Raw genomic sequence first — 57,671 nt, 5'->3', positions numbered from 1 at the left:
GTTTGTGCTGATGATCCGGCTTAATCTTGTGGAATCCGATGATTTGATAAGAACTATTGTCTGGATTTACATAGGGATATTATTTGCATTGCTTTTGGTCATTTTTTTCATAACAGGGTTCGTATCTAACAGGCTATGGAAACCATTTTACGATACGCTGCACAAAATAGAGCAGTTCAATATAGAGCTGCATAACCAGCCTGAATTTTCAGCAACAAAAGTGACCGAGTTTAGCCAGTTGAACAACAGGCTTACGAAACTTATACAACATAGCCTTCAGTCTTATGATACGCAAAAAGCCTTCACGCAAAATGCTTCGCATGAATTGCAAACACCGTTAGCCATCTTTCAATCTAAATTAGATTTATTATTGCAAGACAATTCTCTGCGAAAAGACCAGGTTGTTGTTTTGCATTCATTATACGAATCGGTGTCCCGGCTTACACGCATCAACAAAAATCTCCTGTTACTTGCTAAAATAGAAAACAAGCAGTTTGCAGAAGTTTCTTCATTCACGCTCAATGATATTGTCAAAGAAATAACTCCCTATTTTACAGAGCAAGCTGAAAGCAAAAAGCTGTCTATTACAATGGAATCAGACAGCATGGTAAGCCTGAATACCAACAAGGTGCTTACTGAAATAATGATCAACAACCTGTTCCTGAATGCAATCAGGCACAACATCGAAAACGGAAAAATCAATATAAAGCTGGAAGCGAACTGCTTTTCAATAGCAAACACAGGCGCAGGGAAAGCGCTGGACGGTCGTACAGTCTTTGACCGGTTCAAAAAAAATTCAACAGATGCCAGGAGTAGCGGCTTAGGCTTAGCTATAGCTAAAGAGATTTGTGAAAGGAATAATTGGGATATCCGATATCGCTTTGAAGCCGCTCTGCATATTTTTACAATTGCTTTTTGAAATACAGAAATTCTCCAACATTAGGCGTGCAACTTTATCTGAAAATAAGTTGTTCACTCAAATACTATTGAAGATGAGAATTTTAGGCGCTCCTGTTCCGCTCAATTTTTTACTGGTTTCAACAATTGCTTTATCTGCATGTAATGGCTTTAACACAGGTAATAAAGACAAAATTCCTCAAAATGAAAATTCACCTTTAACGCACGGATCACTATCGCTTATATCCTCCATCAAGCTGGATAATGTAAAAGGAGGTTTTGATCTCATGGATTTAGATGCGACAGGGCAACGATTATTTTTAGCTGCTGAGGACAATCATACTCTTGAAGTGATAGACTTAAAGAATAGTAAACCACTCATAAGCATACCTAATCTTAATGAGCCTAAATGGATTGTTTATCGTCCTGAAACAAATCGGCTATATGTTTCAACCGCCGGCGATGCAAAAGTAACCCTATTAGACGCCACCTCTTATAAACCACTTAGATTTTATTCATTCAAAGAAAAATGTAATAATCTCCGGTTTGATACAGCTACGAAACAACTATATGTAGGCGTGGGAAAATCCTTTGGGGCTTTAGCCATTATCAATTGTAAAGAGGATAAAATCAGAGGGGAAATTCCACTAACAAATTTCCCAAAACAATTCGAGTTGGATAGCAATCGAATATATGTCAACATTCCTTCAAAAAATGCAGTCGAAGTTATAGACCGATTGACTAATAAAGTGCTAACAGAATGGCAGGTTACAGAATCAACTGAAAATGTACCGATGGCTTTAGACAAAATTAATCACCGTCTTTTCGTTGCTTGCGAACCGGGCAAATTTATAGTTTTCAATACGGAAAACGGAAAATCGGTTAGCAACATATCCATTCACAAAAATGCAGATGGAATTTATTTCAACCGAAAAGATTCTTTGATTTATATATCCTGTGGCGAAGGTTTCATTGATATAATCCGGCAAAGAAATGCCGACAGTTATTATGTTGCAGACGACAAACCAACAGCAATAGGTGCGGGAACTTCCTTGTATTCACCGGAGCTAAAACGCCTATTTCTTGCTGTTCCGCAAAGAGAGAAAGAAGCTGCCGAACTAAGGATATATGCAATAGACAAATAGCTGCGCTATCTATCAGGTTTTGAACCATCTGTTTTGCCTTGACTATTTTTTGAAATCCAGAAATTCTCCAAAATCAGCCGGATAACTTCGCCCTGTCTTTCTGTGTAGGTAAATTTTGGGATGTACGCACTTCCGAAATGGTGTGGTTGGTTGTTGAATGGCACAATGACTTGAATTACGCTATGCGTTCATCTAAGAATAAGTAATCATGATTAAAAAGTTGGTTTTCCTTTTTTTATTGGCGGCGGGTTCGTCAGGCGGTAAAGCGTTTGGACAAAAACAACTATCTGATTTTGTTAATCAGGCATTTCAAAATTCTCCGCTGTTGAAAACAAACAATATCCAGTCGCAGGCAAATGAATTGGATGCCCAAAGGCTGGTTGCTGCTTTAACTAAACCGGCAATAGGTACAGAAGTGAATTATCTGTTTGCGCCGATATATTCCAGTGACCCTGGAAATTCCGGCTTAAAATTAAATCCGTCCAAGACCATTACAGACTATTACGGCTACGATCTGTCCGCAACGAATGGCGGACTGTACAGAGGATTGATCACCTTTGACCAGCCATTATTCAACCAACAACGTATCAATGCGGTAAACGAACAGGCAACACTTCAAAATCAGATCTTATCCAATAACTCCACGCTTAGCAAGCATGAATTGGAAAAGCTGGTAACGGACCAATACCTTCTTTGCCTTCAGGATGTACACCAGCAGGAGGCAGTAGCCCATATCGTGGATATTATTGGGCAGCAAATAAGTATCACCAGGAAATTGTCTGCAAACGGGCTGGCAAAGCAGGGTGATTATAAAGTGCTGGAAATTGAATTAAAACAACAGGAGACTAATATACAATCCTTACGAAACAGCTATAAGGTTCACTTACTGGAGCTGTATAGTATTTGTGGCATGTCAGATACTGCAACGGTAAGCCTTGCCGTAGTCAGCCTCGATCTGACAAATGCCGCTGATATAAATAATTCAGGTTTCGTAAAACAATATCAGTTGGACAGTTTAAGCCTCAGCGCTTCCCAAAAGCTGTTTAACACTCAATACAAACCCGTGGTTTCCCTTTACTCATCGGCAGGATTAAATGCGGTGTATGCGCCCGATATGTATAAACGCCTGGGGTGGCAGGTTGGTATCCGGTTTACACAAAAATTCTTTGACGGTCATCAAAAGAAACTGAACGACCAAAAGACCAAACTGCTGCAACAAACTACGGCTATCAACAGCGATTTCTTTAATCAGAAAAATGAGAGCCGAAAAAATGCTTTGATGCAAGCTATCCGCTCGATAGATGAACAGCTACAATCTATACAGCAGCAAATCAGCGATTATGATACGCTGCTCAGTTACTATCAAAGGCAGATAACAAACGGGCAAAGCTCTGTTATAGAATACATAACTGTGTTGCGAAGCAGCGCTGCTTTGCAGTTTAGCCGAATAGCATTACAAACAAACCGTTTGATTGCGATAAACAACTATAATTATTGGAATTGGTAAATACTCTTTTAAATAAAGCTACCATGCGTTTCATATTCTTTTCGTTATTAATCATTGCATTCTTTACTGCCTGCAATCACAAGCAAAACAATCAGGAGGATGTTACACCCCGCTCAACTGTCAGCGTAACCACTATTCAAACAGGAACAATGGTACATAGCGAACAGCTCTCTGCCACCGCACAATACCTGCGACACAATACCGTAACTGCTCCGGTGGCTGGTTATGTTCATTTTGTGAAAATCAATTTTAATGACCGTGTTAGTAAAGGACAGCTTCTTTATACACTGGAAACCAAAGAGCGTAAAGCATTAGGCGATCTCAATAGTGATGAAACCAATCAAAACTATGGATTGATCAACGTGTATGCGCCTATGAGTGGTGTAGTTACCGCTATACCTCAATCTCAAACAGGCGTATTTGTAGCAGAAGGCGGTGCGCTTTGCAATATTTCAGACATCAGCAGCCTCTATTTCCAGCTTAATATTCCGTATGAATACAGCAAATACGTGAAATCAAATACATCATGTGTGATCACGTTGCCGGATAATACGAATATCAATGCCAGGCTGGAAACCCCCATCATACAGGCAAATACAGGCTTACAAACCATTCCTTATATGGCGAAGCCTGAAACGAATATGTACATACCGGAAAGCATTATCGCAACAGCAAAGCTGGTTATTTATAAAAACAGCGATGCTACCATGCTGCCCAAAACTGCGGTATTGAGCGATGAACTGATGCAACGGTTTTGGGTGATGAAACTGGTAAACGATTCTACGGCTATAAAGATTCCGGTAACTACCGGAGCGCAAAATGACAGCCTGATAGAAATCAAAAGTCCAATATTCAACAACAATGATAAAATACTTGTTTCCGGCAACTACGGTCTTAGTGATACAGCTTTGGTAAAAGTGTTGAAATAGTAGTTTTCAGATAGTTCTAAATACACGCCTGATTATATGGAGCAAAGAAATTATTATAAAAAATACAGCAAGCCTTTCCTGTTTATCGGATTATTGCTGGTATCGCTTGGGCTGTTTACTTACAGCAAAATGCAAACAGCGTTGTTCCCGGAAGTGATGTTCCCTAAAGTGAAACTGATTGCGGATGTTGGATCTACACCTATTGACCGCATGATGATCACGGTAACAAAACCTATCGAAAGCGCCGTTAAAAGAGTAAAGGGTGTAACGGTTGTGAAAAGCGTAACGAGCAGAGGCAGTTCTGATGTTCAGATTTATTTCAACTGGGGTGTGGATGTTGACAATGCAAGATTACAGATTGAAAGCAGGCTGAATGAAATTAAAAACCTGCTTCCTGCGGGAACTAATATAGCGGTAGAAGGTTATAACCAATCGTTATTCCCTGTTTACGGGTTTACGTTGGAAAGTGAGCAGGAAAGTACAGGGCTAATCGGTTTACGTGATCTTGCCATGAATACCGTTCGCCCACTGTTTTCACAAATCGAGGGGATTTCTACCGTCATACTGCGTGGAGGCAAAACAAAGGAATTTGAAATTGTACCGGACATTATAAAAATGTCTTCGTTTGGAATTAAGCCTGATGACCTGATACAACTCTTCAAACAAAACAACTACGTTTTGTCCAATGGAAAAATGTCAAATTTCCGCAGGCTGTACCTGACCTTAACTGATAATCGTATTAACGACCCGGAAGAACTGGCAAACGTAGTTGTCAAGAATACACCGCAGCGCCTCATCCGCTTGCGGGATTTTGCCAAAGTGGAACTGCAACAGCAAACGGAATTTAATATCATCAACGCCAATGGTCGTCAAGGGGTCATTGTAGATCTGGTAAAGCAGCCTGGTGTCAATCTCGTTCAGTTTGCAGATGCTGCGGATGCAAAAGCTGCTGAAATAAGAAAATTACTTCCCAAAGGAATTACGCTGCGTCCTTATTACAATCAATCAGCTTTCGTAAATGACAGTATCAACAGCGTGATCCATACCATACTGGAGGGGTTATTACTTGCCATACTTGTAGTGATCATTTTCCTGCGTTCCTGGAGAGCCAGTACGGTAGTAATTCTGACCTTACCTGTAACGCTGGGCTTTACAGTAATTGCATTGGGATTATCGGGCATTACCATCAATGTAATGTCTTTGGGAGGTATCGCTGCCGCTGTCGGGCTTTTTATTGATGATGTTATTGTCATTATAGAACAGATTTACCGTGTGCATGAAGACAAGCCGGAAAAAGACAGGTTTGAAGTAGTAAAAGACGCTATTAAGGATCTGTTTCCTGCAATGGTGGGTTCATCGCTCAGTACCATCGTTATTTTCCTTCCTTTCGTTATGATGGGTGGGTTGGCTGGCGCATTCTTCAAAGAGCTGGCAAAAACAATGGAACTGACATTGGTCTGCTCCTTCTTTGCCACCTGGATTGTAACGCCTGTACTGCATTTGCTTATTGGTTACAGACCGCATAAAGGGGCGCATGTGCATAGTGAACAGGAAAGCCTGAGCAGATACAAATGGCTTACCGACCTGTATAAAATACCCTGGCTGGCATTTGCCTTTATTATCGTTCTGATTATTGCGGGATGGTTTGCCGCAGGCAAATTACAAACGGGGTTTCTGCCGGAGTTAGATGAGGGAACGATTGTACTTGATTATTTCTCTCCCAGTGGAACAGCTATTGAGGAAACAGACCAGCTATGTCAGAAAATGGAAAAAATTATTCTGGCTAATCCAAACGTGGAAAGTTATTCCCGAAGAACAGGGTTAAGGCTCGATTTCAGAAATGTAGCACCTAATTACGGAGATTATTTAATTCAACTGAAGAAAAGCCGGAAGCAAAAAACAACCGATATAATTAATGACTTGCGTCGGAACATTCAATCGTCTGTTCCAGTAATGAATATTGAATTTGGACAGCGCATACAGGATTTGCTCGGCAACCTGATGAGTACACCCAGCCCTATAGAGGTAAAAATATTCGGAGACAATCAAAAGCAACTTGAATTACTTGGACGCAAAGCAGATAGTATCATGCGGCACACCAAAGGTTTGGTTGACGTTTCTAACGGTATGATTTCCGCCGGTCCGTCGGTCATCATCTTACCGAATGATGTAAAGCTGGCACAGTACGGCATATCTCTTTCAGATTTCCAAAGCCAGCTAAAAATGTACACGGAAGGCGTTGTGTTGGGGGATAATGCAACTATAACAGAACCTTCGCCGGTACAGGCTTCCATGTTGGGCAATCTACAGGTAGGACAGATCCAGGATGGCGAACAAATGCGCAAGATACGCTTGCGTGTTGCCAATTACCAGGACAACGACATTGACAAGATAAAGAAGCAGATGATTTTTTTGCCTGATGGAAGTTTAAAACCGCTTTCTTTTTTCTGCGATATAAAAACGGAAAAGGGAGAAATTGATTATAAGCGTGAAGACCTGAAATCATGTGTTGTGCTTACATCAAGGCTGTCAGACCGGGATTTGGGAAGTGCTGTAGAAGAGCTAAAAGAGAGTTTTTCCAGACAGCTCAATTTACCACCGGCGTACTATGTCAATTTTGGTGGGGCGTATGCAGAGCAACAGCAATCCTTTAAGGAGCTGCTTACCATTCTCGTTGCTGCCTGTTTGCTCGTGTTCACGGTACTGTTGTTTCTGTTTAGGGAATGGGGCATGTCAATTTTAGTGCTTTGCATTTCCGTCTTAGGCATTCCTGGCTGTTTGTTCGCTTTGTACCTCACACACATTCCGCTCAATGTAAGCAGCTATACAGGGATCATTATGATTGTGGGTATCATTGCTGAAAACGCCATTTTCACGGTCAATCAGTTCCGGTACAATATGCGCTTGTCGAATGGGGATGTAAGCAAATCAGTCAATTATGCTTTGGCACTAAGAATCCGTCCAAAATTAATGACAGCTATAGGGGCTATTTTAGCATTGCTTCCGCTGGCGCTCGGTATAGGCATGGGAGCGCAAATGCAACAGGCGTTGGCAATTGCTGTAATTGGAGGCTTTGTTACAGGCATTCCTTTGTTGCTGTTCGTGTTTCCGACTTTCATACGCATCATTTATTCCCGTAAAGAGAAAAAGCCAGGTCATGACCGCTAATTTCTTTAGAGAGTATATTGTCCTTTTGTTCGCCTGTGCTTGTGTTACAGCAGGTCATGCACAAAACGCTGATAGTACGTTTAAGAATAAACCATTTCAATACACTTTTAGACGAGTTGTAATTCCTGTGAGCTTAATTGGAACAGGTTTCAGCGTTAATGGAAATGGGCGGGAATCCATTAAAAACGAAATAGTAGAGGAGCGAAACGAACATATTCCCAAGTTCAGAACAAGCCTTGATAATTATTTACAGTTTTCACCAATCGTATTAACCTACGGTTTTGAAGCAGTGGGCATGAAGCCCAAAACTGATATTCTAAACAGGTCAGCCATTTTATTAAAAAGCGAAATAGTAATGATGGTTGCAGTTACTGCTTTAAAAACATCATCACACATTTTACGCCCCGACAGCAGCGCATATACTTCTTTCCCTTCCGGTCATACCGCTCAGGCTTTTGCTGCTGCGGCTATGTTATCGGAAGAATACGGCTATCGGTATAAATGGGTTCCTTATTTATCTTATGGGTTGGCATCAACAGTTGGGGCGCTTCGCATAGTAAACAATAAACATTATTTAAGTGATGTACTCGTTGCTGCCGGAATAGGTATATTATCTACAAAAGTTTCCTATTGGACGCATAGGTATAAGTGGAATAAACATACCCATAAATCGCTTATTCAATAGTAATAAAATTAATTATTCTTTATGTGGTGGATATACGCTTTACTTTCAGCCTTGTTTGCTTCTTTAACAGCCATATTTGCCAAAGTAGGCATTAAAGGCGTAAACTCCGATTTGGCAACAGCCATACGGACTATTGTTATTTTGCTGGTAGCATGGGGAATTGTGCTTGCACGAAAAGAAACCAAAGGGATAGCCGATTTATCCAAGCAAAATATTCTGTTCTTAGTCATATCCGGTGTTGCAACAGGTTTGTCGTGGATATTTTATTTTAAAGCATTACAGTTAGGCAAAGTATCACAGGTAGCACCTATTGACAAATTAAGTGTGGCTTTGACTATCATTTTAGCTGTTCTTTTTTTGGGAGAAGCACTAACCCTTAAAACGGCAATTGGAGCGATTTTGATCATAGCAGGAACCGTAGTGCTGATTTTCCCATCATAAAGCGTATTTAATGAAAGTAGAAGTATTTGATTTATTTCAGAACATTTTATAAGCGCAACAATGCTCGATGAATCTAATAATAAACAAAGCGAAGGAACAAAATCTGAAAGTCTGGAAACAACTATTCAGGCAACAGGGCTTACCGATGCAGAAGTGAAGGCAGCTTTAGCCAAATTTGGATATAATGAAATAACAGAAGAGATAGCCCATCCCTTTTGGGGTGTTTTGAAACGTCTTTGGGGTCCTATTCCCTGGACACTTGAAGCTGCGTTGATACTGGAGGTTTTTTTAGGTAAAATTCTTCAGGCATCTGTGATTGCAGTCCTGCTACTCTTTAGCGCCACTGTAGGGGAAACACAGGAACGCAGGGCACAGAAAGTTGTTGGTTTTTTGAAACAGCATCTACAGATTACCGTCCGTATTCTTCGCAACGGCATTTGGCAGTTTCTCGCGGCAAGAAAACTTGTCCCTGGCGATTGTATTCACATAAAGACGGGCGACATTGTTCCGGCAGATTGCACTATTACTCACGGCAGTGTGGAGTTAGATCAGTCTGTGCTTACCGGAGAGTCCGCATCGGTAACACGTTCAGAAAAGGAAGTTATTTATTCTGGTTCTGTAGTCCGTACTGGCGAAGCTGTTGCTTTAGTAACAGCAACCGGGTCACATAGCTTTTTCGGGAAAACGGCTGAATTGGTGAAAACGGCATCTGCCCCCGGTCATCTTCAACAGCTTTTGTTTACGGTAGTGCGTTATTTGGCAATTGTTGATGTAATTCTCGCTGCTATGCTTTTGGCTGCTGCTCTTTTTAACGGTTATGCCATACTTCCACTTTTGCCATTTCTTGTCGTATTGGTAATTGCTACAGTACCTGTCGCAATGCCTGCAAGTTTTACTGTCGCTAATGCCGTTGAAGCCCGTGTATTGGCAAAAGAAGGTGTTTTGGTTACCGGTTTGACTGCCATCCAGGAAGCTGCAACAATGCAGGTACTTTGTATAGATAAAACCGGCACACTGACACAAAACAAACCTATAATTGCTTCTATCTTTTCCCTTTCGGGTAATAGTGAAAATGAACTGCTGGCTTATGCAGCCTCAGCTTGCGATGCTTCTTCACAAAATCCTATTGACATTGCCATTTTGCAGGAACTGAAAAAGCGTTCCCTTGACCCATTTGTACGGGAACAGTACAACCCTTTTAACCCAATTAAAAAATGTTCCGAAGCATACATACGGCAAAACGGTCAGGTACAAAAGATAATACTCGGCTCTCCGTTTGTTATGGAAGCGTATGCGGCTTCCGCACCACTGTTCAAAGACAAGGTTGCAGAGATGGCAGCAAATGGCGGGAGGGTTTTGGCTGTTGCCGTTGGAGCGGAAGGAAATATTACAGTACGTGGTTTATTAACGCTTGCTGATTTGCCCAGGGACGATGCTGCAACATTGGTGCAAGCCATTAAAGACTTAGGTATCCGGCTATTAATGGTTACCGGCGATACACCTGCAACGGCAAAGGTTATCGCTCGAAAATTAAATCTGGGAGAGCGCATTGATAATTTATCCGCTGCACTGCAAGCGCCTCTTAACTATGATGGTATCGCCAACGTTTATCCCGAAGAAAAATACCAGATCATACAAGCCCTTCAAAAGTTGAACTTAACTGTGGGTATGACAGGAGATGGTATTAATGATGCACCTGCACTTAAACAGGCAGAAGTTGGCATTGCCGTTAGTTCCGCCACCGATGTTGCTAAAGCCTCTGCAAAAGTGGTGCTGACCAATCCCGGACTTCAGGACATTGTGAAAATAATCCACGGCGGGCGGCGTGTGTACCGCAGGATGATGACATGGACGATTACAAAGATTACAAGAACCATAGAGCTTGCAGTGCTGCTGACAATCGGCTATATAGCAACTGGAGATTTTGTTGTTCCGTTAAGCCTAATTGTGCTGATAGTTGTGTTCAATGACCTTGTTACCATTACACTCGGAACAGACCGTGCATGGGTTTCGCCAACATTGGAACAATGGGATGTAAAGTCCATTTCCAAACTTTCCGGTATCCTGGCTGCGGGTTGGCTGGCGCTTGCATTTGTCATTCTTTGGGTAACACTTAAAGTATTGAAATTTCCATTTCCGCAAATTCAAACGTTGATGTTTCTGTACCTCATTTATTCAGCACAGGCAACAATATACATTACACGGGTAAGGGAACATTTTTGGTCTTTTCTTCCAAGCCGGTTGGTGATTGTTGTTACATTGGGAAATATAGTGGTATCATCCATTCTCGCACTTAATGGTATTCTGATGAAAGCTGTTACACCCGTTTCGGTTTTCGGCGTTCTGACGCTTGTTATTGTTGCTGGCTTTTTATTGGATGCCGTAAAAATCAGGTTTTATAAACGAAATGCGGTTGGGGGATAAATCAGTATAGCAGCGAGATCTTTAGCTTCTTCGACAAAATATAAGTGAAATAGGATTTTTTTGCAAAAAAATATTATTTTTGTATCCTTATTGCAATAGGAAATGGTGTCTTCCTACTTGAACCGCTCATTATTTTGAGCTAATGGCGCCTACAAATTATTGGATTTATCTAATATTCAATTTATAATTTGTAGGAATGAAAAGGCTAAAGACCTCCTTTGAACACGTTTTTATTGTCTCTTATCTCTTTAAGTGGACCTGTTTAGTATTCCCTGTTTCTTTAACGGTAGGCTCCCTCGTTGCACTCTTTTTATGGCTGCTCGACAAAGCCATGAACTTCCGCTTTGCTCATCCCTGGCTGCTGTTTCTTTTACCGCTTGCAGGGATATTGATTTACTTCCTGTATAAAATTTCAGGCAAAAATGCCGAAGGCGGCAATAATCTCATTATGGATGAGATACATGATCCGGGCGGCGGCGTACCGTTCAGGATGGCTCCTTTGGTATTGCTTACCACCGTTATTACACACCTGTTCGGCGGCTCTGCTGGCAGGGAGGGCACGGCAGTTCAGATTGGTGGTAGTTTAGCCCAGTTTTTTGCTAAAAGGCTCAAACTCTCGCAGGAAGATGTAAAAACACTGCTGATGACGGGTATTGCCGCAGGATTTGGCGCGGTGTTCGGGACACCCATTACAGGCGCTATTTTTGCCTTAGAAGTGCTGGCGCTGGGCAGGATCAAGCACGATGCCCTGATGCCCTGTTTTATTGCCAGTGTGCTGGCAGACATTGTTTGTTCCGCCTGGGGTATTCATCATACCCATTATCAAATCAATTTCACAGACAAGGGTATCATTTTCTTCCGTTATTTCCATTTTGACTTCCTGTTATTAATCAAGGCAATAATAGCCGGTGTTGCGTTTGGTCTGGCAGGATATATGTTTGCCGAACTCTCTCATACCATCAAAAATTACAGTAACAGGTGGATTAAAATAAAGTGGCTTATTCCGGCAGCAGGCGGACTTGCCATTATAGTATTTACTTACTTGTTGGGAACACAGGATTACCTTAGCCTCGGTGTAAAAAATCCTGATCCGAACGCCGTTTCTATTACTACCTGCTTTACTCCGGGTGGCGCTACTTATTATAGCTGGCTATGGAAATTGCTGTTTACCGCTATTACGCTTGGAACAGGCTTTAAGGGTGGCGAAGTAACGCCGTTATTTTTTATTGGTGCTGCATTGGGAAATACCATTGCTACATTAACCGGCGCACCAGTTGACCTGATGGCAGGACTTGGATTTATAGCGGTGTTTGCGGGAGCTACCAACACCCCTATTGCCTGCACCATAATGGGCGTAGAACTATTCGGTGCAGACAATGCGCTCTATTATGCGGTAGCTTGTTTTACCGCTTACTATTTCAGCGGGCATTCAGGCATTTACCACGCTCAGAGAATCGGCGTTTCCAAAGTAACCAAATTGAATCATCATACTAATGAAACCTTACATGAGGTAAGACAAAAACGTATCAAAAACAGAAAATTATGGTAAAGAAAGTCAAACACCATTCGTTAGGCAAGCTGGAGATTTACATAGCACCGGCGCATAAGGTACAGCACGGTACAAGAAGCCTGTTCCGTAAACTGTTTCCAAAATCCACCTACATGCACTTGATCCAGGATGCAAGAAAAGAAGGTATCATCAACGCTGCTGCGCACAGCACCCATACCAGTTTTACCACTGATGGGAAAGTAATTACTTTTAGCGTGGAAGGCGATAATTCAAAATTGGCAATGTGCGTGGAACTGGTGGACAAAAGGGAAAAGCTGGAAGCATTTTTCCTGAAGCACCAGGATTTACTACGTGAAAAAGTAGTGATCTTTAAAGAGGTTGAATTTTGGGATGTCGAATAAATGGAACATGAAAGCAATACTAATGATATGGCTCGGCGGAGGTATCGGTAGCGTATTCCGGTATCTGGTGCAGCTTGGAGTAAGTAAACTGGTCAACATTACTTTTCCGGCAGGTACTTTCCTGGTCAATATTACCGGTTGCTTTGTTATTGGGCTATTATACGGCTTCGCTAATAAATATGCTACGTTAACTCTGGAATGGAGGATGTTTCTTATAACGGGCTTATGCGGCGGATATACAACTTTCTCCAGCTTTTCGTATGAAGGTATCAGCTTGTTCAGGCAGGGCAATTATACCTACTTTATTCTGTACATACTGCTAAGTGTAATTGCAGGATTATTCGCTACGATGGGAGGAATTACTATTGTTAAATAAATTAATAGCAAAGTTATGGAAGCACACTATAAAAAAATACTGATAGCCATTGATAATAGCGCCCATTCAATGAAAGCAGCAAAGGCAGGTTTTGCGTTGGCACATGCTTTGAGGGCTACCATTGGATTATTGTATGTGGTAGATAAATCAAAAGAGGTGATTAATGCAGACTTAGGCATTACACCCCAGCAAAGCGGAACTGTTTTATTAAACGAAGCAGAGAAAACAATCGAGCAATTTATTCGTTTATATAATGGGGTTGACCGTATAGAGCGTTTTACACCGGAGGGGTTTCCGGAACAGGAAATCATCAACATTTCTAAAGAATGGGAGGCAGACCTGATTGTTATGGGAACCCACGGACGTACAGCCATAGGAAAAATATTGACCGGCTCAGTTGCAGAATACGTTATTCGTCACTCGACTATTCCGGTATTAATAACACCTCCAAGAATGGAATAAATTGTTATCTTTGTAAAGACTGGTGATGGTGTCCACCAAATCAACCGCCTTGTAAGAAGGACGATGACGCCTACAGGATAGATTAAGTAATTAATTTAATTCAGTAGGCATGAAATTATCTCAGCAGTACGCAGGCAACTTGTCTGTCATTAAAAAAGTCTTTTGGTGGTCACTTCTGACACTACCTTCTGCATTTATTATCGGCAATGTTGTTGCCCTGTTCCTATGGTCAATTGACAAAGTAACCGCAGTCCGATTATCTCATCCGCAAATTATATGGTTTCTCCCGGTCGCCGGTATAGTCATATACTTTATCATCAGGGCATTCCGTGAAACCAGCAGCAATATTGTTTTCCAAAACATTCATGCTAAGAGCAACGGCATAACAGAAAAATCCTCGCTGCCTATTTTCTTAACTACAATTATCACTCACTTATTTGGTGGCTCTGCAGGGCGTGAAGGTGCTACCTTTCAAATAGGTGCAAGCCTTAGCCGCCTTTCTGCAAAGCTGTTCAAACTAAGCGAACCACAATTTAAAGTGGTTTGTACTTCGGGTATTGCGGCTGCATTCGGGGCTGTTTTTGGTGTGCCCATAGCCGGTGCTTTCTTTGCACTCGAAATAGTGCGTGAAGGCACTTTCCCTTACAATGCCCTTATTCCCTGCATTGTAGCCAGTATCGTCGGTACACTGACCTGTAATTATTGGGGAGTTCATTTAACGCAGTTTCAATACATTTTTGCTTCCCAAAGCCATCCGATGTTCGATGGCAAATTCACTCCCGACCTTTTATTATTGGCAAAGGCAGGAGCAGTCGGTGTAATAATGGGACTATTGTGTTGCTTGTTCTACCTCGTATTGCAATACCTGAAGCAAGGGATAGATAAATCAGTGTTACCTAAATGGGTAATTCCGTTCATCGGCGGGATACTCCTCGTCGCACTGTATTTCGTATTTGGCACACAGGAATATTTAGGGCTTGGTGCAACCGGTTTAGGTCAAAATACAGTAAGTATTGCATCGGCGTTTAATGCAGGCGGAGCAGATACCTGGAGCTGGCTAATCAAACTTCTTTTTGTTGTAATAACATTGAGTTTTGGCTTCAGAGGCGGTGAGATCACACCCCTTCTTTTTATTGGCGCTACGCTGGGCAGTGTCTTAGCTGTCCTTTTTAATGCTCCTGTTCCATTGTTTGCCGCTTTAGGCTTTATTACCATGTTAGGCGGTTCTGCCAATACTCCTTTTGCCGCTACGATCCTCGGCATGGAACTGTTCGGAGCGGAATATACTTCTTATTACGCATTTGCCTGTTTCATTGCCTATTTCCTTAGTCCTACAAGGAAAAAGATTGAATTGCTGCAAGCGCCTACTGTGCCAAAACTCTTTGATGCTGATTACTTAAAAGAATGGTCATTGGACAGGAAATTAGAAAACGAAAGACTTGAAAAGAAGAAAGACGAAGATGAGCCAAGTTATCTTGAAGGAGAAGGAAACGGAAGAAATAACGCTGATTTTGAAATGTTATGAAGATGGCAATAGACAATATATCGCAGGAAGAAATGGAGCAAATGAAGCAGTGGTTGCAGGAACAAGCGCTGCTTGCAAATGTTACAGCCCAGGATTATATGGGATTGATCCTGTATAAGCTGTTTGAATTTGAGCAACGGCTCAAAAAAATAGAATATAACCAGCAAACACATTGGGTAAACTGATTTTAAAATACACTATGGTCTTAGTCCGTAAGAAATAAAAATTAATTATGAAGATTACAAAAATTCATGCAAGAGAGGTACTCGATTCAAGAGGCAATCCTACAGTAGAAGCTGAGGTAGAATTGGATAATAAATTTAGAGGTCGCGGTATTTCGCCCTCCGGTGCAAGTACGGGAGGAAAAGAAGCAGTAGAGTTACGTGATGGAGATAAGAAGCGTTACAATGGCAAAGGGGTTTCCGTTGTGGTTAATAACGTCAATCTCGTTATCAGCAAAGCCCTTATCGGCAAAAGCCTTACCCATCAGCAGGAAATAGATAAGCTGATGATTGACCTGGACGGAACCTCAAACAAATCCCGGCTGGGTGCAAATGGCATACTGGCTGTTTCTATTGCCTATGCCAATGCTGCCGCTGCATTTAAGCAAATTCCATTATACCGGCAGTTTAGTAATGAAAATTCCTACACGCTGCCAGTACCCTGCATGAACGTAATCAATGGGGGCAGACATGCTGACAACAACGTAGATTTTCAAGAGTTCATGATTGCGCCTCATCATGCGCCTTCATTTAAAGAAGCTATACGCATGGGCGAAGAAACTTTCCATGCGCTCAAAGATATTCTGAAAACGAAAGGCTACTATACGGGTGTAGGCGATGAAGGTGGATTTGCGCCCAATCTTAAATCAAATGTGGAAGCAGTAGAGATTATCCTCGAAGCTATCCACAAAGCAGGATATAAAGCGGGAAAGGATATTTCCCTGTGCATTGACCCAGCCAGCAGCGAATTATGGCAGAATGGTCAGTACGTGTTTTTTAAAGACACCAGTAAAAAACACATGACAACTGCCGAAATGATTGATTTGTGGGAAAGCTGGCTGGGTCAATACCCAATTGTACTGTTGGAAGATGGCTTAGGAGAAGATGATTGGGAAGGATGGCAGCAACTGACACAAAGGCTCGGAAGTAAAACTGAGCTTGTTGGTGATGATATTTTCTGCACCAACCCTGTTATCCTTGAAAAAGGCATTCAGCAGAAAATAGGTAATTCGGTGCTTATAAAGCTAAACCAGATAGGAACTGTCACCGAAACATTCCAGACAATTGAATTGGCTAAACAGAACAACTATAACTGTTTTATATCGCACCGTAGCGGAGAAACAGAAGATACCACTATTGCAGATTTAACCGTCGCTTCAGGCGCAGGGCATTTGAAAACAGGAAGTGGTTGCCGGGGTGAACGGATTGCCAAATTCAACAGGCTTTTGCGTATAGAAGAAGAATTAGGTAACAAGGCAGTATTTGCAGGCATTAAAACATTTAAAAACCAGTAGTAGCAGTATGCAACAATATCAGCAAGTCATACATCCCTGGCATATCAGCATCGGCAATAATGCACCGGAAGTTGTCAAAGCGGTTATTGAAATTCCGAAAGACAGCCGCATGAAATACGAACTGGATAAAGAATCGGGCTTATTAAAATTAGACCGGGTTATCTATTCTTCCATGCACTATCCCATGAATTATGGGCTGGTTCCTCAAACCTATTTTGACGATGGAGATCCGCTGGATATACTGGTCATGTGTTCTTATGAAATTGTTCCGCTCTGTGTTTTAGATGTTCGGGTAATAGGAATCATGCACATGGAAGATGAGCATGGCATTGACGACAAGATATTATCCGTAGCGGCACATGATCCGGCTTACGAACATATTCACGATCTGCAAGACCTCCCTCAGCATCACATGGATGAACTGAAAAACTTTTTTGAAGGCTATAAAGCACTGGAACATAAAACGGTCAGGGTAGGCAATATGTATGGTAAGGAGCAGGCGTATGAGTGTATTCAAAGAAGTATAAAACAATACAAAGAAAAATTTAAAATCAGTTAAGCATATTAAAAGAACGTGATTTCATTATGTCGCCGTATGAAAGAGATTGTCAAATATTAGAATGGACAAACACAAATCGCATAAAAGTATTCGACAACCTGTTGGTTGGAATAACGGACACAGCTTATATGGTGGCTTTATTGATTGGTTTATTGGTTTTAATAAGCGGATTTATGAAGAAAGACACTCTATTACGACGAAAGGGCTGGGAGGTGCTTGGCGCTCTGCTTGCAAACTCTGTTATCGTAAACGTGCTGAAATACACGATAAACAGGGAGCGCCCCTTTGTGCAGGATAAGCTGATTGAAAAACTTTCTACCGGCGGAAGCCCGTCTTTCCCTTCGGGTCATACTGCCGATGCTTTTGTAGTCGCCACATCCATGTCTTTGCTCTTCTATCCTAAGTGGCAGCTATTAGTTCCAATATGGATTTGGGCAATAGCAATAGGATATTCCAGAATAGTATTGGGTGTTCATTATCCCAGTGATGTATTGGGTTCTATGGTCATTGGTAGTATGATAGCCGTAGTTATACATTTTCTCATTAAAAAACGGAAAGCAGATAAAGTCACGATATTGATAGAGTGAAAAATAAAGGACATCACCTTTTAAAGACAACAGTATGAAACTTGCTATTATAAGCGATATACATGCCAATCTGCCTGCGTTGGAAGAGGTATTGAATGGAATAGATTCACAAAAAGTGAATACCATTTATTGCTTGGGTGACCTGGTGAACCAAAACGTATGGAACAACGAAGTAGTTGAGCTAATTCGTAAAAGAAAAATATCTACCATAAAGGGCAATCATGATGCAGGTATAGGAGAAGGAAAACATTTTTTCCCATTTTCATACACATCTACTGAGGCAAAGCAATGGGGCAAAGAAGCAATTGAATATACACTTTCTCATATAACTGAAGATAATCGAAACTTTCTTTCGGCACTTCCTATGCGTCTTCGCCTGAAGATTACAGGTAAAGATGGAACTTCCTTTACGATGGTGTTAACACATGGCACTCCTAAAGGTATTAATGAGAGGATGTACCATTTTTCACCTAAAAAAGATTTTGCGGAATTATTGAAGCTGGCAGACGCAGACATGCTTATTATGGGTAACACCCATGCTCCGTACCATCACATCATTCCGGTTGAAGAGAATGGGAATGTTATTAAGAGGCATGTGCTAAATCCCGGCTCTATTGGTAAGCCTAAAGACGGAGATTGGCGACCCAGTTATGTACTATTAACTATTGATTCAAACAAGTCCTTACTGACAGACCCTGAAGCGGTTCAGGTGGACTTTTACAGGATTAAATACGATTTAGGCAAAGCAGTAAAAGCGATTAAAAATAGTGGTTTACCTGTTTATTATGGAGGATGCCTTATAACGGGATAAACATAAATACAACACAAGGAAATGTATAATAGTAAAAATATCAATGTATGAAACTTGCATTTATCAGCGATATACATGCCAATCTACCGGCTCTTACAGCAGCTTTGAAAGATATTGAACAGCAGCAGCCAGACGATATTTATTGTTTGGGCGACCTGGTGAATTTTGCCGGTTGGGATAACGAAGTAATTGACCTTATCCGCAAGCTCGATATTACCTGCATTCAGGGCAACCATGATGAAGGCATTGGCTACCACCGTCATGATTTCCCTTTTTCATATAGCAACGAAGCGCAAAAGCATTTCGGGCATTTATCCATTCAACGGGTGAATAAAATCATTTCCGAAGAGCATCGCCGCTATTTGTCTGAACTGCCTTTTATGCTGCAATTGGAGTTTCGTTTTCCTTTTCATCATGTAAGGCTGGCAATGGTACATGGAAGCGTATCTACCAACAACGAATATGTACAAAAGGATACACCTGATGAATACCTGCTGGAAATGATGGACAGCATCAACGCAGATATTTTACTGATGGGGCATACGCACATATCCTATCACAAGGCGATATTCTGCGAAGAAGAAAACAGGAAAATTTATCGCCACGTTATCAATGTCGGTTCTGTAGGTAAGTCTAAAAATGGCAGCACGGATGCCAGTTATTGCATGGTACAGATCCATAACAGTACCGACCTCAGCACCCCCGAATCAGTACAGGTTCAATTTAGGCATGTGCCTTACGACACATGGCAGGTAATTGAAAAAATAAAAGCCGAAGGCTTGCCTAATGCGTATGATGACTATTTAAAGAGCAAAGAACAATGATAAGTCGCTTATGGTATTTGAGAGCATACTATATAAAAACAATGCAGCGAATGCAACCGATGAAAATATACCCGCAATTTTCACTGATTTGCATTTGGATCAGGTTGTTGATAAAATGACCGAAGGGAAAGATGAATACCATCTTAAACCGTTTTTTTATACATGCTTACAAGACATAAGTTCCATTTTATACCGGCAACAGGTAATGCGAGAGTTGGAGAACGAGAACGTGCGGGCAAGTATAGACAGCTTTGCACGTTCCATGCAGCAAATGCGCCTGATGCTGCAACATTCCCACGACTGCCCGCATCTCTATCAACGTGAACGGCTGTTCCTCGATGCCGTTATAGCATATTGCGACAGTGTGCGCCTGTTGCATCAACAACTCGATGCTTTACCGTTAGCCTCTGAAGGGTTACGTTCATTTAAGCAATTCCTGTCTGCATACACTACTTCAGAACCTTTTACCATGCTTGCCACAAAGGGAGAAAAGATTTTGTCAGGGTTGCAAAAGGTCAAATACAACCTGCATACCCAGGAATTGACTGTGCGGGTATTGCCTTACGAGCCACAAGCTGATTATAGCGAAGAAACCGAACAGCTCTATGACAGATTTCACACTGCCGGAGCAAAAGATTACACGAAAGAATTTCCTTTTACTACGGAAATGAACCATGTGGAAGCGCTGATACTAAAAGGTGTTGCCACCTTGTTCCCCGAATTGTTTCAGTCGCTATGCGACTTCCATAGCAGCAACCAGGATTTTACAGACAATATCGTCCTGGCTTTTGATAGGGAAATACAATTCTACATCGGCTGTTTAGATTACTGCGATAAAATAAGGACGCACGGATCTACCTTCTGCTATCCCGAAGTGGTTAGCACAGCCGGAAGTGTTTATGCCCGTGAAACTTTCGACATTACTTTGGCACACAAGCTGGCAGAGCAAGACCAAGCACCTGTGTATAATGATTTTGTGCTAACGGGAAAGGAGCGCATCATTATTGTATCGGGTCCTAACCAGGGCGGCAAAACTACTTTTGCCCGCACCTTCGGACAACTGCATTACCTGGCTTGCCTGGGCTGTCCCGTACCCGGCAGCGAAGTACAGGTTATGTTGTTTGATGCCATCTATACGCATTTCGAGCGGGAGGAAGATATAGAAACGCACCGAAGCAAATTTGAAGAGGACCTGGTAAGAATCCATGCTATTGTTGAGGCAGGATCGGAACGCAGTATCATCATTCTTAACGAGATATTTTCCTCCACCACGTTACAGGACGCGCTCTTTCTGTGCCGGAAGATCATGCAACACCTTATACGGCTGAATGCTTATTGTGTTTGGGTAACTTTTATTGACGAACTCGTATCGCTCAGCGATACGGCAATCAGCATGGTGAGCATGGTAGCGCCTGACCATCCTGCTACCCGAACTTTTAAAGTTATACGCAAAGCACCGGATGGTATGGCTTACGCCTTGTCCATCGCAGAAAAATATCACATTACCTATGACCAGCTAAAAGACCGGATAACCACATGAAGCCACATTTGCTATACAGGGACAAGGATTTCAATATCAAGGCAACCTTGCCCTGGAATGTGGATGTATTGGCAAAAGACCTGGAGCTGCAAGTGCTGTTCGATTGTATGTCCGGCAAGGATGAATTGCTGGCAGAAGTAGTAAGCAAGGTAGTTCATACATCAATCGGAAATGATGCGGCAACGATTTTATACCGGCAGGAAATTCTTAAAGATTGTATTGCTCTCAGGGAAATAGTGCAGGCTATTTATGAGCTTTCCATTACTGCTATTGAAAGCAGGAAAAATAGCTGGTTCGGCGTTTTCACCAGCCGTCCTTCTTCCGTCTTGTCAGGCTCGGTTGGTATGATGGGTATTTATGCAAAACATTTACGCCAGCTTCGGGCAATGGCTGATGAGCATATAGATAAGTTTCAGTCGGAAGGCTTTCATCGTTTCTTAGTAATGTTACGCAGTGAACTGAACGATGATTATTTTGCTGCCATTGGTGATAACCTTGCTCAATTATCGCTTAAAGGCGGGATACGCACCAGCATCCAGTTAACGAAAGCCAATAAAGGCATTGGGTATGTTCTACATCGCAGTGAAGTAAAAAAACTGAAATGGTGGCAATGGCTCTTTCCGCCAAAGCTGCCAGGTTACAATTTCCAGATACACCCACGGGACGAAAGCGGCACGAGAGCGTTGGATCAGTTAAACGATCAGGCAATCAATCGGGCTGCCAATGCCTTAGCTCAGGCAAATGAGCATATACAGCAATTCTTTATACTGCTCAGACAGGAATTGGCTTTTTACCTGGGCTGCATGAACCTGTACAACCGTTTAAAGGAATTGGACGAGACGGTAGCCTATCCGATGGTAACGCCTCCCGGCACATACAATCATTATGCGGAAGAGCTGTACGATCCCTGCCTTGCGTTGAGCATGGGAAAGCAGGTTGTAAGCAATCATCTCAATGCAGACTATCGCAGGCTTGTCATTATTACCGGGGCAAATCAAGGCGGTAAATCCACTTTCCTGCGCAGTATCGGCGTGGCGCAGCTAATGATGCAAAGCGGCATGTTTGTGTCTGCTAAAGAATATTGTGCAGACATTGTGAACGGTGTTTTTACACACTTCAAAAAAGAGGAAGATCGCACTATGCAAAGCGGCAAGTTCGATGAAGAATTAAGCCGCATGAATGAAATTACCGATCATCTCCGTTCCGGCTGTTTAATCCTGTTCAATGAATCTTTTGCAGCGACCAATGAAAGAGAAGGCTCTGAAATAGTGGCACAGATTGTAACTGCACTTATTGAAAAAGACATCAAGGTTTTCTTTGTTACCCACCTCTACGATTTTGCCATGACATTTTATGAAAAGGAAATGCCGCAAGCACTGTTTCTGAGGGCAGGAAGAATGGATGATGCCAGCAGAGGATTTCAGCTTACGGAAGCAGCACCGCTACCTACCAGTTATGGACCCGATTTATATAAAAGAATATTCAGCGATAGCACTTAGGTAAATGCGTTTTCAGAAACTATAACACTAAATAAACTTAAAATCAGAATTACATGGGAATAAGACAGCTTTTATTAGACGTAGATAAAGCAAGAGACAGACCTGAAATTATTGAGATTGCCATCGCCATTGAAAATGTGCCTTGTGTGGATGGGTTGAGCATTGTAGTAAACGAGATAGATATGGAAACCGTGGGGATGGAAATAACAATTGAAGGTGAAGATCTGAAATACGATGAGATTGTGGCTGCCATTGAAAAGACTGGCGCAGTGGTACACAGTCTCGACCAGTTGCTTGCCGGTAAAAGAATGATTACGCCTGTTCATAGAACACGATGAAAAAGTTAATAAAGGAACAATTGTTTGCGTTGCTGCTGGGACTAATAGATGGCATTTTAACCGTCCTCGTCTTGGCGACAGGGCATGTACTGAAGCAGGGTGAAACGCCGATTACCTTGTCGCTTTCCCTGAAAGTAGCTTTTGCCACTGCTGTATCCGGTGCGTGCATTTACTTTTTCTCCGAATACTCCCGGCAGCGGCATAGGCTTATTCATGCAGAAAAACAGTTGAACCTTGCCACACATGGAAAGCTGGCTACTACCCATTTGGGCAGACAAATATTCAAAGAAACACTTTGGGGTGTTGTGGTGTCTTCCATTTTCAATTTTGCAGGCGCTATGCTGCCTTTAAGCGTAGCTATGATGTTCCCTCAAATGCAATGGATAGCTATTCTTATAGCATTACTGATGTTGGTGCTGCTCGGCGTTGGCATTGCTTCGCTTGTGTATGGCAATGCAGTTGCATGGAGCCTTTCGTTGGTGTTGGCAGGTGTGTTTGTTGCCTTCATCGGGTATAAATTAAATGTTGTTTAACCATAAAAAATACAGGTATAATATGACACGCTGGAATGAATACATTTCCGAAAACAAAGACAGATTCCTTGAAGAACTGACACAATTACTTTCCATTCCTTCTATCAGCAACGATGAAGGGCGTAAAGCGCAGATGCAGGCTTGCGCAGGCAAACTTATAGAGTTGATGATGCAGGCAGGCTTTGATGCCGCAATAATTGAAGAAACATCACATCATCCTGTCGTTTTTGGAAAGAAAATCATTAACCCGGATTTACCGACTGTTTTGGTATATGGACACTATGATGTACAACCGCCCGACCCGGTTGATTTATGGCATCATGATCCTTTTGACCCGCAGGTAGTGGATGGGCGCATTGTGGCAAGAGGTGCAAGCGACGATAAAGGGCAAATGTTCATGCACATAAAAGCACTGGAGGTCATGGCCAGGACTGGCACACTTCCTTGTAACATGAAGATGATTATCGAAGGGGAAGAAGAAATCGGCTCTCCAAGCCTGCCGGAATACCTGAATAACCACAAAGAGCTTTTGAAAGCAGACATCATACTGGCTTCTGATACAGCGATGATCAGTATGGAACATCCGTCCATTGAAACGGCTTTACGAGGCATGGCGTATATGGAAATAGCTCTGGCAGGTCCGAACCGGGATCTGCATAGCGGTGTTTATGGCGGTGCAGTTGCCAATCCCATCAATATGCTTTGCAAAATGATTGCGTCTATGCACGATGAGAACAATCATATTACCATACCCGGATTTTATGACAAAGTAATTGAGCTTTCAAAGCAACAACGACATGAAATTGCAAAGCTGCCATTTGATGAAATGGAGTATAAAGAAGAATTGGGCATAAAAGCAGTGTGGGGTGAAAAGGGTTATACTACACTGGAACGCACGGGCATTCGTCCTACCCTGGATGTGAACGGTATATGGGGTGGTTATACAGGCGAAGGAGCTAAAACGGTACTACCTTCAAAAGCATTTGCCAAAGTATCCATGCGGCTTGTTCCTGACCAGCAGCCAGAAGAAATTGCCGACCTGTTCAAAGCGTATCTGCAACAGCAGTGCCCGCCTGGTGTGACTGTTGATGTAAAATACCTGCATGGGGGAAAGCCTGTTATTACCGATACGAAAACTGCGGGTTATCAGGCTGCGGTAAAGGCAATCAAGGCAACCTTTAGCAAAGAGCCGCTCCAAGTATATAGTGGCGGGAGCATTCCTATTGTAGCACTTTTTAAGGAAATACTCGGTCTGGATACGGTGTTGATGGGGTTTGGGCTGGATAACGATAATATCCATTCCCCTAACGAAAAATTCGACCTGGTAAATTTTTATAAAGGGGTTGAAACCATTCCGTTTTTCTATAAATATTTTACAGAAAAGAGATCTTAACGGGTTACAGTATGAAAAGAGTATTAGCTGCAGGCGGTGTTGTCATTAATCAGAACAATGAGTTACTGATGATATTCAGGCGTATCATCTGGGATTTGCCCAAAGGACATTTGGAAAAGAAAGAAACAATGGAGCAATGTGCCCTGCGGGAAGTTAAGGAAGAAACGGGCTTGCAATCCTTAGAGTTGATACGCTTTCTTGGCATATCCGAACACGTATATTTTGACAACAAGCTGAATGAAGAAGCAATAAAGGAAACGCACTGGTATGAAATGAAGGGAGACAAGGATGAACCGTTGCAGCCACTGTATTCAGAAAGTATAGAAAGAGTGTTATGGGTAAAGTCGGGTCTGGTGATGCGTTATCTGGAGTATTCCTTTGATAACCTCAAACCGATCATACAGCGCTCATCCCTATTCACCACTGGTTAATGTGTCAACAACAGACTTTTTTGTTGATGCGATTGCGAATGCTAAAAAACAATATCATGAAAAAAACCGATCAAAATTGCAAACCACGCCCCGACTTCAATAATAGTCCCATACAGGGTATGAGAAGAGCAGGCAAAAGTGACAAGGTATTAATTGTAGATATGCTTACGAAGTCTTTTGATACTAATGCCAGTGTCAATTATATAATCAGGCAGGGCAAGAAGCGAATAAAAAGAATCCGGGCTTTGATGGATTATTCATTTGAGGTCTGCCATCTTTTTGGAGATGTTTTTATCAACACAGAGGGCAATGCCTGTGCGCTTATCGTTTACCCTGATGCAAAAAGGACAACGTTGAAATCCATTTTGCTTGATGCCAAATTGATTTTTCGTTGCGTTGGCTTGGGTAACCTGATGAAAACTATTAAGAGGGAAAAAATAATCAGCAGCGCCCAGCCTAAAATACCGATGACTTATCTATGGTTCATTGGTGTTTTTCCTTCCGATCAAAACAACGGCATTGGAAGCAAGTTGCTTCAATCTATCATTGATTATAGCAGCTACCATGATCGCCCTATTTACCTTGAAACATCAACGGTTAAGAATTTGCCCTGGTACGAACAGTTCGGATTTGAGGTATATCACGAAGTTGATCTGAGCTACCACCTCTATTTTTTTAAAAGGGACATTAAAAGATGATGAGCAATGTTAGTATTTGGTACACAAATGCACATTGTCACATTCATTTTTGTGAGCATAGAAATCGTTATCTTTTTCTACCTGCTTATATTTCGCCTTGCAAGACCGCACGATAAGATAACGAACCTAAACCTCATTCTAATTTTTCTTTTGCTTGCTTACAACGTCAGTGGCGGCTTATTGCCTGATGAAAAATTACCCGGCTCCTATTTCACACAGGAAATTATTGCCTACGCTACCGGTTTTATTACACCCTGCTTCTTTCCCTACTATGTGTATAAGGCATTCAACCTGTATAAGATGGAATTTCATGCACATAAAGGGATATTCATATTTCTCATCTTCCCTTATATTCTGTTTGTTCTGACTTTCTGGTACTCCAATGATTTAAAATATGCTCAGAACCTGCTTGTTGTTCCCGTATTGTATGCTGCCTGGGTGATTATTTCCCTGATTAAAGCCATCCGTTATAAATACAACAATGACTTCAGCAGTACTGAAGCCAAACAGGAAACGGTGGTATTGTTATTCAGTATAACACCGTGGATTGGCTTACCTATCATTACCTATTTTGAAATGGGACAAGCAATTGAAGCCGTAGTTACAAATGTGGGCTTCCTGCTTTTATTTGGATTACAGGTGAATAGGGATATTATACAAATGCGGATAGAACATGAGCAACTGATTGATTCGGAACGACTGTTAAGAAGCTGGAACACAGATTTGAAAGAAGAAGTGGAAAAGCGAACAAAGGAATTGGAAAGAATTAACGAGCAAAAGGTCAACAACTTTATTAATCTTGTTCACGAAACAAAGACGCCGCTTACCTTAATCAAAAACTATCTGGAAGAATACATTGGCAAATATGGTTCTGTACAGGAATTAGATATTATAAAGGGTGGTGTAGATAAATTGACTGCCGACGTCATTAACCTGTTCGACATTGAACGATTTGCAAAAGGTATTGATACCTACAAACACAATCAGGTTTCAGACTTTAGCGCTTTGCTGAAAAGCAGTCTGCCTCTTTTCGGACATTATTGCGACAAGCAGAAAATCAAATGCACTCTTGCTATTGAAGATAAGCTGCTTATTAAAGCTGATCCCTTCGCCATTAATCGTATTGTCAACAATATCATTGAAAATGCTATTAAGTTTACTAATGAAGGCGGAGAAATAGCCATATCCCTGCATAGTCAGGATGGCACAGTAGTTTTCGCTGTTAAAGACACAGGCGAAGGAATAATGCCTAACCTCCAAAAGAAGATCTTTGAGCCTTATTACCAGATCGGGCATAAACATACCCGTCTTCAGGGAATGGGATTAGGTTTACCTATCGTTAAAAAAGTAGTGGATGGGCTTGGAGGAAAAATTGAAATTGAAAGCAACCCTGCAACAGAACCGGGAACCCGGGTAACGATTATACTTCCTGCATACACGTTACAAGAAAACGAGGTTCCAATTCAATTTGTAAGCGGGCTTAGCAAACTGAATTATGAATTTAATTACGATTACGTTAAAGAGCATGAGTTTATACCAGGAAAACGCACCCTCCTTTTGGTAGAGGATAACATTACCATGATTAATTTTCTTTTCAATAAGCTAAGTGAATTATACAATGTATTGTGCGCATCTAACGGTTCTGAAGCCCTCAAAAAGCTGTATGCAATGAAACTAATGCCAGACCTCATTCTTTCCGATGTTATGATGGACAAAATGGACGGCTTTACTTTTGCCAGAACGCTTTCGGAGCAAGACAAATACGCTCATATACCCATTATTTTCCTAAGTGCTAAATCCAGTCAGGTTGACCGTATGAAAGGACTTAAAGTCGGAGCGATAGATTTTATATCAAAGCCTTTTTCTTTTGAAGAATTAAACCAGAAAATAGAAACAGTGCTGGCAAATGTCGCCAGGCAACACAAAGCAATATTAAGCTCATCAATAGCAAGCCTTAAAGCACTCAACAATCAGGAAGCAGATGACGGGAACATTTCACAGTCAAAATTTGAACAGAATTGCAAGCTGTTCCAGTTCACGACCAGGGAGATTGAAATTGCCCACCTGATAACCAAAGGAAAAACATACAAGGAAATAGCAAAGCAGCTCTTTATCTCGGATAAAACCGTTACCAAACATATACAGAACATATTTGAGAAAGCAGAAGTTTCCAATAAGGTTTCGCTGATAAATAAATTGAAAGCAGCGTAAAAGGCATTGATATACTGGTAATTGAGTAGGAAAATAGTAGGATTTACGTATAGGTTGACGGAGATTGTAAACATATATTTGCCATGACAAGTTGTTGCCACACAGTAAAAGAGAAGAGCTATGAGGGGAGGCTATATACTGGAATGGCTGGATACATTGGTTACTGTTACATTTAATCCGGCGAAAACGAGGGTAGCTGAAATTGTGCCTGAAAACATAGTAAAGCTCCATGAGCAGATTACTATAGAAAAAGAGAAAATTCAGGTCGCTATCAAGTCTATTGTATTTAATATTGATGATGAAGCCAAAATACGGTGTTCCATCAAAAAATATCATTCAAGCCTGATTATGCTGCTGGATCAGGCATTGGAAAATAAGACGCAGATTTCAAAGCCCGCATTTCTGAAGCCGGTATTGGGCAGTATCATCTCCAGCATTGATGAACTGCTTTCATTGATTGAAAGCAGGTTTATTACTTATTTAAGTATAGATGAACGTGTGCCTGCCACCTATCTTGCAATTGCAAAAAAGGAACTTTCCAGGAAATTGGCTGCCATAACGGAAAAACTTCACAACATTCAATCATTTCAACCTGCATTTAGTATTCTAAAGCAGGAAATCGAAGAACTGTTGAATTATCAACCCGATACACACGCATATACTTTTCAGGAGATACTTTACCTTAAAGACTTGTGTATGGAACTTGGGCGGCTTATGCCTATGGATGAGGCTACCGTTTATTCCAATCTTGACGAGTTGCTCGTTTCCATGAATTTTAACAGCAAGCCCTATATATACAACCTCACGCAAAGAGTGGCTGCTCACGTAAATAGCAGTGAGCAAACTGCGGGAAAAATGGAACGGCTGCTATTTCATCTCAAAGTGTTCAGGCAGTTTCACAGGAAGCCAAATATAATATTCAACCCAAAGGATGCCGATTTGTATAAACAGGTTTGCAACTGGTTTACACAGGAACTATTTTATCTGGAAAAGCAGATACACTATTCAATTATTCCATTGAAAGAAAGTGTCCCTAAAGAGACTGAAAAAAACAAGGAAAAGCAAAAAATCCTTTCTATACTCTCGGTTGATCAAATGGCGCTGGTTTTAAGGGCGGCAGACGACATGAAGATTATTATGGCTCGTTCATTAAACAGTGTGTTCAAAAACATCGTACCGCATTTGTCAACTCCTTACCAGGAAGATATTTCTTATGACAGTATGAGAAGCAAGTCCTATTCGGCAGAACAGCGAGATAAGGAGATAGTAATACAGACCCTGCAACAAATGATCAACAAGATAAAAGAATATTAAAAAAGCTCAATCCAGTAATAGACTGCTGGCATTTTAATGTTGCTTATCAAACTTCCAACCTGAATCAAAAAATGATAAGGTAGCACGTTGCGTTTCCTTTTCAGAAAGATCACGTTTTATGAGCTTGCTAAAGGGTGTAATATTTTTGTACACTACCGTATATTCTACAACTGCACTTTTCTTATCATCCTGCATTTGAATGCCGGTAACTTCACCCAAATCCATATCGGCTACTTTCACCACCTGTACATTATCGTACTTCTTATCTATACGTACAAGGTAAGGTTGCGCCTTTTCCGTAAAATGAACAATCGGTTGTCCGGCATCTTTTAGCTTTTGCGTTTTATCTACCATTATCAAACCCTCACTTTCCAACCCCGCATCTAATAGTTTCTTAGCACTCGCCGGATCAGTCATATTGATTTCATACTCGTACACTTTAGGATAATTCTTTTCGGTACGAATAGCAGATGCCGCTTCTTGTTTTTCCAATTTAGGCTGATCACATGAAGCCAGGAAAAACAGGGCAAGTCCCAACACACTTACTGTTTTCATAACAATTCTTTTTAGCTACTGAACAATAACGATTCATCAAGGTTTACGACTACAAATTTAAAAAAAATAATCGGTTCATAGCGCTCTGTAAGACCTGATTTTCATTGGGGTACAAGGGGTACAACTTCAGATACAACAAATGTTGGACTTGAAACACGCTTTCTATCGTCGTTTTTTTGCTATCGAAATTGAACGTAAGCAACTCGCTATACGGTCGAGTATTTAAAACAGTGTAGAACGAAAAACAGAAGCGTATGTTAAAGAACATTTCATGGACGGACTACCTTATAGTGGTTGCCATAGCATTAGCCATTTACTACCTATTTGTAGGAGTACGGTATTTTTCAACGGAAATTAAAGAGTTGCTTTCCGGCAAACGAAAGTTGAGATTCAGGGCGGCTTTATCTGACCCCAACGGGCAATATGAACCGGTTGAGGAACAAAGTCAGCAACACAGCGGCAGTTTTGAAAAGACAACGGATGATGATTTTGCAGAAGTAGAACACCTCATTGAACGCCTGAAAACAGTGATTGCCGATGCTTCACGCAGGGAACTGATTCCCCAGGAATTTAAACAATACCTCGGAATGGTACTGAAGGAATACCCCGCAGTAAAATACTCTCCCCTTCGGTCATCCATCAATGAACTGATTACATCGGAGTGCGAAAAATATGGAACTGTTACACTTAAAGATGAAGAAGTGGATTTGTTGTGGAAAGAAGTAGCAGTGTAGCAGTCCAATAACGGAGTATGCTTCCCTGTCCATCCCGGTGCGTGAGAGCAATGTGTGGTAGGATTTAGCGGGCAATGTGATGGCGAGGCATCTCCGTTTATTTTTTTAAAAGTTGATTTTAAATTTTAATAAACGTGTGTTATGGAAATGTGCAGCAGGAAAACAAAAAGGAATAACCGTAAAACGGTTATCATGATCTGCGTCGCTCTGGCGCTAATGGCTATCCACTACGGGGCATTCGCTCAGGATGGCATTCAGGGTATTAATGAAGCCAATACCAAAGTACGCAGCTATTTTTCCGCAGGTACTAATCTCATGTATGCTGTGGGTGCGTTGCTTGGGTTAATTGGCGCTGTAAAAGTGTACCAGAAATGGAACGCAGGTGATCAGGACACGGGGAAAGTTGCCGCTGCCTGGTTTGGCAGTTGCATTTTTCTGGTGGTGGTTGCTACTGTTATTCAATCCTTTTTTGGCGTTTAAAAAAATCAGGACGTATGCAAAGTATGCTAACGGAAAAGTTGTGGACGTATATCGTTCACAACAATCCTGACCTCATGTTCAGCTTACAGGAGAACTATTCTGTTACCCGGTATCTGGAAGAAAAAGTAAACGCCGTCATGCCAATGGCAACGCAGCTTCTTGGAGAAAGAAGACCGCAGTATGTCATTGAAGAATTATGCCTCAATGCAATGACGGAAGAATTGAAACCATCCCGCTATCAGTATATCCGCTCGGTTATCGAAGAAGAATTTAATGCAGACTACGAGCGAATGAAGGAAAACGGAACATTGACCTATGAAGTAGTAAATCTCATTGAAGCCTGTAAAAGCATCTTCAATGATTTTGAGTTTAACAGCGAAAACGAAGCAAACAGGCATTTGAGATATGCCATTATCGGGCAGGTACATGATTACCTCGCCTAAGCCGAAAGAAAAGTGAAGAAAGAAAATGTGTAGTTATGGCTTACAATGTTTCCCAAAAGCTGCATGATAATCTTCAAGCTACACGTATAGCTATAGATTATCAGAACGGTCGTCCGCTTACTGCGGAAGATGTCGCCAACCTGAAAAAATATGCAGGTTTTGGTGGCATTAAGACTGTTCTATATCCGTATGGTCCACCGGAAAGATGGCAAGCTGAGGGTGCTACCAAAGAGGACATGAAGCATCACAAGGAAATCATGCAATTGCATGACCTCCTGACAGAAAACTACGGTTTTCTGCCCTATAAGGAAATTATTGGGTCATTACGAAACAGCGTTCTGACAGCATTTTTTACGCCCGAAGTAGTACCCAAAACATTATACAGCGTGCTGGCAGCACAAGGGATTCAACCGAAAAGATTGTATGAACCCTCTGCTGGCTCCGGGGTGTTCATCAGCGAAGCTGTTACAAAGTTCCCCGACTTGGAACAGATCACGGCAGTGGAAAAGGACAGGCTTGGCGGATTAATACTGTCAGCCATTAACAGTACACTGCCAGTTAAAACAGTTACACATATCACGGGATTTGAAGAAGCTCCGGTTAAAGATAATGGTAGCTACGATCTGGTAGTGAGCAATATTCCTTTTGGGAATTTCTCGGTATATGACGAAGCCTTTCCCGATAAAGAACTATCAGGTAAAATACATAATTACTTTTTTGCCAAAGGGCTGGACAAGCTGGCTGAAGGCGGTCTGATGGCTTTCATTACAACAGATGCTTTCCTGAACAGCCCTTCTAATCACACGGTAAGGGAATACCTCTTTCAACAGGCAGATTTTGTGAGTGTAGCAGTGATGCCCGACAACCTGATGAAAGATACAGGTAATACCGAAGCTCCAAATCACCTTCTCATTGTTCAGAAGCATAAAGGCAAGGAACAGCTATCCAATAGTGAGAAACTGTTACTCGATACGGTGGAGCTTAAAAACGAATATGGAAGCTACCACCAAAACCTGTTCCTGTTCAACCATAAGGAAGTTATTATAGGCAACAAGATAATACCTGGGAAAAATCAGTATGGGCAAGCCCATGAAACTGTGTGGCAGGAAGGTGATATTGATCAGATCAGGGATAGCCTTTATGACAGTATTATATCACAATTCCAAAGTCGCTTCAATGCTGAATTATATCGGCAAGCACAAACGCAAACATTACCCGTTGCAGAAAATGAAGGCAAAAAACTGACCTATCTCCCGATGCCGGAAAACAAAGCAGAAATCGCATCGGTACAATTAGGACTATTTGATACAGCACCGGCAGAACAGATTAACCGGGCAACAGCATATATCAATCAGCTTGACGAAACGGTTGTACAAAAAACGACAGCCCGTATCATCTGCACGATACGCACTACGGATAAGCCCAGCCATGAAAACGTGGTGCTACTTACTGCTAAGCAGCACAAAAGCAACCGGTTTTTATACAAGCTCTATTCAAATGTCAAAGAAGTGGATCACTTGTCTGCAAACTGGATGGATGCCCGCTTATTGGGTCATGAGCTGACGGGTATTTCCAATTATCTCAAACAGTTTGATCACAGCTTCCGGTATGAAGGAGATCAGACGCTGGAAGGCTTTTTCCGGTTTGAGCAGAAAAATCCGCTCCCCTTTATCGGTCTGAAACCGTACTACCAGGAAGGTACATTAGTAGTACACATGGGTGATGTCGGCACAATCGGCAACCCTGATCCAGAATACAAACAAGCCGTATTTCAGCCGCTCGGTCTTCAGGGCAATATCCATTTCTACGAAAAATACACGGCGCTTCGTGATACTTATCTCGAACTATCGGCTAAAGAGGTAACAGGAGAAATAATCAGCGATGATGACCGGGATAAGCTCAATAGCACATACGAAAAATTCATTGCTGAATACGGTCTGCTGAATAGCCCTGATAACCGCAGGCGTATCCTGGAAGATACCGCTTTTGGCGTAATTACATTGTCCTCGCTGGAACGCAGGGATGGCGAACGATTTGTGAAAGCGGATATACTTACTCATTCCATCCATCAGGTAAAGGAACGTTTTATAACCGATGATCCTGTTGAAGCCCTTGCCCATAGCCTCAACGATACAGGCAAAGTAGATATAGGCTTTATCAGCGCAGCAATGGGTCTGGAGGAAAATGAAGTAATCCCTCAACTCGGCAATCATGTGTACTTAAATCCTGCCAGTAATGAATGGGAAACAGCAGACCAGTATTTGAGTGGTAACGTGGTAGAGAAATTACGGCAGGCAGAACGCATACATGGACAATTCCCGGACAATCCACAATACAAACGAAGTGCTGAAGCGGTAGCAAAGGTGCAGCCGGAGCGTATTCCATTTGAGTTACTCGATTTTAACCTGGGTGAACGCTGGATACCTACTTCTTATTATGAGCGGTTTGCCTCCATGCTGTTTGAGCAGGACACTACAATAAATTATTTCCCTTCACTGGATGCTTTTAAGGTAAGCACCGGCATGAATATCAAGGTTGCAAGGGAATATGCCGTCACACCCAAAAGCGGGCGCACTACCTACGGATATACGCTGCTGGAACATGCTCTGGAAAATACAACCCCTTTCTTCACCTATGAGGTAAAAGGACCTAATAATACTACTATCCGGCTCCCGGATAATGAAGCTATACAGTTGGCTCACCAGAAGATTGAACAAATCAGAGGTGGCTTTATCAATTGGCTGAATGAATTACCTGATATAGAGAAAAAGAGTTTAGAGAACCTGTACAACGATACTTTCAATTGCTACGTGTTAAGAGAGTTCGATGGCAGTCATCTCAAATTCCCCGGCTTGGATAAAAAAACATTGGGGATTGAAGATCTGTACAGCTCACAAAAGAACGCTGCCTGGCGCATCATACAGAATCGCGGCGCTTTAATTGACCATGAGGTAGGATTAGGCAAGACACTAACCATGATCGTTTCTGCACAAGAGATGAAAAGGTTAGGAATTGTGCATAAACCCATGATCGTTGCACTAAAGGCGAATGTGAACCAGATTGCGGAAACTTATAAAAAAGCCTATCCTAAAGCACGTATTCTATTTCCCGGACAAAATGATTTTACACCTGCACAACGGCTGCGGTTATTCCATGAAATAAAAAACAATAACTGGGATTGTATCATTCTCACGCATGACCAATTCGGCAAAATACCGCAGTCGCCTGATATACAAAAAGAGATATTCCAGACAGAACTGGACAACGTAGAACGTGACCTGGAAACTGTCAGGGAGCTTGGCGGCGACATCTCTAAAAAGATGCTCAAAGGGCTGGAGATACGAAAGAATAACCTGGAGGGAAAGCTAAAGGCAGTTCTGAAAGACATAGAAGAAAAGAAGGACACAGGTATCAACTTCAAGGAAATGGGTGTTGATCACCTGTTTGTAGATGAATCTCATAAGTATAAGAACCTCACTTTTACTACCCGTCATAATCGGGTTGCCGGTTTAGGCAATATAGAGGGTAGCCAGAAAGCACTCAATATGCTGTTTGCAGTGCGTGAACTGCAAAGCAGGTTTAACAGCGACCTCTGTGTAACCTTCCTTTCCGGTACACCCATATCAAACAGTCTCACCGAAATGTACCTGTTGTTCAAATACCTGCGTCCGAATGAAATGGAGCGTCAGCATATTGAAAACTTTGATGGCTGGGCAGCCGTATTTGCACGCAAAACAACGGACTTTGAATTTTCTGTAACGAATGAGATCATCGCCAAAGAACGCTTCCGTCATTTTATAAAAGTACCGGAACTGGCTCTATTCTATAATGAGATCACTGATTATAAGACAGCTAAGCATATCAATCTCGATAAGCCGGAATTGCATGAAACGCTGGTGAATATAAAGCCAACACCGGAACAGACTGAGTTCATTAAAAACCTGATGCAGTTTGCTAAAACAGGAAATGGCGAACTGATCGGACGTGGCAGGCTTACGCCGGAAGAAGACAAAGGCAGAATGCTGATTGCCACCAACTATGCTAAGAAAATGGCGGCAGATATGCGGCTCATTAATGATTGGAAGTACAGCGATCATCCTGATAACAAGGTAAACGTTAGTGCCCGGAAGATAGCCGATATATACAAGCAGAGCATGGAGCATAAGGGTACACAAATTGTTTTCTCAGACATCGGTACACCTAAGCCCGGTGAGTTTAACATCTACGATGCGCTTAAAGAAAAGCTGGTCAGAGATTTTAGTATTCCAGAACGGGAAATCACTTTTATCCACGACTGGTCAGATACCAAAAAACCCGAACTATTCCGTAAAATGAACAGAGGTGAAATACGCATTCTGTTAGGCAGTACGGAAAAAGCAGGAACAGGTTTGAATGTGCAGCAGCGTGTGATTGCCATGCACCATATTGATATTCCCTGGAAGCCCTCGGAACTGGAGCAACGTAATGGGCGTGGCGCACGCCAGGGCAATCTCATTGCCAAAGAACATTACGGCAACAAAGTTCAGAACTATGTATATGCGGTAGAACAGTCACTCGATAATTACAAATTCAATCTCCTGAAAAATAAACAGACGTTCATTTCACAAATGAAAAACTGTGAGCTGAATGTACGCACGATTGACGAAGGAGCCATTGATGAAAAAAGCGGCATGAACTTCTCCGAATACATCGCCATACTGTCCGGTGATACTTCCCTGCTGGAAAAATCCAAACTGGAGAAAAAGATAGCAGTAATGGAAAGTCTGAAAGTATCTCATTTCAGGGAAATCTCCCGCAATAAATACCAGTTGGAAAACCTGCAAAACGAGCAGGTATCCACCATAAAAATACTCGACAAGCTCACGGCTGATGAAAAGATGTACAAAGCCGTGCTTCAACTGGACAAAGATGGTATAAAGGTCAATGCCATTAAACTGGATAACGTCAACACAACAGACAGTGAAGCAATAGGCAGGCATATTATCAAGCTGTATCAGGATTGGAAACCGGCTACCGCAGACGAACATACGTCACAGATCGGTACACTGTATGGTTTCAACCTGTACATACGCAGGCAGCAGGAAGCCTACGAGGAAAATGGAATTTTTGAATACCGCTATTCTAATAGCTTTTATGCGCAACGTGAGAATGACGGCATTAAGTACACATATAACAACGGGCTACCAAATACAGATAACCCCAAGCTGGCAGCAAGGCATTTCCTCAATGCGATTGACCGTGTAGAAACCCTGAAGGAAAAATACCAGCATACTTTATCTGAACTAAATACGGCAATACCTAAGCTGGAACAGCTTACCACAAAGCCTTTTTTGCAGGAGGCTGAATTACAGCAAATGAAAAATGAACTGGCTAACCTGGAAAGACAGATAGCCATCAAGATACAGGAAAACCAGTTGAAGCAACAGCAGGGAGAAGCAAACGAACCGGAAGAGATTGGCGAAACACCTGTCATTCAACTGGCAGAAAAAGTAAACGGGCATTCCGTTCCAAAAGAAATGGTATTGGCATCGCAACAGGTGGCAGAACGTCCTCGCAGCAGGATGAGATTATAACATTCAATATAAAACGACATGGCAAATAGTGTATATCAGATCAACAAAGGAATTAACCAGAGCATCGAGTTTAAGGGCTTAAAGGCGCAATATATCTGGTACTTGGGTGGCGGTGTTGTCGCGCTGCTCATAGTTTTTGCCGTGATGTATATCATTGGTCTGCCTACCTACTTGTGTATAGGCATTATCCTGGCTGCCGGAACATTCCTCGTAATGAGGATCTACGGCATGAGCAACAAATATGGAGAACATGGATTGATGAAAGCGCTTGCCAGAAAACAAGTTCCAAAACTGATCAAGTCCAGGAGCAGAAAAATTTTTATGGGAAAGAAAGAAATAAAATCATGAAAAGACAATTGCCGGTGTACAACATCGAGGGAACCGATTTTATCGTGGATGTAGCTAATCTACAGCTTCAGGAAAAAGCAAACCCGGAGAACGTGATACTTGTATCCGACATGCGGGACGTTGGAGATGGATATGTATTTGATTATAGTCCCAAAGAGAAAAATATACCGGTGTTGTTCAGTGATGATACAGACGTTAGAACGGTGAAGATACCGGAGTTGGTACAGCTTGATGCAATAGGAATGGCAGAAAAATATGGATTTTCTGCTAACAATATCCAGGGCAAAACGGATTTCGAGCTAATGGTAGATCAACAGGCTTTGGGAAGAAGATTGATGGGGCAACTCCCGACGGTAGATATTGCCGGACACACCTTCTTTGTTGATATCCGAATGGATATGCTGCGCCCTAAAGATGATTTCCTTTCCAATGGGATTGTGTTCAGCAAGATTGATTATTGCTATGATGACGAACAGGAACGGTATATCATACCGTACAATCCAAAGACGCATGAATTTCAGGAATTGGATTATGACAATATTACTTCCATTCCCACAGACCTCATTGCTATTTCATTTCCACATGAAAGCGTATTAGACCCCGTAGGATTCAACAGGAAAGGCGGTTGGGACGAAACCTACCAACTAAAAGAAACAAATCTGAAATCCCATTTTGAGGCAAAGGTGATTGACTGGAAGGAAACTGGTATTGAAGAAACTATCAGGGAGAATATCAAAAAACAACAGAAACAACAACAATCAAAACAAACTGATGAAAAGCGCATGACCGGAAAGCGTCAGCGCAGAGGTCCTAAGCTATAACATAGGGTTGCCGCAGATGCAATAAATGATAACAGGTAAAAACAAAGTGAGATGGAAAAAGTGTTGGATGATATTTTACCAATAATGGATGTGGAGCATGACTGCATCCTGAGCAAGCAAGGAGATGTGACCATCGTCTTTAAAGCAGACCTGCCGGAGATATTTACTATGTCCGATCAGGAGTATGAAGCCTTTCACCAGGCATGGATAAAGGCAATTAAGCTATTACCTAAATTCTGTGTGTTCCACAAACAAGACTGGTTTTTGCAAAACAGCCACAAGCCGGATTTTACGAAGGACGATACCAGCTTCCTTAGTCGAGCCAGTGAACGTTTCTTCAATGAGCGTCCGTTTCTTACCCATAGCTGCTACATCATGCTTACCAAAAAGCCGGAAGGACGTAAGACAGCCAGTTCCATGTTTTCAAGCCTGCTGCGTAAGTCTATCGTACCAGAAGAAACCTTGAAGCCGCAGTTGCTACAGGATTTTTTGGACAGTGCCGGGCAGTTCAAACGTATTATGGAAGATAGTGGCTTCATGAAGCTGACCAGGTTAAGAGAAAATGAATTGCGCAGCCATAGCCGTAAGATGGGTTTGGTAGAACAGTATTGTTACCTGTCCGAGCGAAATGATAACTTCTTAATGGCAGACATCAGCTTTGATGAAGGGATGCGTGTGGGCGATAAGTATTGCCAGTTATATACATTGGGCGATGCGGTGGATCTTCCGGCATTGTGTGGCAGCCGTATCAATTACGATAAATACAGTACCGATAAAACGAAATTCAGTGTTGGATTTGCTTCTACTTTGGGACAGCTTCTCCCTTGCAATCATATTTACAATCAATACCTCTTTATTGAGGATGCGCAGAAAACCATCCAAAAGCTGGAAAGCAAAAGACTAAGGCTGCAATCTCTTTCCGCATATAGCCGGGAGAATTTGATAGCCAGGGACGCTACCAATGATTTCCTGAACGAAGCTATCAGTCAGCAAAGACTGCCGGTAAAGGGACATTTTAATGTATTAGTCTGGACAGATGATAAAGAGGAACTGAAAGACCTGAAAAACATGGTATCCTCTGCATTGGCACAAATGGATGCCGTAGCCAAACAGGAAACCATTGGCGCTCCGCAAATCTTTTGGGCAGGCATTCCGGGGAATGCGGCAGACTTCCCCATGAACGACACATTTGACACGTTTGCGGAACAGGCAACCTGCTTCCTTAATCTGGAAACCGGCTATCGTTCTTCATTAAGTCCGGTAGGCATTCGCATGGGCGACCGGCTCACAGGTAAACCCGTTCATGTGGACATCAGCGATGAACCCATGAAAATGGGCATCTGTACCAACAGGAACAAGTTTATACTTGGTCCGTCCGGTAGCGGAAAGTCATTCTTTACCAACCACATGGTACGCAGCTATTACGAGCAAGGCACTCATATCGTGTTGGTGGACGTGGGACATAGCTATAAAGGGCTGTGTGATATGGTAAAGGGTTATTACTTCACGTATAGCGAAGACAACCCCATTCGCTTCAATCCCTTTTATATAGGTGAAGGCGATAGCCTCGATACCGAAAAGAAAGAGAGTATTAAAACGCTGCTGCTGGCGCTCTGGAAAAAGGATGACGAAGCCTTTAAGCGCAGTGAGTATGTAGCCTTGTCAAATGCCATTGGAGGTTATTATACCCATCTGGAGAAAAATACTGATGTATTTCCGTGCTTCAACAGCTTTTACTCATTTCTCCGTGACGAGTACACACAAGTGCTGGAGGGCGACAGGGTGAAAGAAAAAGATTTTGACATAGACAACTTCCTGTATGTGCTTCGTCCGTATTACGAAGGCGGCGAATTTGATTACCTGCTGAACGCTACCGAAAACCTGAATTTGTTGCAGGAACGGTTTATCGTATTTGAACTGGACAACATTAAGGATCACCCCATTTTGTTCCCTGTAGTGACTATCATTATCATGGAAGTCTTCATCAACAAAATGCGTAAGATGAAGGGCATCCGCAAAATGATTTTGATTGAAGAAGCATGGAAAGCCTTAATGAAAGAAGGGTTTGCCGAGTACATAAAATACCTGTTCAAAACAGTACGCAAATTCTTTGGTGAAGCTATCGTAGTAACTCAGGAGGTGGAAGATATTATTTCTTCTCCTGTAGTAAAACAAGCTATCATCAATAACAGCGACTGTAAAATATTGCTCGACCAGAGTAAATACCAGAACAAGTTTGACCAGATACAGGAACTATTAGGGCTTACGGAAAAAGAAAAAGCGCTTGTACTATCTGTCAACAAATCCAATGATCCTACTAAAAAATACAAAGAGGTATTTATCAGCTTGGGTGGTATGCTGAGCAAAGTGTACAGGACAGAAGTTAGTCTGGAAGAATACCTGGCTTATACCACAGAACAAAGCGAAAAAGTAAAACTAATGGAATATGCTGCAAGGTTCGACGGCGATATACGAAAAGGCATTGCAGCAATGGCAGAAGATATAAGAAATAAAGGCTAAAAAGAATAAGTAATGAAACTGAATAGACTGATACATGACCTGTGCTTAGCCGCTAAAATCATCTTGCATTTCGGCAGACAGCACCACGCCACACTTTCCATGATGGAGGGTTTGTATGTAAGGCAGCCATTGCATAATGATTCGATAGCAGGTGTAGATACTACGCTGACTATAAAACTGCTCGGCAGTTTATACCAGGTTACCCGTACAATCTATATCAGTAACCTGCCTGAGTGTGAAGAAACATGGCTGGCTACTTATGGCTGGCATTCTAACGGACATCTCATTGAAATAGGTGGAGATCGGTACTGCATTTTTGATACGGCTTCAAAATCGCTGTACCTCGAAGCATTGACGGAGGAAGGAAAAACGACGATTGAATTATTTATTAAAAATCTGTAAGACATGAAAAAGATATGGATCATTACAATGTTGGCTACTACTTTACTGGTAGTGGCTCCCACGCAACAAAGCCATGCAGTTGTATGGGTCGTAGTAAAAGCTGCCGTCAAAAAGGTGATTAAGGCGATTGACCTGCAAATTCAGCGTTTGCAGAATAAAACCATTTGGCTGCAAAATGCGCAGAAAACCTTAGAGAATGCTTTATCCAAATTGAAGCTGGATGAGATTTCCGATTGGACGGAAAAGCAAAAAGAGCAGTACAAGAAATACTATGAGGAGCTGGCGCAGGTCAAAGCCATTATCTCTTACTATCAGCGCATCCGGGATATTACAAAGAAGCAACTACGTCTTGTGGATGAATATAATAGGTCGTGGGCACTCATTCGTCAGGACAGCCATTTCACAGCAAATGAAATTCTGTACATGGAAAAAGTATATTCCGGTATCCTGGATGAGAGCCTGAAAAATATTGACCAGATCAGCCTTATTATTAAATCCTTCACTACAAAAATGAGCGATGCCAAAAGGTTGGAACTAATCAATAACGCCGCCGATCAGGTAGATGCAAACTACTCAGACCTGGTGCAATTCAACAGGCAAAACACATTGTTGAGCCTGCAACGTGCCAAAACCGAAACTGAGGTGCAGGCAGTAAAACAATTATATGGACTTCCTTAAATCAAAACGTATGAAAAAGATACTCTTGTTTCTATTACTGTTTGCATCCGCAGCGGGCACTTTACAAGCACAAACTTTTGCAGAATGGTTTCAGCAAAAGAAGACGCAAAAGAAGTATCTCCTTCAGCAGATAGCAGCGCTTCAGGTATATATCGGTTATGCTCAAAAGGGCTACAACATAGCCAAAGATGGGCTGAACACTATCGGCGGTTTTACCAGAGGGGAATTTAATCTGCACACCGATTACTTCAATTCATTAAAGTCTGTTAACCCCGAAGTGAAACGGTACGCAAAGGTTGCAGACATTATTGCATTACAGATAAAAATTGTGCAAAACTATAACCGGACTTACCGGCAGCTTAACAGCAGCGATGCTTTTTCAGGGGATGAATTGGCGTACATCAGCAGGGTGTTTGGCAGGCTGCTCGATGACTGTGACAAGACCCTGGATGAACTAATAACGATAACTACCGATAGTAAACTGGAAATGAAGGATGATGAGCGCATTGAAAGGATTGATAAGCTGTATCTGGACATGCAGGACAAGTTCACGTTCTCACAAAGTTTTTCCAATGACGCTAAATCCCTTGCGGCATCAAGAATAAAAGATAAAACAGATGTACAAACCAGCCGTGTATTGCAGGGCATTAAAAACGAGTAACAATGAAAAAGCTAATCATAATTATATCGCTGTCATTATTGGGTGTACTGCCTTCCTTTCGTGCATCTGCACAAGCAGATGAGATAGCACAGTTAGTTCTCAATATTGAGAAGCTGGCGCAGTTCAAGCAGATATTGAGCGACATGAAAAAGGGCTACCAGATTTTGGAAGGCGGCTATAATACTGTCAAGAACATTTCCGAAGGCAACTTCAGTTTGCACAAGGCGTTCCTTGACGGCTTAATGGAAGTAAGCCCAACAGTACGTAATTACAGGCGTGTAGTGGACATCTCCAATGATCAGATCACTTTGGTAAAAGAATACCGAAAGGCTTATGACCGATTCAGGCAGGATAATAACTTCAATGCAGACGAGCTGGCGTATATAGGTCGTGTGTATGATAATCTCTTTAAGGAAAGCCTGCGCAATCTGGATGAGCTGCTTACGGTGATTACGGCAGGTAAAGCCCGTATGAGTGACGATGAACGATTACAGGCTATTGACAGAATTTATGCAGACATGCAGGACAAATTGCTGTTTCTGCAACATTTTAATAATAACACTACAATACTGGCAGTGCAGAGAGCGAAAGAGCGCAACGATGCACAGACCATTCGTAAAATCTATGGGTTAAACAATTAAATAAGAAAATATGGCAAAGTGTAGAAAGACCGTCTGGTTGGCGGTAGTGGGATTGGTATTGCCTTTCATAAGTCATGCGCAAGGAATAGCCAATGAAATGAACGGGATGCACGGCGTACTGGAACAACTGTACGATGAGATGATGCCCTTATGTAGTCAATTGATCGGCGTGGGTCAGGGTTTGGCGGGATTTGCGGCTATGTGGTACATAGCTTCCAGAGTTTGGGGGCATTTATCGAGAGCTGAGCCTATTGATTTCTACCCGCTGTTCCGTCCCTTCGTTATCGGCTTTTGCATATTAGTATTCCCATCTGTTTTAGGATTGATTAACGGAGTGATGAAGCCTACGGTCACAGCAACCGCCGCTATGGTGGAAAATTCTGACAAAGCAATTGCTGTGCTATTGCAAAAGAAGGAAGAAGCCATCAAGAAAACAGACGTCTGGCAAATGTATGTAGGAGAAAGCGGTAGCGGCGACAGGGATAAATGGTATAAATACACGCACGATAATGAAGACCCTTCAGACGAAGGTTTCTTTGAGAGTATTGGCAATGACATAAAGTTTGCCATGTCCAAAGCCTCGTACAATTTCCGCAATTCAGTAAAAGAATGGATGAGCGAAGTATTGCGGGTGTTGTTTGAGGCGGCATCCTTGTGTATTGATACACTACGAACGTTTCAGTTAGTCGTGCTGGCTATACTTGGTCCCTTAGTATTCGGGATAGCAGTATTCGATGGATTTCAACATACCCTCACGGTTTGGATAGCACGATACATAAATATCTTTTTATGGTTGCCGGTTGCCAACATCTTCGGAAGCATCATTGGTAAGATACAGGAAAAAATGCTGGAACTGGATATATCGCAGGTACAGGATTACGGCGACACGTTTTTCAGCAGAACAGATATGGCTTACCTGGTCTTCATGATCATTGGCATTGTCGGATACTTTACAGTTCCCTCAGTAGCTAATTACATTGTTCATGCCGGCGGCGGTGGTGCATTAGGGCAAAAAGTAACCAGCATGTTTGGCAGCACCTCCAGAACCGTAGTGAACACGGCATCTGCCGGTGCAAGCATGGCTGCGGATGCTATGGGTAATGCAGCCAATCGTATCTCTCAAAGCATGGCAAGTAATGGCGCATCTAATCCCTACTTCGGTGACGGCAATAGCGGTGGCGGTTCCGGCTATATGAACGACAAGCTGAAAGGCAATTCATAATAATCTAAAGGAGGATATATGTTCAAAAAGATGAAAAATATTGACACAGCTTTCCGGCACATTAGAAGTTTCACCCTTGTAGTGATTATAGGCTGTGTGCTGATATGCTGTTTCGCATTGTACAAAAGTTTCAGCCTGGTTTCACAGATGCAAAGCAAAATATACATTCTCGCCAATGGCAAAGCGCTGGAAGCCTACGCATCGGATCGAAAAGACAACATCCCTGTTGAGGCAAAAGATCATGTCAAGACATTTCACATGCTATTCTTTACCCTTGACCCGGACGACAAGGCAATCACGGCAAATGTTACCAAAGCATTATACCTGGCTGACGGCAGTGCTAAACGTGCCTATGATGACCTGAAGGAAAACGGCTATTACGCTGGATTAATATCCGGCAATGTCAATCAGACTATTGTCGTGGATAGTGTGGCGGTAGATATTAATGAATACCCTTACAAATTTCGCTGCTATGCTACACAAAGCATTATACGTCCTACCAGTATTACTACCCGCAGCTTAGTTACCGAAGGTGGATTAAGAAACGTATCACGTAGCGATAATAACCCACATGGTTTTCTCATTGAAAGATGGAGTACGATTGACAACAGGGATATAAAAACAGTAAGCAGGCGCCAATAAAAATTCAAGGTCATGAAACTATTTAGAAGAAGAAAAGAAAAGAAAGCCGATTCTAAGCCCAATGCCATTTCCAAAGGGATGCAGGCAGGCTACAAGCGATTGCAGGGCTGTTGGGCAATATGGATGATGAAGCGTACTGAAAATTTTTCACACCGCACATGGGTAGTAGCGCTCATTCTTTTTGTGCTGTCTGGCAGTACATACAGCACCTACCTCGCAGTAAACGCCTTTACAGGAAAAAAGAGTAATGCAATAACAATTACACCTATTAAGAAGCTGAAGCACGCAACAGAAACAGGTGAAGTGCATATTGAAGCTGCTGATTTATCAGAAGCTGAATACACTCGAATCAAAAGGTTCAGGGTGTACATGGATAGTCTGGCACGAAGTCCTTCTGGTAAAATTCTCTATGATAGCATTACCAACCAACGTCCCGGCTTAATGGACAGTGTGCGGTTTATCGAAAATTATTATCAACAATTAAAACAAAAATAGCAATGGAAAAGCAAGTAAAAACTCCAAAAATGATTCGGCAGCGCAGATTTTTATTGGTACTGCCCTTACTGGCATTGCCCTTTATGACGATGATCTTCTGGGCGCTCGGCGGTGGTAAGGTCGAAAAGGTGGAAGCTCAGGCGGCAGCAAAAAAAGGATTCAACATTAATCTGCCGGATGCCAACCTGAAGGATGACAAGCCGATGGATAAAATGAGCTATTACAATCAGGCACAACTGGATTCGGTAAAGTTCAGTGAGCTGGTAAAAAATGATCCCAACTATAAGAATATTGGATTGACAGATACAGATGAATATCTGCCGGACGGAGAAGATACCTTTCAACTACCCACTAACAAAAGAGGACTAAACACTTCTCTTTACGGCAGTCATGGGCATAATGATCCCAATACTGATAAGATTTATCGTAAGCTGGCAGAGCTGGACAAAGAGATGAACAAGCCAGTTCCCACATCAACGGAAGATGATCAATACGATATGTATTCACGCAGAAACAGCAATAATACGGCAGTAAGCTCATCGGATGTTGACAGGCTGGAACAAATGATGAACACGATGAATCAGCCTACAGGTGAAGATCCCGAAATGAAACAACTGAATGGGATGCTGGATAAAATTCTGGACGTCCAGTATCCTGACCGTGTGCAGGAAAGATTAAAACAGGCTTCTGAAGCTCATCGGGGGCAGGTATTTGCTGTTTCATCAAAAAAGAAAGATAGCAGCATTACCATACTGGATACCGACCATGTAGCAGGCAGCGCTTCAAATGGGTTTTATTCACTTACCGGAACGACAGCCATAGCGGATTCACAGAACGCTGTACAGGCTGTTATACATGAAACACAGACTATCGTAGATGGTTCCACCGTCAAATTGCGATTGCTCAACGATGTATTCATTAACGGTGTCCGTATTCCGAAAGATAATTTTCTGTTCGGCATTGCCTCGTTGCGTGGTGAAAGGTTGGGCATTAAGATTAATAGTGTACGGTATAACAACTCATTGTTTCCGGTTGAGCTGTCGGTATATGATATGGACGGACTGGATGGTATTTATATTCCCGGAGCAATAACCAGGGACGTTGCAAAGCAATCTGCAGACCGTTCTATGCAGGCTATCGGTCTGACTTCGCTTGATCCTTCATGGCAGGCACAAGCTGCCGGTGCGGGAATTGAAGCTGCAAAGACTTTATTCAGCAAAAAGGTCAAATTGATTAAAGTAACTGTCAAAGCAGGCTATCAGGTTCTATTAAAAGACGAAAAGCAAAAACAATTCAACTAAATATTTCAATCACTTAAAAATTCCAGAAGATGAAAAAGATCAGTGCAGTAATGATAATGGGAATTTTCCTGCTTATTACAACTTTAAAAGTCCAGGCACAAATAAACACAGCCTGGCAAACAAAAGCCATTGAATCGTATCATGTGGCGGTTGCTTTCTCCAAAACAACCAACATTATTTTTCCCTATTCTATCGTCAGCGTAGATATTGGAAGCCGGGATGTGTTGGCACAAAAAGCAAAAGGAGTGGAAAACATTTTGCAGATTAAAGCTGCAAAAGACAATTTCCCTCAGACCAATATCAGTATTATAACCGCTGACGGGAAGCTCACTTCTTTTCTGGTTGATTATGCGGAACAACCTTCTGTCCTCAATCTTTCATTGACAGGTGCAGCAAAGCAGAATATCATCTCCATTCCTTCGGAAAATATTAACCAGGAGCAAATGGAGCATTACGCTTCTGTGGCTTCCGAATCAAAAGAAAAGACGAGAGGCATAAAGGATAAAACTTTCGGCATTCATCTTAAACTGAACGGAATATTTATCCATGATGACATCATGCTGCTCCGCTTCCATATCGTCAATGAAACCAATATCAACTATGATATTGACCAGCTACGTCTTTATATCCGCGACCAGAAAAAATCAAAAAGAACCGCTACGCAGGAAATTGAAATATTGCCTGTCCTTGAACAAAACAACATCAGCAAGATCGCAGGGCAGTCTGATAGTACGATTGTATTTGTCGTACCGAAGTTTACAATTCCTGATAAGAAGTACCTCGCTGTGCAGCTTATGGAGAAGAACGGCGGCAGGCATCTGGAACTGCACGTAAAGAATAAGAAAATTGTAAAGGCAGTTCCGATTGAATAGGAATTAAGATGGCAATTATAATCAACATTTGTTCCCGCTAAAAATGTAAGTATGAAAATCAGGAAAGATGAGTTTCAGGATATTCTTGAATACTTAAAGAGAAAACGGTGGGAAGGTGAAGAATTTGTAGCCTCCCTCAGTGATGCTGCTCCCGTAAGTAAGGAAGAATTATTCACGTTCTCTGAGGAATACGATGTACGGGAGTTCTGCTATGAAATGTCAACCGATATAGACTTCTACAACTATCACTCAATAAGGTCTGCATATAAAACAATGCAGGAAGCTGTTGAAGATAATAAGCTGCTGATTGAAAGAGACGGTATCGTTGACGTATCCCTTATGATAGCAGTACGCTATGAACGATTAGAAAAAGAACAATTAAATAACAATCAAAATTCAAATGTCATGAATCAGAAAAATTTTGAATACCTGCGTGATCAGGTAAAGTACACAGGTTTTGGGGAAGGGTTAGAAAATGACCTGAAGCAGAAAATTCAGGAAGGAAACCCCGAATTTAAGTTGCAGCATCAAACGCTGTATGGAAAGGATAGTGTTACTGCAACATTAAACTTCAGCCAGTCGAAACAAAGTGATATGTATTTCTTCAACTCCTACCAGGTGAGCTTACAGAAGGAAAACAGCGCGGAAACAATGGATCAAACCTTCTACATCAATAAAGGCAACAACATTACCCTGAAAGAAGCCTACAATCTGATGGAAGGAAGGTCAGTGAACAAGGATCTTACCAATAAAGAAGGTCAGGTATATAATGCCTGGGTACAGATGGATTTTAAACAGAGTGATGATAACGGCAACTTTAAGCTAAAGCATTATCACGAGAATTACGGGTATGACCTGGAAGCTGTTTTGTCTAAGCATCCTATCAAGGAATTAGGCAGTGAAGAATATAAGTCCAATCTGATGGACTCCCTTAAAAAAGGGAACCTGCAATCCGCTACGTTTCAACTTAACGGCGCAGATCAAAAACAATATATCGAAGCTAACCCGCAATTCAAAACAATCAACATTTATGACAGCTCCATGCAAAGGGTGGATAACCGTCACGCAAAGAAAGAACAGCAGTCTGAGGGCGAAAATGAATCAGTTAAACAGGGCAGTAAAAAAGAAAAGCAGACACCTGCTGAAGATGATGGTCCTGAAATACCGAAGGCAGCTAACAAAAGAAAAAAGAGGCAAAGCATCAGCTAAGAAGCCTAAGTAGCCGACTTGACTATAAATAGTCGTGAGGCTGGGTTGTGGAGAATGAAAAACTATTTATAACATCAAAAACAAGTCGAAATGAAATATTCATTAATGGTGCTGATAGCCATTGTAGTGGGCTTTACGGCATGTAAAAAAGATAATAGCAGGGTTAATGAAACACCTGAAGACTACAACAATAAAATCGCACTGGCAAAATCAGGAACCGCTTTGCCGACACCCGAAAATCCGTTAAATGCCTTCGACAGCGTTGGCTACTGGCATAATCGGATTGTTGCGTATGTTCAGGATTGCAAGCCGGTGACTGATACTCCTGATGTCGCAGCATCAACGGCATGTGTGCTTCGGTTTTACAGAGAGGTATGGGGTCTGGAATTGCCTGCTTCGCTTTTTAAAACAGTAAGCCAAACGGTAGATAAGAGCAATACGGATATAGTAAACCTTATTGCTGACTGCCCTTACGATGAACCTGTAAAGGCTGTTCTGGATTCATTAGTACAGTTGGTAAAACAACTTTCGGACAGCAATAGCCCTTATCCGGTCATCAAATCCACTATCGTGGACTTTGAGAATGGCATAATGCAAAATGACCGCCTTACTCCTGACGGACGTGCTATTGCCCTTAAAGCGGCATCGGTAGCACGTTATTCCATTTATTATTGGATAAATACGCTCCAGCCGCCGGTTTCTTCAGCACCCTTTAAGTTTAAAAACATTGTGAAGTGGATAGCCGCCGTAACAAGTGATATAGGCGGCGCTATCGTAAGCGGAAGTGTTGAATATGCCGCCGATTGCAGTTCGTATGCTTACGACCTGGTAACATACAGTATGCCTTAGTTTGATATTCTTTAAAAATGAGCGTTATGAATAACAGCGTAAACAGAGTGGAAGCAGAGCTGAACCAATGGCGTTCAAAAGAGGAGCGTTTTAGCAAACTGTTCTCTTTCAGTCTTTCCAATAACAGAGCATTGCTCAAAGAAAAGCTGGATTACTACGACCGTATTGCAGCAAAGTATAAGGGTACGCAGGATCTGGACGAACGGTTTGCACTGAGGATGTTACGGCAGGAACGTAACCGCATAGAGAAACAGCTTTATCCAAATCTGCTGATAAGGCTGTTACGCCGCCTATTGGTTGCGCCCGTTAAGGAACAAATCGTAATAAGGCAGGATAACAGAAAAACCGAGGAAAACAGCCAGGCGCTGCGCCACCAGGTGCAGCGTGCTGGCTTTCCTGATCTTTCTGCAAAAATTGATGAGCAGATTAGGCAGGGGCAGCAGCAGTTTTCTATCCCTGTTTCTTATTACCTCAATGACAAGGAAAGGATAGATCACCAGCTATCATTTATAAAAGACCAATCAGGGCAATATCATTTTGAAGGGTATAAAACGGCTCTGTACAATGAAACCAAACCGGATGAAAAAAGGCAGCAATACTTCAGTATGCACAATGGCTACAATGTAAATACTACTGAAGCCTATAATCTCTTGTCCGGTCGTTGTATTCAACGGGAAGGCACATGGCTACAACTTGACTTTAATGATAAAGACCCGCATGGCAATTTCCGTATCAAACAGTTTCATTCCAGTTACGACTACAATCTCGAAAAGGTTTTACAGCAGCTTCCTTTAAAGGAATTACTCAACAAGGGGGAAGCGGATAAGCTACAAGAGGCTTTAAAAAATGGGAACCGTGTATCAGTAAGTTTTATAAAGGATGGCAACGAACAGCGGTTTTATATCGAAGCAAACCCTCAGTTTAAATCGGTAAACATTTACGATGAACATTCCAGGAAGATTACACTGAATACGGCTTTAGGAAACAAGACAATGGAAGCTGTAAAGGTTTCCCACAAGATAAACGAGCAACAACAAAACCAGGTTAAAAAGAACGGTATGCGCCTAAGCTGATAAATGAACATGGGTAATGGAAGGGCTAAATTACTTGTCGGATTTTTTTTGGGGTATCAAGGCTGATGCCCGTATCAGCATTACTCATATTGGTGTTTATGCGGCATTGTTACAATACCGCATAGAAAATGGATGGACTAATCCTATTCAGGTTTTCAGCTATGAAATTATGAACCTCGCGAAATTATCATCAGCAATCACTTACCACAAATGCGTGAGACAATTAAGCGAATATGGCTATATAAGGTATGAGCCATCGTTCAACAGGAAAAAGGGAAGCAAGATTTATTTCCGGGATACAAGTTATCTGAAGGAAAATTATGAGGATTAAAACAATTGGAAAATGGAAACGATGATTTTCATACCCAAAGAGGAAGATTTTCGCAGGTGGATAAAGGAAGAAATTAGGGCATCGGTCAGAGAGCTGTTCAATGAGCTAAAGCCTAATCCAATGGAAACTGAGGATATGAATCCGCTGATCAGTCGGGCTGATACCGCAAAAATGCTTGGAATATCTTTGGTAACTCTTACAGATTGGGTTAAGCGTGGATTGCCCCGTCACAAGCAAAGGGGGAGGGTTTATTTTATGAAATCGGAAATATTAGATTATTTAAAAAGTGACACTGGAGGGAGAACAGGGAAAATTCAGCAAAAAAGCCAGCTATAAATGCTGGTTTTTTTATGCCTTTTTAGCCTTGAGATGGGTATTATTTTCGCTATTTTTGCAATAGAAAGTTCTTTGACCTCACATCTCAAATCGTCAAACTGATTGAAAATAATTGGTCTGGAAACAGGCATTGTTTGAAAATTGTTTGAAAATCTTGAAAATGGCATAAAAAAAAGCCGTCTTGTTCAGACGACTTTTTGTACCCGAGGCGGGAGTTGAACCCGCACGAACATTGCTGTCCATTGGATTTTAAGTCCAACGTGTCTACCAATTCCACCACCCGGGCAAAATTTTTTAAGCCAAATATACACAGGATTTTAAGTCCTGCGTGTCTACCAGTTCCACCACCAGGGCGAAAAAAAAAGTTACCAGTTATTGCTAACTAATAACTTTTTTAGAGCGGAAGACCAGGCTCGAACTGGCCACCCCGACCTTGGCAAGGTCGTGCTCTACCAAATGAGCTACTTCCGCATTATGATTAAGAACTTTTTTGGGATGGCAAAAATAGCAATCTGCACGATACTGCAAAATATTTTTGCATTTTATTTATACTGCGGCGTATATAAAGTATTGGCAGGTATTTCCACATCCGGCTTACCCTTGTAGCGGTAAGTATAAAGATAATAACTCATGCCTGTAAAGAGGGCTATTAAACAAAGCACCTGCAGGTAAAATAAGAAGCGTGAAGAGTTTACCCAGTTATAACCAAACTCTTTGTCTTTGTATTCTGAAATATCTGTATCGTGTGACATGCTTTAGTTTTAACGCTGCAAAAATAAGGCCTCCGGTTAATATTATCTATCCTCCTTCATAATTTCTGAAAAATGTTTTTTCTTTTTTATGAAATAGGCCCAAATAAGTGATGCATTATAAACGCCGGATATTTCTTTTATTTTTTTTGAAGGAAGCTTTTGATATACGCTGCCGGCCACCATCCATTTTATGACACCTGCATGCGCCTGCAATACGGCTTTAAAAGAGGTGGCATCTTTTTGTAAAAGTGATTTAAACGCAAACACCCAGTCAAGCAAAATGCGCAATGGCATTTTCCAGACTGCCTCCGAAAACGGCAGGTTTTTAAATAACATAATAAGATTATTCCTGAAATTAAGATAGGTTTTGCGGCTGTTTGTTCTTGCCAAAGTTCCACCCCCTACATGATATACTGTTGAAGAAGCGCAACAATATATAGCATAGCCTGTGCGCTGCAAACGCCAGCAGAGATCGATTTCTTCCATGTGCGCAAAGAAGTAAGCGTCAAAGCCATCCATTTCATGAAAACATGTTGCTCTGATACATAATGCCGCGCCGGTGGCCCAAAATACTTTTTCATTCGTGTTATACTGGCCGGTATCTTCTTCACAAACATCAAAAATTCTTCCGCGTGCAAATGCATAGCCAAGCGTATCTATCCATCCGCCACAAGCGCCTGCATATTCAAAATATTTTTTGTTGTGATAGGAGCGTACCTTAGGCTGGCAGGCTGCGATATTTTTATTGCTTGCCATCAAATCAATCATGTCTTCAATCCATCCAGGTGTTACTTCAACATCTGAATTCAAAAGAACATAATAATCTGATGCAACTTTTTTAAGCGCTTCGTTATAACCGCCTGCAAAGCCATAATTTTTATCAAGCATAATAAGTTCTGCCGATGGAAAATTATTTTTCAGATAATCAATGCTGTCATCGGTGGAAGCATTATCGGCTATAATAATTCTTTTATTCGGATAAGTGGAGGCAAACACCGAAGGCAGGAATTGTTCAAGGAAATTACGGCCGTTATAATTTAATATTACTATGGCTACAGCGGGGAAATTCAATTGCGTTTTATTTCAAAAATAAATGGAAAACATTCAAATCAAATTGCTAAAGTTTAATCGGCATTATCCAAAACAAATTTTAAACACATGCACTATTGAACCTTAAGCTTGCAGATAATTACTTTTCTTTGCATTTATGCTTTACTCAATGACCGGCTATGGCCGCGCAGAAAAAACAATTGGCGGCAAATCATACTTAATTGAATTGCGTTCGCTAAATGGCAAGCAATATGATATTCGCCTTACTATGCCTGCTTTGCTCAAACCTTATGAAATTGAAATACGCAATATCTTAAACGAAGGGTTGATGCGCGGCAGCATTGAATGCATCATTACGGTTTCGCAGAATGGTTCTGAAAAATCTGTTAAGCTAAACAAAGCCCTGATAAGAGCTTATTACGAGCCCGTATCAGAATTGTCTGAAGAATTGGGTTTATCGCAGGAAAATGTTTTAAGCACGTTGCTGCGCATGCCGGATGTTGTAAGCACTTCCAATGAAGTAATTGCTGAAGCTGAATGGCATTTATTTGAAAACATTTTAAAAGAGGTGATTAAAGATTTAAACAACCACCGCAAAGAAGAAGGTAAAAGTATGGAAGATGACCTGCTGGCGAGAATCACCAATATTGAATTGCAGCAGGCTGCCGTTGCAGAACTTGAACCGCAGCGCCGCATTAAAATAAAAGAAGGTTTGCAAAAAGTTTTGGAAGAACATATTGGTAAAGAAAATTATGATCCTAACCGCCTGGAGCAGGAGCTGATTTATTATATCGAAAAGATTGATATAAGCGAAGAACAGGTGCGCCTGAAAAACCACTGCACTTATTTTAAAGAAGTGCTGAATGATAATGCAATTATAAAGGGGAAAAAATTATCATTCATTTTACAGGAAATAGGAAGGGAAATAAATACAACCGGCTCCAAAGCTTATGATGCAGATGTGCAGAAATGTGTGGTATTAATGAAAGATGAACTGGAAAAAGCGAAAGAGCAAATTTTAAATGTATTGTAAGTGTATGAAGCATTTGAGGCTTTTAATTTTTATTGTTCCTGCTTTTTTATTCAGCGCCTGCAATACAATTGATGTATTTGAAAAAACAGCGCCTATTCCCCTGCACAAATGGAGCAGCGATACATCGCTGTCGTTTACATTCCAGGCAAAAGATACCCTGGCTTACTACAATATTTATTTTGTTTTGCGCCACACGGAGGCCTATCATTTCAATAATATATACATTGATTTTACCGCTACGTTTCCCGGTAAAAAACCCAAAACCACCCGCTTTAATTTGCCCCTTGCGAATGGCAAGGGCTGGATTGGTGCTGCTATGGATGATATCATAGAACAGCGTGTATTGCTGTTTAGTAAACCTTCCAGGCTCGATTCAGGCACATACACTTTTGCCATTCGCCAGGTAATGCGCGAAGACCCGCTGGAAAATGTGTTGAATGCCGGGATAAGAGTGGAGAAAGTAGTGCAGTAAATACCATAATTATTACAGTTGATAGCAAAAATCAAACTATCATATAAGTCATTGGTATAATACTTGATTTCTTTAGCAATAAAATTTAAATGGCAATAGCTTTTCCGATTATTGATTGGGGAAACGGCACGAATATTTACGAAGTTAACATACGTCAATACACACACGAAGGTACTTTCAATGCCTTTATTAAGCATATTCCGCGCCTGCATAATATGGGCATTGATATTTTATGGCTTATGCCGGTTACGCCCATCAGTGTGGAGAAAAGACAGGGCACTTTTGGCAGTTATTATGCAGCAAGTTCTTACACCAATATTGATCCCGCTTATGGCACGGAAGATGATTTCAGGGAATTGATTTCCACAGCCCATTTTTTTGGAATGAAAGTAATTATTGACTGGGTAGCTAACCACACAGGTTACGATCATCAATGGACAAAAGAACATGCGGACTGGTACAGGAAAGATGAACACGGAAATTTTACGGAATTATACGGCTGGGTGGATGTGATTGACCTAAACTATGAAATTCCTGCTTTGCGCAAAGGCATGATAGCCGCCATGAAGCACTGGATAGAGAATTTTGATATTGATGGCTTTCGTTGCGATATGGCGCGTACCGTTCCTGTTGATTTCTGGGTGGAGGCGCGTGGTGAATGCGATGCGGTAAAACCGTTGTTCTGGCTGGCTGAATGCGAGATATTGAATTACCATGAATCATTTGATCTTACTTATGGCTGGGAAGTGATGCGTGCTTTTGATAAATATTTTAAGGGCGAAATGAAGTTTGAAGAAATAAAACCCTTGCTCATTAATTATGCGCATTATCCTATTGGTTCCAGAAAATTACTGTTTACATCCAACCACGATGAGAATACTTATCAGGGAACGGAATATGAAAAATATGGTCCAAGCGCAAAAGCAATGGCGGTGTTTAGTTGCACATGGCCCGGCATTCCGTTAATTTATTCCGGGCAGGAAAAACCCAATCATAAACGCCTTGAATTTTTTGAGAAAGATTTTATTGACTGGGATGGACCTGTGGAATTACACGGGTTTTATAAAACCCTGCTCACCATCCGCAAACGCAATAAAGCTTTGCAGGAAAGTGCTTCTGTTTTATTATTAAATACCAATGCGCCTAATGTATTGGGCTATTTATGCAGGCGACGCAAAGACCGGATACTTGTGTTGATGAACCTTGGAAAAGAAGCAACAACATTCTTTATAGACCATCCTGCATTACCGGGAAATTATATCAACCTTTTTTCAGGAATGCCTGTTGAAATAAAAAGAAAAGAAACGTTTACATTTCAGCCGGGCGAGTATGTGGTATATCACATAACTTATAAATAAAGTTTATAGTTTGTTTGCTACATAACGTGTTGTGCTATTAAAATTTTAGGGAGCATCTGTTAAATAATGTTCTCAGCACGTCATGTCGAGGTAAGGAGACATTTCTGCATAATTATAATTCAAAATAAATTAGAGATTTCTCCTGTCGTCGAAATGACGGTTCAGCCTCCCACACACAGCCCAATAGCACAACACGTTACTGCATAAAAAAACCGGTTAGCATTGCTAACCGGAGCGGGTAAACATAAACTGTTTACTCAAAAGCTGAGATGTTTATGAATTTCCCATAATCTTTAAGGCTTATTCCCGTTTTTACGGGGTTCTTCCTTTTTATTCTTTGTGCTTGCTGCTGCAAGCCGTGTTTGGATATCTTCGTCGTAAGGATGTTCTATACCATGCTTATCATCCGGTATCCCTAAACCGCTTGTGGGGCCACCCTTTGCGGCCAGGTCTCTTTCTTCATCGGCATTAACGGCAGCATATCCCTGTTGATCAATTTTGTTATCCGGCATAATCATTAAGTTTAAAGTTATACAATACCTAATAATCTTTAAATTATCATGCCATAATTAAGGGATATGGAAATTTTAAGATTACTGAATTAAATTTTAAAACGAGCCGGTAATCTGTTGAAGCATTAGCCGCGATGCACTAATAACCATTGTGTTTAATGGTAAATTTTATCTCAGCATCGGTGACTAATATATTTGCTGTGTTTTACTGTTGTTCCACTTCCTTTTCCATCATTAAATAAGCTTTGATAAAACCATCCAGTTCACCATCCATTACAGGCTGCACATTGCCCACCTCATAATCTGTGCGATGGTCTTTTATCATTTTATAAGGGTGGAAAACATAGCTTCTTATCTGGCTCCCCCATTCAATTTTTTTCTTGCCCGCATTGGCTGCATTTTTTGCTTCTTCGCGTTTGCGCAATTCTTCTTCATACAAACGGCTCTTAAGCATTTTTAAAGCCAGTTCACGGTTTTCGCCCTGTGTTCTGCTCTGCTGGCATTCAACAATAATACCGGAAGGCATGTGTTTTAAGCGAACTGCAGTCTCCACTTTATTTACGTTCTGACCGCCTTTGCCGCCG

General features: G+C 41.7%; 57 protein-coding genes, 2 tRNA genes and 2 riboswitches (2 of these 61 cut by a window edge). Of the genes, 52 read left to right on the top strand and 7 right to left on the bottom strand.

The window, feature by feature from the left end; genetic code table 11:
- From ACTHN6_RS18470 to ACTHN6_RS18335, 28 genes are all read left to right on the top strand, one after another.
- On the top strand, positions 1–919 hold the 3' portion of the coding sequence (locus ACTHN6_RS18470) for a type IX secretion system histidine kinase PorY (protein WP_440437254.1). Its footprint begins 350 nt before the window's first position; only the last 919 of its 1,269 coding nucleotides appear in the window; the start codon falls outside the window, past its left edge; it ends in the stop codon at positions 917–919.
- Positions 920–992: 73 nt separating this feature from the next.
- Positions 993–2,042 (top strand): YncE family protein, encoded by a 1,050-nt coding sequence (locus ACTHN6_RS18465; protein WP_440437253.1) that lies wholly within the window; start codon positions 993–995, stop codon positions 2,040–2,042.
- Positions 2,043–2,250: 208 nt separating this feature from the next.
- Positions 2,251–3,549 (top strand): TolC family protein, encoded by a 1,299-nt coding sequence (locus ACTHN6_RS18460; RefSeq protein WP_440437252.1) that lies wholly within the window; start codon positions 2,251–2,253, stop codon positions 3,547–3,549.
- A 23-nt stretch (positions 3,550–3,572) separates the two neighbouring features.
- Positions 3,573–4,478: an efflux RND transporter periplasmic adaptor subunit gene (locus ACTHN6_RS18455; RefSeq protein ID WP_440437251.1), complete on the top strand. Its 906-nt coding sequence runs from the start codon at positions 3,573–3,575 to the stop codon at positions 4,476–4,478.
- A 36-nt stretch (positions 4,479–4,514) separates the two neighbouring features.
- Positions 4,515–7,646, top strand: a complete 3,132-nt coding sequence (locus ACTHN6_RS18450) for an efflux RND transporter permease subunit (RefSeq protein WP_440437250.1) — start codon at positions 4,515–4,517, stop codon at positions 7,644–7,646.
- Positions 7,636–8,331 carry a phosphatase PAP2 family protein gene (locus tag ACTHN6_RS18445; protein WP_440437249.1) on the top strand — a complete coding sequence of 232 codons (696 nt, stop codon included), beginning with the start codon at positions 7,636–7,638 and terminating at the stop codon, positions 8,329–8,331. Before ACTHN6_RS18450 ends, ACTHN6_RS18445 begins: the two co-directional genes overlap by 11 nt.
- 21 nt (positions 8,332–8,352) lie before the next feature.
- The gene (locus ACTHN6_RS18440; protein WP_440437248.1) at positions 8,353–8,772 is read left to right on the top strand and encodes an EamA family transporter; all 420 of its coding nucleotides are present in this window, start codon (positions 8,353–8,355) and stop codon (positions 8,770–8,772) included.
- 60 nt (positions 8,773–8,832) lie between these two features.
- Positions 8,833–11,196, top strand: coding sequence for an HAD-IC family P-type ATPase (locus tag ACTHN6_RS18435; RefSeq protein ID WP_440437247.1), 2,364 nt, complete (start codon positions 8,833–8,835; stop codon positions 11,194–11,196).
- A gap of 89 nt (positions 11,197–11,285) precedes the next feature.
- A riboswitch (Fluoride riboswitch) is annotated at positions 11,286–11,355 on the top strand.
- Between the two features lie 37 nt (positions 11,356–11,392).
- The gene (locus tag ACTHN6_RS18430; protein WP_440437246.1) at positions 11,393–12,745 is read left to right on the top strand and encodes a voltage-gated chloride channel family protein; all 1,353 of its coding nucleotides are present in this window, start codon (positions 11,393–11,395) and stop codon (positions 12,743–12,745) included.
- Complete coding sequence (locus ACTHN6_RS18425; RefSeq protein ID WP_440437245.1) at positions 12,739–13,107, top strand: DUF190 domain-containing protein; 369 nt, start codon at positions 12,739–12,741, stop codon at positions 13,105–13,107. Before ACTHN6_RS18430 ends, ACTHN6_RS18425 begins: the two co-directional genes overlap by 7 nt.
- A gap of 7 nt (positions 13,108–13,114) precedes the next feature.
- Positions 13,115–13,483 carry a fluoride efflux transporter CrcB gene (gene crcB, locus ACTHN6_RS18420; protein WP_440437244.1) on the top strand — a complete coding sequence of 123 codons (369 nt, stop codon included), beginning with the start codon at positions 13,115–13,117 and terminating at the stop codon, positions 13,481–13,483.
- A 15-nt stretch (positions 13,484–13,498) separates the two neighbouring features.
- Complete coding sequence (locus ACTHN6_RS18415; protein ID WP_440437243.1) at positions 13,499–13,945, top strand: universal stress protein; 447 nt, start codon at positions 13,499–13,501, stop codon at positions 13,943–13,945.
- A gap of 12 nt (positions 13,946–13,957) precedes the next feature.
- Positions 13,958–14,025, top strand: a riboswitch (Fluoride riboswitch).
- Positions 14,026–14,054: 29 nt separating this feature from the next.
- Positions 14,055–15,470: a chloride channel protein gene (locus ACTHN6_RS18410; RefSeq protein WP_440437242.1), complete on the top strand. Its 1,416-nt coding sequence runs from the start codon at positions 14,055–14,057 to the stop codon at positions 15,468–15,470.
- A gap of 2 nt (positions 15,471–15,472) precedes the next feature.
- A complete protein-coding gene (locus tag ACTHN6_RS18405) occupies positions 15,473–15,655 on the top strand; it encodes a hypothetical protein (RefSeq protein ID WP_440437241.1) in 183 nt (60 codons plus the stop codon).
- Between the two features lie 47 nt (positions 15,656–15,702).
- Entirely contained in the window at positions 15,703–16,986 is a 1,284-nt protein-coding gene (gene eno, locus ACTHN6_RS18400) for a phosphopyruvate hydratase (RefSeq protein WP_440437240.1), read from the top strand.
- A 7-nt stretch (positions 16,987–16,993) separates the two neighbouring features.
- Complete coding sequence (locus ACTHN6_RS18395; protein ID WP_440437239.1) at positions 16,994–17,545, top strand: inorganic diphosphatase; 552 nt, start codon at positions 16,994–16,996, stop codon at positions 17,543–17,545.
- Positions 17,546–17,646: 101 nt separating this feature from the next.
- Positions 17,647–18,132 (top strand): phosphatase PAP2 family protein, encoded by a 486-nt coding sequence (locus ACTHN6_RS18390; RefSeq protein WP_440437238.1) that lies wholly within the window; start codon positions 17,647–17,649, stop codon positions 18,130–18,132.
- A gap of 34 nt (positions 18,133–18,166) precedes the next feature.
- Positions 18,167–18,943, top strand: a complete 777-nt coding sequence (locus tag ACTHN6_RS18385) for a metallophosphoesterase family protein (protein ID WP_440437237.1) — start codon at positions 18,167–18,169, stop codon at positions 18,941–18,943.
- Positions 18,944–18,990: 47 nt separating this feature from the next.
- On the top strand, positions 18,991–19,767 hold the full coding sequence (locus ACTHN6_RS18380) for a metallophosphoesterase family protein (RefSeq protein ID WP_440437236.1): 777 nt from the start codon (positions 18,991–18,993) through the stop codon (positions 19,765–19,767).
- A gap of 10 nt (positions 19,768–19,777) precedes the next feature.
- Entirely contained in the window at positions 19,778–21,307 is a 1,530-nt protein-coding gene (locus tag ACTHN6_RS18375) for a MutS-related protein (RefSeq protein ID WP_440437235.1), read from the top strand.
- Positions 21,304–22,806 (top strand): MutS-related protein, encoded by a 1,503-nt coding sequence (locus ACTHN6_RS18370; protein ID WP_440437234.1) that lies wholly within the window; start codon positions 21,304–21,306, stop codon positions 22,804–22,806. Before ACTHN6_RS18375 ends, ACTHN6_RS18370 begins: the two co-directional genes overlap by 4 nt.
- A gap of 53 nt (positions 22,807–22,859) precedes the next feature.
- Positions 22,860–23,144: a DUF211 domain-containing protein gene (locus ACTHN6_RS18365; protein ID WP_440437233.1), complete on the top strand. Its 285-nt coding sequence runs from the start codon at positions 22,860–22,862 to the stop codon at positions 23,142–23,144.
- Entirely contained in the window at positions 23,141–23,677 is a 537-nt protein-coding gene (locus tag ACTHN6_RS18360; protein WP_440437232.1) for a hypothetical protein, read from the top strand. The genes ACTHN6_RS18365 and ACTHN6_RS18360 overlap by 4 nt, the downstream gene beginning before the upstream one ends.
- 22 nt (positions 23,678–23,699) lie before the next feature.
- A complete protein-coding gene (locus tag ACTHN6_RS18355; protein WP_440437231.1) occupies positions 23,700–25,070 on the top strand; it encodes a dipeptidase in 1,371 nt (456 codons plus the stop codon).
- Positions 25,071–25,081: 11 nt separating this feature from the next.
- Positions 25,082–25,501 carry an NUDIX hydrolase gene (locus tag ACTHN6_RS18350; RefSeq protein WP_440437230.1) on the top strand — a complete coding sequence of 140 codons (420 nt, stop codon included), beginning with the start codon at positions 25,082–25,084 and terminating at the stop codon, positions 25,499–25,501.
- A gap of 56 nt (positions 25,502–25,557) precedes the next feature.
- Positions 25,558–26,199: a GNAT family N-acetyltransferase gene (locus tag ACTHN6_RS18345; protein WP_440437229.1), complete on the top strand. Its 642-nt coding sequence runs from the start codon at positions 25,558–25,560 to the stop codon at positions 26,197–26,199.
- A gap of 51 nt (positions 26,200–26,250) precedes the next feature.
- A complete protein-coding gene (locus ACTHN6_RS18340) occupies positions 26,251–28,410 on the top strand; it encodes an ATP-binding response regulator (RefSeq protein ID WP_440437228.1) in 2,160 nt (719 codons plus the stop codon).
- Positions 28,411–28,530: 120 nt separating this feature from the next.
- Complete coding sequence (locus tag ACTHN6_RS18335; RefSeq protein ID WP_440437227.1) at positions 28,531–29,724, top strand: hypothetical protein; 1,194 nt, start codon at positions 28,531–28,533, stop codon at positions 29,722–29,724.
- A 33-nt stretch (positions 29,725–29,757) separates the two neighbouring features.
- Here the strand turns inward: ACTHN6_RS18335 and ACTHN6_RS18330 are convergent, their stop codons facing one another.
- Positions 29,758–30,279 (bottom strand): hypothetical protein, encoded by a 522-nt coding sequence (locus tag ACTHN6_RS18330; RefSeq protein WP_440437226.1) that lies wholly within the window; start codon positions 30,277–30,279, stop codon positions 29,758–29,760.
- A gap of 254 nt (positions 30,280–30,533) precedes the next feature.
- Here ACTHN6_RS18330 and ACTHN6_RS18325 point away from each other — a divergent pair, with 254 nt between their 5' ends.
- From ACTHN6_RS18325 to ACTHN6_RS18225, 21 genes are all read left to right on the top strand, one after another.
- Positions 30,534–31,013 (top strand): hypothetical protein, encoded by a 480-nt coding sequence (locus ACTHN6_RS18325; RefSeq protein ID WP_440437225.1) that lies wholly within the window; start codon positions 30,534–30,536, stop codon positions 31,011–31,013.
- 141 nt (positions 31,014–31,154) lie between these two features.
- Positions 31,155–31,493 (top strand): DUF4134 domain-containing protein, encoded by a 339-nt coding sequence (locus ACTHN6_RS18320; RefSeq protein ID WP_440437223.1) that lies wholly within the window; start codon positions 31,155–31,157, stop codon positions 31,491–31,493.
- 14 nt (positions 31,494–31,507) lie between these two features.
- Positions 31,508–31,936 (top strand): DUF1896 family protein, encoded by a 429-nt coding sequence (locus ACTHN6_RS18315; protein WP_440437222.1) that lies wholly within the window; start codon positions 31,508–31,510, stop codon positions 31,934–31,936.
- A 35-nt stretch (positions 31,937–31,971) separates the two neighbouring features.
- Entirely contained in the window at positions 31,972–37,509 is a 5,538-nt protein-coding gene (locus tag ACTHN6_RS18310; RefSeq protein WP_440437221.1) for a helicase-related protein, read from the top strand.
- A gap of 18 nt (positions 37,510–37,527) precedes the next feature.
- Positions 37,528–37,857, top strand: a complete 330-nt coding sequence (locus ACTHN6_RS18305) for a DUF4133 domain-containing protein (RefSeq protein WP_440437220.1) — start codon at positions 37,528–37,530, stop codon at positions 37,855–37,857.
- Entirely contained in the window at positions 37,854–38,678 is an 825-nt protein-coding gene (locus tag ACTHN6_RS18300) for a hypothetical protein (RefSeq protein ID WP_440437219.1), read from the top strand. The genes ACTHN6_RS18305 and ACTHN6_RS18300 overlap by 4 nt, the downstream gene beginning before the upstream one ends.
- Positions 38,679–38,729: 51 nt before the next feature.
- Entirely contained in the window at positions 38,730–41,198 is a 2,469-nt protein-coding gene (locus ACTHN6_RS18295) for a TraG family conjugative transposon ATPase (RefSeq protein ID WP_440437218.1), read from the top strand.
- Positions 41,199–41,210: 12 nt separating this feature from the next.
- Complete coding sequence (locus ACTHN6_RS18290; protein WP_440437217.1) at positions 41,211–41,600, top strand: hypothetical protein; 390 nt, start codon at positions 41,211–41,213, stop codon at positions 41,598–41,600.
- Between the two features lie 3 nt (positions 41,601–41,603).
- On the top strand, positions 41,604–42,278 hold the full coding sequence (locus ACTHN6_RS18285; RefSeq protein ID WP_440437216.1) for a conjugal transfer protein TraI: 675 nt from the start codon (positions 41,604–41,606) through the stop codon (positions 42,276–42,278).
- A gap of 10 nt (positions 42,279–42,288) precedes the next feature.
- A complete protein-coding gene (locus ACTHN6_RS18280; protein ID WP_440437215.1) occupies positions 42,289–42,939 on the top strand; it encodes a hypothetical protein in 651 nt (216 codons plus the stop codon).
- A 2-nt stretch (positions 42,940–42,941) separates the two neighbouring features.
- Positions 42,942–43,580, top strand: a complete 639-nt coding sequence (locus ACTHN6_RS18275; protein WP_440437214.1) for a TerB family tellurite resistance protein — start codon at positions 42,942–42,944, stop codon at positions 43,578–43,580.
- A 97-nt stretch (positions 43,581–43,677) separates the two neighbouring features.
- Positions 43,678–44,802, top strand: a complete 1,125-nt coding sequence (gene traJ, locus ACTHN6_RS18270; RefSeq protein ID WP_440437213.1) for a conjugative transposon protein TraJ — start codon at positions 43,678–43,680, stop codon at positions 44,800–44,802.
- Positions 44,803–44,832: 30 nt separating this feature from the next.
- Positions 44,833–45,444, top strand: a complete 612-nt coding sequence (gene traK, locus ACTHN6_RS18265; RefSeq protein ID WP_440437212.1) for a conjugative transposon protein TraK — start codon at positions 44,833–44,835, stop codon at positions 45,442–45,444.
- A gap of 12 nt (positions 45,445–45,456) precedes the next feature.
- Entirely contained in the window at positions 45,457–45,939 is a 483-nt protein-coding gene (locus ACTHN6_RS18260) for a hypothetical protein (RefSeq protein WP_440437211.1), read from the top strand.
- Between the two features lie 2 nt (positions 45,940–45,941).
- Positions 45,942–47,240, top strand: a complete 1,299-nt coding sequence (gene traM / locus ACTHN6_RS18255) for a conjugative transposon protein TraM (protein ID WP_440437210.1) — start codon at positions 45,942–45,944, stop codon at positions 47,238–47,240.
- A 29-nt stretch (positions 47,241–47,269) separates the two neighbouring features.
- A complete protein-coding gene (traN, locus tag ACTHN6_RS18250) occupies positions 47,270–48,112 on the top strand; it encodes a conjugative transposon protein TraN (RefSeq protein ID WP_440437209.1) in 843 nt (280 codons plus the stop codon).
- 51 nt (positions 48,113–48,163) lie between these two features.
- Positions 48,164–49,321 carry a hypothetical protein gene (locus ACTHN6_RS18245; protein ID WP_440437208.1) on the top strand — a complete coding sequence of 386 codons (1,158 nt, stop codon included), beginning with the start codon at positions 48,164–48,166 and terminating at the stop codon, positions 49,319–49,321.
- 90 nt (positions 49,322–49,411) lie between these two features.
- A complete protein-coding gene (locus tag ACTHN6_RS18240; RefSeq protein WP_440437207.1) occupies positions 49,412–50,170 on the top strand; it encodes a hypothetical protein in 759 nt (252 codons plus the stop codon).
- 26 nt (positions 50,171–50,196) lie between these two features.
- Entirely contained in the window at positions 50,197–51,243 is a 1,047-nt protein-coding gene (locus tag ACTHN6_RS18235; protein ID WP_440437206.1) for a hypothetical protein, read from the top strand.
- 34 nt (positions 51,244–51,277) lie between these two features.
- On the top strand, positions 51,278–51,574 hold the full coding sequence (locus ACTHN6_RS18230) for a hypothetical protein (RefSeq protein ID WP_440437205.1): 297 nt from the start codon (positions 51,278–51,280) through the stop codon (positions 51,572–51,574).
- 12 nt (positions 51,575–51,586) lie between these two features.
- Positions 51,587–51,910, top strand: coding sequence for a helix-turn-helix domain-containing protein (locus ACTHN6_RS18225; protein WP_440437204.1), 324 nt, complete (start codon positions 51,587–51,589; stop codon positions 51,908–51,910).
- Positions 51,911–52,110: 200 nt separating this feature from the next.
- Here ACTHN6_RS18225 and ACTHN6_RS18220 read toward each other — a convergent pair.
- The 4 genes from ACTHN6_RS18220 to ACTHN6_RS18205 form a co-directional block, all read right to left on the bottom strand.
- Positions 52,111–52,196: transfer RNA gene (locus ACTHN6_RS18220), tRNA-Leu, on the bottom strand.
- A gap of 112 nt (positions 52,197–52,308) precedes the next feature.
- Positions 52,309–52,381: transfer RNA gene (locus ACTHN6_RS18215), tRNA-Gly, on the bottom strand.
- 71 nt (positions 52,382–52,452) lie between these two features.
- A complete protein-coding gene (locus tag ACTHN6_RS18210) occupies positions 52,453–52,662 on the bottom strand; it encodes a hypothetical protein (protein WP_440437203.1) in 210 nt (69 codons plus the stop codon).
- A gap of 42 nt (positions 52,663–52,704) precedes the next feature.
- The gene (locus ACTHN6_RS18205; RefSeq protein WP_440437202.1) at positions 52,705–53,733 is read right to left on the bottom strand and encodes a glycosyltransferase family 2 protein; all 1,029 of its coding nucleotides are present in this window, start codon (positions 53,731–53,733) and stop codon (positions 52,705–52,707) included.
- 136 nt (positions 53,734–53,869) lie between these two features.
- On the opposite strand from ACTHN6_RS18205, the gene ACTHN6_RS18200 reads away from it, so the two are divergent.
- The 3 genes from ACTHN6_RS18200 to ACTHN6_RS18190 all read left to right on the top strand — a co-directional run bounded on the left by ACTHN6_RS18200 (position 53,870) and on the right by ACTHN6_RS18190 (position 56,575).
- The gene (locus ACTHN6_RS18200; RefSeq protein ID WP_440437201.1) at positions 53,870–54,745 is read left to right on the top strand and encodes a YicC/YloC family endoribonuclease; all 876 of its coding nucleotides are present in this window, start codon (positions 53,870–53,872) and stop codon (positions 54,743–54,745) included.
- Positions 54,746–54,749: 4 nt separating this feature from the next.
- Positions 54,750–55,217, top strand: coding sequence for a gliding motility lipoprotein GldH (locus tag ACTHN6_RS18195; RefSeq protein ID WP_440437200.1), 468 nt, complete (start codon positions 54,750–54,752; stop codon positions 55,215–55,217).
- 89 nt (positions 55,218–55,306) lie between these two features.
- Complete coding sequence (locus ACTHN6_RS18190) at positions 55,307–56,575, top strand: alpha-amylase family glycosyl hydrolase (RefSeq protein WP_440437199.1); 1,269 nt, start codon at positions 55,307–55,309, stop codon at positions 56,573–56,575.
- Positions 56,576–56,868: 293 nt separating this feature from the next.
- On the opposite strand, the gene ACTHN6_RS18185 is transcribed toward ACTHN6_RS18190, so the two are convergent.
- Both ACTHN6_RS18185 and prfB read right to left on the bottom strand, forming a co-directional pair.
- Complete coding sequence (locus ACTHN6_RS18185) at positions 56,869–57,087, bottom strand: hypothetical protein (protein WP_440437198.1); 219 nt, start codon at positions 57,085–57,087, stop codon at positions 56,869–56,871.
- A gap of 205 nt (positions 57,088–57,292) precedes the next feature.
- The gene (gene prfB / locus ACTHN6_RS18180; protein WP_440437197.1) for a peptide chain release factor 2 occupies positions 57,293–57,671 on the bottom strand; it runs 717 nt beyond the window's last position. Within the gene, positions 57,293–57,671 belong to an annotated coding region that runs on past the window's edge; the region does not span the whole gene.

The organism is Parafilimonas sp. (assembly GCF_051953455.1).
GTDB lineage: Bacteria > Bacteroidota > Bacteroidia > Chitinophagales > Chitinophagaceae > Parafilimonas.
Note: the sequence above shows the minus strand (reverse complement) of the source record. Positions and strands in the feature narration are given on the sequence as shown.

Excerpts from the sequence above, each read along its gene's own strand:
- ACTHN6_RS18465 (WP_440437253.1), top strand. The coding sequence starts at position 993 with ATGAGAATTTTAGGCGCTCCTGTTCCGCTCAATTTTTTACTGGTTTCA.
- ACTHN6_RS18460 (WP_440437252.1), top strand. The coding sequence starts at position 2,251 with ATGATTAAAAAGTTGGTTTTCCTTTTTTTATTGGCGGCGGGTTCGTCA.
- ACTHN6_RS18455 (WP_440437251.1), top strand. The coding sequence starts at position 3,573 with ATGCGTTTCATATTCTTTTCGTTATTAATCATTGCATTCTTTACTGCC.
- ACTHN6_RS18450 (WP_440437250.1), top strand. The coding sequence starts at position 4,515 with ATGGAGCAAAGAAATTATTATAAAAAATACAGCAAGCCTTTCCTGTTT.
- ACTHN6_RS18445 (WP_440437249.1), top strand. The coding sequence starts at position 7,636 with ATGACCGCTAATTTCTTTAGAGAGTATATTGTCCTTTTGTTCGCCTGT.
- ACTHN6_RS18440 (WP_440437248.1), top strand. The coding sequence starts at position 8,353 with ATGTGGTGGATATACGCTTTACTTTCAGCCTTGTTTGCTTCTTTAACA.
- ACTHN6_RS18435 (WP_440437247.1), top strand. The coding sequence starts at position 8,833 with ATGCTCGATGAATCTAATAATAAACAAAGCGAAGGAACAAAATCTGAA.
- ACTHN6_RS18430 (WP_440437246.1), top strand. The coding sequence starts at position 11,393 with ATGAAAAGGCTAAAGACCTCCTTTGAACACGTTTTTATTGTCTCTTAT.
- ACTHN6_RS18425 (WP_440437245.1), top strand. The coding sequence starts at position 12,739 with ATGGTAAAGAAAGTCAAACACCATTCGTTAGGCAAGCTGGAGATTTAC.
- crcB (WP_440437244.1), top strand. The coding sequence starts at position 13,115 with ATGAAAGCAATACTAATGATATGGCTCGGCGGAGGTATCGGTAGCGTA.
- ACTHN6_RS18415 (WP_440437243.1), top strand. The coding sequence starts at position 13,499 with ATGGAAGCACACTATAAAAAAATACTGATAGCCATTGATAATAGCGCC.
- ACTHN6_RS18410 (WP_440437242.1), top strand. The coding sequence starts at position 14,055 with ATGAAATTATCTCAGCAGTACGCAGGCAACTTGTCTGTCATTAAAAAA.
- ACTHN6_RS18405 (WP_440437241.1), top strand. The coding sequence starts at position 15,473 with ATGGCAATAGACAATATATCGCAGGAAGAAATGGAGCAAATGAAGCAG.
- eno (WP_440437240.1), top strand. The coding sequence starts at position 15,703 with ATGAAGATTACAAAAATTCATGCAAGAGAGGTACTCGATTCAAGAGGC.
- ACTHN6_RS18395 (WP_440437239.1), top strand. The coding sequence starts at position 16,994 with ATGCAACAATATCAGCAAGTCATACATCCCTGGCATATCAGCATCGGC.
- ACTHN6_RS18385 (WP_440437237.1), top strand. The coding sequence starts at position 18,167 with ATGAAACTTGCTATTATAAGCGATATACATGCCAATCTGCCTGCGTTG.
- ACTHN6_RS18380 (WP_440437236.1), top strand. The coding sequence starts at position 18,991 with ATGAAACTTGCATTTATCAGCGATATACATGCCAATCTACCGGCTCTT.
- ACTHN6_RS18375 (WP_440437235.1), top strand. The coding sequence starts at position 19,778 with ATGGTATTTGAGAGCATACTATATAAAAACAATGCAGCGAATGCAACC.
- ACTHN6_RS18370 (WP_440437234.1), top strand. The coding sequence starts at position 21,304 with ATGAAGCCACATTTGCTATACAGGGACAAGGATTTCAATATCAAGGCA.
- ACTHN6_RS18365 (WP_440437233.1), top strand. The coding sequence starts at position 22,860 with ATGGGAATAAGACAGCTTTTATTAGACGTAGATAAAGCAAGAGACAGA.
- ACTHN6_RS18360 (WP_440437232.1), top strand. The coding sequence starts at position 23,141 with ATGAAAAAGTTAATAAAGGAACAATTGTTTGCGTTGCTGCTGGGACTA.
- ACTHN6_RS18355 (WP_440437231.1), top strand. The coding sequence starts at position 23,700 with ATGACACGCTGGAATGAATACATTTCCGAAAACAAAGACAGATTCCTT.
- ACTHN6_RS18350 (WP_440437230.1), top strand. The coding sequence starts at position 25,082 with ATGAAAAGAGTATTAGCTGCAGGCGGTGTTGTCATTAATCAGAACAAT.
- ACTHN6_RS18345 (WP_440437229.1), top strand. The coding sequence starts at position 25,558 with ATGAAAAAAACCGATCAAAATTGCAAACCACGCCCCGACTTCAATAAT.
- ACTHN6_RS18335 (WP_440437227.1), top strand. The coding sequence starts at position 28,531 with ATGAGGGGAGGCTATATACTGGAATGGCTGGATACATTGGTTACTGTT.
- ACTHN6_RS18330 (WP_440437226.1), bottom strand. The coding sequence starts at position 30,279 with ATGAAAACAGTAAGTGTGTTGGGACTTGCCCTGTTTTTCCTGGCTTCA.
- ACTHN6_RS18325 (WP_440437225.1), top strand. The coding sequence starts at position 30,534 with ATGTTAAAGAACATTTCATGGACGGACTACCTTATAGTGGTTGCCATA.
- ACTHN6_RS18320 (WP_440437223.1), top strand. The coding sequence starts at position 31,155 with ATGGAAATGTGCAGCAGGAAAACAAAAAGGAATAACCGTAAAACGGTT.
- ACTHN6_RS18315 (WP_440437222.1), top strand. The coding sequence starts at position 31,508 with ATGCAAAGTATGCTAACGGAAAAGTTGTGGACGTATATCGTTCACAAC.
- ACTHN6_RS18310 (WP_440437221.1), top strand. The coding sequence starts at position 31,972 with ATGGCTTACAATGTTTCCCAAAAGCTGCATGATAATCTTCAAGCTACA.
- ACTHN6_RS18305 (WP_440437220.1), top strand. The coding sequence starts at position 37,528 with ATGGCAAATAGTGTATATCAGATCAACAAAGGAATTAACCAGAGCATC.
- ACTHN6_RS18300 (WP_440437219.1), top strand. The coding sequence starts at position 37,854 with ATGAAAAGACAATTGCCGGTGTACAACATCGAGGGAACCGATTTTATC.
- ACTHN6_RS18295 (WP_440437218.1), top strand. The coding sequence starts at position 38,730 with ATGGAAAAAGTGTTGGATGATATTTTACCAATAATGGATGTGGAGCAT.
- ACTHN6_RS18290 (WP_440437217.1), top strand. The coding sequence starts at position 41,211 with ATGAAACTGAATAGACTGATACATGACCTGTGCTTAGCCGCTAAAATC.
- ACTHN6_RS18285 (WP_440437216.1), top strand. The coding sequence starts at position 41,604 with ATGAAAAAGATATGGATCATTACAATGTTGGCTACTACTTTACTGGTA.
- ACTHN6_RS18280 (WP_440437215.1), top strand. The coding sequence starts at position 42,289 with ATGAAAAAGATACTCTTGTTTCTATTACTGTTTGCATCCGCAGCGGGC.
- ACTHN6_RS18275 (WP_440437214.1), top strand. The coding sequence starts at position 42,942 with ATGAAAAAGCTAATCATAATTATATCGCTGTCATTATTGGGTGTACTG.
- traJ (WP_440437213.1), top strand. The coding sequence starts at position 43,678 with ATGAACGGGATGCACGGCGTACTGGAACAACTGTACGATGAGATGATG.
- traK (WP_440437212.1), top strand. The coding sequence starts at position 44,833 with ATGAAAAATATTGACACAGCTTTCCGGCACATTAGAAGTTTCACCCTT.
- ACTHN6_RS18260 (WP_440437211.1), top strand. The coding sequence starts at position 45,457 with ATGAAACTATTTAGAAGAAGAAAAGAAAAGAAAGCCGATTCTAAGCCC.
- traM (WP_440437210.1), top strand. The coding sequence starts at position 45,942 with ATGGAAAAGCAAGTAAAAACTCCAAAAATGATTCGGCAGCGCAGATTT.
- traN (WP_440437209.1), top strand. The coding sequence starts at position 47,270 with ATGAAAAAGATCAGTGCAGTAATGATAATGGGAATTTTCCTGCTTATT.
- ACTHN6_RS18245 (WP_440437208.1), top strand. The coding sequence starts at position 48,164 with ATGAAAATCAGGAAAGATGAGTTTCAGGATATTCTTGAATACTTAAAG.
- ACTHN6_RS18240 (WP_440437207.1), top strand. The coding sequence starts at position 49,412 with ATGAAATATTCATTAATGGTGCTGATAGCCATTGTAGTGGGCTTTACG.
- ACTHN6_RS18235 (WP_440437206.1), top strand. The coding sequence starts at position 50,197 with ATGAATAACAGCGTAAACAGAGTGGAAGCAGAGCTGAACCAATGGCGT.
- ACTHN6_RS18225 (WP_440437204.1), top strand. The coding sequence starts at position 51,587 with ATGGAAACGATGATTTTCATACCCAAAGAGGAAGATTTTCGCAGGTGG.
- ACTHN6_RS18210 (WP_440437203.1), bottom strand. The coding sequence starts at position 52,662 with ATGTCACACGATACAGATATTTCAGAATACAAAGACAAAGAGTTTGGT.
- ACTHN6_RS18200 (WP_440437201.1), top strand. The coding sequence starts at position 53,870 with ATGCTTTACTCAATGACCGGCTATGGCCGCGCAGAAAAAACAATTGGC.
- ACTHN6_RS18195 (WP_440437200.1), top strand. The coding sequence starts at position 54,750 with ATGAAGCATTTGAGGCTTTTAATTTTTATTGTTCCTGCTTTTTTATTC.
- ACTHN6_RS18190 (WP_440437199.1), top strand. The coding sequence starts at position 55,307 with ATGGCAATAGCTTTTCCGATTATTGATTGGGGAAACGGCACGAATATT.
- ACTHN6_RS18185 (WP_440437198.1), bottom strand. The coding sequence starts at position 57,087 with ATGCCGGATAACAAAATTGATCAACAGGGATATGCTGCCGTTAATGCC.